Here is a 55,587-nt window from a genome sequence, read left to right on the forward strand (position 1 = left end):
AAGGGCTGAGCGAGGGACAGTTCGGCGTGGTGGTTGATCCATGCCGTCCCGCACTCCAGCCGGTCGGCCACCGCCTCCGCCCGGTCGAGATCCGTCCCCCATACCGAGCCGCCCAGCCCGAAGCCGGTGTCGTTGGCAGCCTCGACGGCCTCGTCGAGGCTCCCGTACGGCAGCACGGGCAGGACCGGACCGAACTGCTCCTCCGTCACCACCGGGCTGTCGGGCGGGACATCGGCCAGGATCGTCGGGGCGTAGAAGTAGCCCGGTCGGTCCAGCCGGTGGCCACCGGCCACGGCTCGGGCACCGTCTGCCAGGGCCTGGGCCGTATAGCGCTCGACCCTGGTCAGTTGGGGGACGTTGTTGACCGGGCCCAACTGCGTGCCCGGGTCGAGGCCGGCTCCGACGACGACGGCCCTCGCGCGCTGTGCGAGGGCCTCGACGACGTCGGAGTAGAGCCGAGCCGGGGCATAGACGCGCTTGACCGCCATGCAGACCTGCCCGCAGTTGCGGAACGCCGCCCAGAACAGCCGGTCCGCGATCCGCTCCACATCCACGTCCTCCAGCAGGATGGCGGCGTCATTGCCACCCAGCTCCAGGGTGACGCGGCCGAGCGACGCCGCCGCGCCCTGCGCGACGGCCCGTCCGGTGGGGATCGAACCGGTGAAAGTCACGTGCCGGATCCCCGGATGGGAGGCCAGGCGGGCGCCGAGCGGTTCGTGACCGGTGACGATCGTCAGTACGTCCTCGGGGAGGGCGGCGGAGATGACGGATCCCAGCAGCTGTGTGGCGAGGGGCGTGAAAGGAGAGGGCTTGAGCACCATCGTGTTGCCTGCGGCGAGCGCGGGCGCGAACTTCGCCGACGCGAGCTGGAGGGGAAAGTTCCACGGGACGATCGCGGCGACGGGCCCGAGCGGTCGCCAGCGGATCTCGCTGCGTACCGGCCGACCGTCCGTAATGGGCTGGGGCCCGGGGGCAAGCTCGGCGAAGTAGCGCAGACGGGCCGCCGTGCGGGCGATCTCCGCGTACGACTCGGCCAGGGGTTTGCCCTGTTCGCGGGTGAGCAGCGGAGCGATGTCCGCCCCGGCCGCCGCCACGGCGTCGGCTGCCGCCAGCAACGCGGTGGCGCGGGCGACTCGGTCGTCCCGCCAGCTGCGCCATGCCTCATGGGCCCGGCCCACGACGGCGTCCAACTCGTCCGGCTGCTGGTCGTGGGCCTCCTCGAAGGCCTCGCCCGTTGCCGGATCGAGGACGGCGAAGCGCTCGCCGAGGGTTCCGGGTGCGTGACGGTGCTGATGTGTCACCATGCCCGCGGTCAGCTCGCGGCGGTGACGGCAGCCGCGTGTTCCCGTGCATGCCGGTCCATCTCCGCCCTGAAGGCGGCCACCAACTGCGGCTGGATCCTTCCGGTGGTACGGTCGCCCCCCTCGCAGACCGCCCCGCGCACCCCCACGATGTCCGTGCCGATACGGGTCAGCGCGCCGAGGTCTCCCACCTTCACGCTGCCCGCGAGGGCGGCGAGCAGATCGGCCTCGTGGGCCCGCCGGACGAACTCCGCGCAGACCTCGGGCGGAACGTGGTCGAACAGCCGTGTTCCGTCCTTGACCGCGGTGTCGAGCATGGCCGCGTCGGAGCCGGAGCGCAGGGCGATGTCGGGCAGTGCGAGCGGGTTGACGCAGCCGATCCGGTGGGCGTCGGCGTAGCCCGAGGCGACGACGAACGCGTCCGGCCGATAGTCCTTCACCGCCCGGACGACGCCGCGCATGACATCGATGGCCTGTTCGGGCGTCGTACATCCGTAGAGGCCGACCTTGATGTACGTGGCTCCTGAGACAACCGCACCGAGCGCCGCCTGGGCCACCGTGCCGGGCTTGTACGGCACGTCTCCCACGGTGGCGGACACCGGTTTGTCCGCCGGGATCGCGTCGCGGATCTCCCTGATGACCCACGGGAAGTTCGCGCCGAGCGAGCCCTCATCGGGCTTCTTGACATCGACGATGTCAAGATGCTCCGCCGCCTTCGCGCAGTCGAGGGCCTCCTCGACACTGTCCGGGGAGATGAGAAGCAACAACGTGGACTCCTTCCACCGCATGTCCTGGGCCAAGTGGCAGGTGTGCGAAGTCGCCTGGATGCCTTGCGGTTTGCTCATCATTACTGCGGCCCGAAGTCACCGGTAGGGCGCGCGGAGTCCGAACGGGTATGGAACGGCGTGGCCAACGCGCCGTGCACGCCGGTTCGAACCAGCGCCCGCCCGACCACAGGTTCCGAAGAACCAACCATCATCAGCAACCGGTACGACCTCGTCGCGACGGGTTGGCCCATGGCACCGGGCACACGGCACCACCGGATCCAGTGGGCAAGTAGGGGCTGCGGCCCCCTTCCCCGGAATGGCCGTGGAATGCCCGGTTACGGTCCGGAGCAGCGCCCTTGATCTGCGATGGCCCGGCACATGCACGAACGGTCCCTGGAACGCTGAACAGAGAGCCGCCGCCCGTGAGGGCACTCGCGAGGATGCGGCACGTCAGTCCTCTTCCGAACTGGACAGAGCTTCGGCGATCATGCGGGTGGCGAAGTCCGAGTCGTCGGTGATGCGGTTGATGTGCTCCGCGAGCAGGAAGGCGGTGACTTCCAGGGGAGTCATCTCCTCGTCAGTCCAGTCTCCGTACTGTTTGCGCCACAGGTTGGGGCTCAGGCCGGTGCCCGCGGCGATGACCAGGCCGGCCATGGTGGGGACGGCCTCGGGGCGAACGCTCCTGGGCATCATGCGCATCGTGGCCACAAGGGTGGGCACCACGTACTCGATGACGTCCTTGTCGTGGTCCTCGTGGGCTTTCCGCAGCCACGTCATGAACATGAAAATGAGCGTGCACGCCCCGTCCAGCAGGTCATTGGCTCCCTCGGGGCCCAGTGTCGCGGTGAACTGGTCGATCAGCGCCTGTTGTTCGGCGTCGGTCTCGGTGTTGCCGTCATGGATGCTTTTGAGCCGAGAGTCGATCACCATGAGCGCTGCGCCCACATCGCCGGCGGGAGCGTGCTGGGGGTCGCAGGGCGATGACACAGGATTCCTCCTCAGATGGCTGCGCTGGGCAGCGCGGCGTATCCGTACAGTAAACGGCCGACGACACACGGCTCGGTGGGTTATCAGCAATACCGGAGACGGTGACTGCGCGTTTCTGATCTCGCGTGCTGGGTCTGCTCGCGTAGTACGAAGGCCAATGCGGGGCCGGGCAGGCCACCGCAGTGACCTGCCCGCCACGGGCGACCTGCCGGCCCAGCTCAGTCGCGCGCGAAGAGTACGTGCGGCAAACCCCCAGGGGGTGATCACTGAATCGGGTGTCAGATGCGTGATTCGACGTGCCCTCAGGAGGCCCGGCCCCACGCTGAGGAAGTCACGAGAGCAAGATCGCCGAAAGGGTTCGCCCCCCATGACCACGACGACGCAGGATGTCATCACCACCGCCTACGAGCGTGAACTCGACACCATGGACGCCAACCACGACGGCTGTCCGACCTGAACGGACTACCAGAAGCTCGCCGACCACTACGTCGAGGCTTGCCGGCTCGACAAGGACGACCTCCGGGCCAGGGCACTCCGCACCTTCTACCAGATCTACTGGCTGGAGCTGCTGCGTCACGCGGGCGTAGAGGGGGATCGGCTCACGAAGGACCAGTTCGTCACCGCCGACCGCCTCGCCGCCATCGACACCAGTCGGCTCAACGTGACCGAGGGCGGCGGCCATGCGATCTTCGATGTCAACGGCGACAACGAGATCGCCGAGGACGAGTTCACCCGCTTCGCCCGCTTCCTGATGGACGTGGGGATGAGCGATGCGCCCGACGCGATGGACACGTTCACCATGCTGGACACCGATCGGGACGGCCCGATCTCACGCCAGGAGTTCATCCTCGCGGTGCTCAGAGAGGCCTTCGTGGCGTGCCCGGGGCCGTAATGCCCGGCCTGGGTGCGCGTACAGGGGTGGGGCGGCTCAGAGCTCTTCACGGAGCCGGCCGACGGGGTGTGGGCGGCTTGTGCCGATACCGCTCGCAGCGGCTCGCCGAGCGCAGTGCCCGGCGAGCTCGCCGGTCTTCGGGCCCGGCGCCGTACAACGGCCGGGTCTCAGCGCGTACAGGCCGCCGCGAATGTGGCCTATCCGACCACCCCCGTGAACAGTTGGGGTCGACTGCGCTGGCGACGAGACAGGCCGGGGTCAGAACAGGGACCCACGAGGACAGCTCGGGTGTGCCTGCGGTTGGTCCCGTCACTCCCCTGCACGACGGCTCGTTTCCTGACGCGCCCGACGGGCAGCCCGACGACCGTACCCGGGGAGGATGAATGTCCGCGCGGAGAGCGTCCGGCTCGCCCTGGACAGACCGCGAACTCGCGACACGTACATACGCGAAACCACCCGAACCGAGGCCGAAGTTCGCATGATTCCTCGGGGTGCGAGCGCGGCCCGTGTGCCGTGTCCTGGAGCAGAAGTGGCCACTGGACCCGTCGTGAACACGACGCGAGGCACCCAGCGGAGATTCGGAACACCGTTCGTGGTGGCGGCCTTTGGCCCGCAGGCACCGTCGCCGCAGTGGGCAATGCTCAGGCTGACGACTGTCACACGAGCATGACCTGCGGCTACAAAGGCACAGCCGAACCGGTTCCGTCTGCCGGTAAGTCGGAGCCTGTGTCTGGAGCGGCACCCCGCCCTGACCACTGTCCTGGGTCCGTCCGCACAGAGCCGACGGCACAACTGCCCTGGACCTGACCGATCTCCGGGGAGTCCATCCGGGCGCCGAATGCCCTTTGTCCGACGTACGTGACAATCGGCCGTCGCGAACTGGGGGTGCCACAGCTGTAGCGCGCCGTCACCGGCACCTTTCACCGGACCGCGAGGCCGTCATGCAACGATACGATCAGGCCAACTGGCTTACAAATTCAGTGTGTATGGAGACAATTATGAGCAGCAACGATGCTGACTTCCGTAGGCGGATCCGATCGGACGTGCCGCACTCCGCACGGGTGTGGAACGCGTGGCTGGGTGGGAAGGACAACTACCCGGTTGACCGGGATCTGGCCGATGCGGTCAGCGCGGCCTACCCGCAGATGGTCGATATCGCCCGCGCATCGCGTGCGTTCCAGATTCGCGCGGTCCGGTACCTCGCCGGGCTGGGCGTGCGTCAGTTCCTCGATGTGGGAACCGGCCTGCCGGTGGAGAACAGTACTCACGAGGTGGCGCAGAGCATCGTGCCCCAGGCCCGGATCGTCTACGTGGACAACGACCCGATCGTCCTGGTCCACGCCGCAGCACTGCTGACCAGCGCTCCGGACGGCCGGACGGAGTATGTGGAGGCGGACCTGTCCGAGACGGATCAGGTCGTGGACGCGGCCGCCAGGACGCTGGACCTGTCGGAGCCGGTCGCTGTGCTGCTGCTGTCGACTCTGGGACACCTGTCCCCGGCCGACGGTATCGACGTGGTCCAGCGGTACATGTCCCGCATGCCGTCGGGGAGCTACCTTGTGCTGTGCGACACGGTGAAGACGCCCGCCACGCTGGCCGCTGAAGAGGCGTACGGGTCGGGCGACAACCCGCCCTACCTGGTGAGGGAGCCCGAGGAGATCACCGGATGCGCCGAAGGTCTGGAACTGGTTGAGCCGGGCTTCGTATCGATCGCGCAGTGGCGGCCGACAGACGAGCAGCCGGTTCTCGTCGACCAGTGGGGACTCGTCGCCCGCAAGCCGTAGACCTCCTGCGCATCGACATCTACGACCGGGTTGAAGCGCCTCCGACGGCGCGGTCGATCCGGGCTGTTGGCAGAGGAGTATCGACGTTGCCACCCCACCGGCAGCGCATGTCGACATCTTCGTCAGCAACCCCTAGTTGAAGCAGGGTCGGCTCACCCAGGAACAGTTCGAGGACCTCACGAAGCTTGAGGTGGAGTGGGCGCGACAACCGCCGTCGCCCGGGGCGCCGTCGCCCGGGGCGTCATCGCCCGGGGCGTCATCGCCCGGGGCGTCATCGCCCGGGGCGTCATCGCCCGGGGCGTCATCGCCCGGGGCGTCATCGCCCGGGAACTCGAGCTGACGGGCCCGGCCGGTCAGGACGCCGACCCTGCTGCAACACGACTGTGCAACGCTCCGCCCCCTCCTCAGCATGTTGCTGGCGGTATGGGGGGAGAGATGCCGCAGGTGAGCGCGGACGTGGCGGAGCCACTTGGCCGGAGGTGAAGCCCGGCATGGCCTGCATCATCGCGAGCGTGACCAGCTCGGCATCAGTCAGTTGCGCGGCGATCCCGACCGCCGGACGCCGGGGCGCCAGGTGCGGTGAGTCCTTCAGCAGGTCGTCGGTCTTCCCATGGAGTGCGGTGGCGAGGGAGTCCAACTCTGTCCTCACACACTGACGTTGGACTCCCTCCTTCCAACCCTGCGGGCTATTCTCCGGAACGGATCAGCATGTGAAGATCGATGGCTCCTGCGGACTCAGGCGCCCACGGTCCCGTCGACACCTTCACGCAGAAGGTCCGCGTGCCCGTTGTGGCGGCCGTACTCAAGAAGCACGTGCACCATCACCATCCGCAGCGACACCTCCTCGCCCCATCGTGGCTGATACCCGGCCTGGTCCAGTGACTCAGCCTCCCGCTCGATACGGCGCGAGTTCTCCACCTCGGCATCCCAGGCCACGAACGCCTCGTCCCTGGTCGACGCACTCGCGTCGTACGCCGCCTGAAAGTCGATCTCGTCGGACCAGACCATGGGCGCGTCGTTGTCCTCGAACACTCGACGGAACCAAGCACGCTCCACCTCCGCCATGTGCCGCACCAGACCGAGCAGCGAAAGCGTGGACGGTGGCATCGACTGCTGCCGCAGCTCCTCGTCGGCAAGCCCTTCGCACTTCATGGCGAGCGTTGCGCGGTGGTAGTCGAGGAAAGCCCGCAGCATGTCGCGTTCGCTGCCAAAACTGGGCGGTCCTATGCGATTGTCGCTGGTCATTGATCGTGCTCCTCATCCGTTCCTGCGTTGAGGGCCAGTATCTGATCCCGTCGACTGTCCCCGTACGAGGGCCGTCAACCGGACCTGATTGTTCCCACAGAGGCCGCCGAACACAGCAATGGGAAAGGCTCATTGGACCCCGCAGCCGCAACTACCCCTTGGAATCGTCCATCTAGGCGGACCTGGCCCAGTTCCTCGATGCCGGCGAACGTCTCCTTGTCAGGAGTACGGAACCGGGACTACGGAGACCGGTCGAAGTCTGCACGATCCTGGGCCACTTGCTCTGAACCAACGCCAAGCGGGGGGACCTTCCGAGTGACGGAAGCAGCGCATGCCTCAGGCCCGGCGATCGGGTCCTCGCGCGCACTGGGCAACCGCCCGGACGTGCCGCACGTCGGCGCGGAGGGCAGGTTGGGCCCCGCGTAACCAACGGCGGCTCAAATGCGGAAGCCACGCACCCGGGCTCAGCTGGCTACCGTCACAGCAACCGCTCCCGGCGGGATCCCCGAAGGCCAAAGGCCCTTCGGGAGACGTCAAGACCTGTGGATGGGTTGATCCCAGTTTCGTTCGGGGCCGGGCAGGACCGCCTCGTGCGCGGCGTGCGCTCGAAAGCCCCGTCCTGCTGAACATCGCTTCATGGGAGCACTAGACACCCTTGCGGCTCAACGTCGAACTGCACTGCCGCCTCGACGGAGTCGGCCCCTCCCGCCGGCATCCGGATCTCGCCCAGGTCCTCCTGTCGGTGCCGCCGCCCGAGGAATATGGGCACGTCGCCGAGCCGTGGAAGCGGATCACGTTGCCGAACGGATCTGGTGAGCGGTGCGATGCGGCGGCGGGCCCTGTCCCCGACGTCCGTGGGTCAGCTCTTCCCGGAATGCTCACCGAGGTGCAGGTCACCCGGCGGATGCGGCAGTTTGCGGGTTCCGGTGGCGCGGAGCCCGTCCAGGGTCAGTTCGAGGTAGCGGCGCCATGCCTGCGGCTGTGTGGCCAGCAGGGGCGCTGCCGCCTGATGGATGCCTGAGAGCAGCAGCACGATGTCCGTGCCCGAGACGTCGCCGCGGACGGTTCCCTGTTCCTGCGCCCGGCCAGTGAGCGCCTCGGCGGCACCGCAGAGGCGGCCGATCGCGTCCCGGACACCAGCATGGTCCAGTGACGGGCGCCCGATCACTTCACAGAACGCACGGTCGGCGGCCAGGGCCTCGATGCCGTCGGCCATGAACTCCACCAGCGCCGCATCCGCGTCGTCGGCCTCGACAAGGCGTTCCGCCGTGCTGATCAGCCGGTCGACAAGCTGGAGCATGATCGCCGCAAGCAGGTCTTCCTTCGATGCGAAGTGCCGGAACACCGTGCCTTTGGCCAGGCCGGCGCGTTGAGCGATCTCGCCCATCGACACGTCCGTCCCCAGCTCCGCGAACGCCTCCGTCGCGGCCTGGAGCAGAAGGCGCCGATTACGCACCATGTCCGCCCGCCGACCCGCAGTGGTCATCTCGCTCACACGTATCCCCTATCCGGCGAATACGAGCCTACCAGCAACATGACCAGACGGTCATGTTTGGTGTTACGCTCAAAATGACCCAGCGGTCATTTTCTACTGGATCAACCGCCGACTGTCGCCAAGACACCTGGCGGTGCTACCGCCTCTCAGCATTCGCCCATCGGAGGAAGACATGAGCAACACCCTTGACGGAAAGGTCGTCCTGGTCACCGGCGCCTCCTCGGGCATCGGACAGGCCACCGCGCTTGCCCTTTCCAAAGCCGGTGCCCGGGTGGCGGTCGGGGCCCGCCGGGCCGATCGACTGAAGTCGCTCGCACAGGATGCCCCCGGCGAGATCCTGGTCCTGGAGCTCGATGTCACCGACCGCGAGTCCGTGCAGGACGCGGTAACGGCGGCCGTCGAGCACTTCGGCGCCCTCGACGCCCTCGTGAACAACGCCGGTGTCATGCTCAGCGGACCGATCCTCAACGCGGACACCGCCGAGTGGACGCGCATGATCGACACCAACCTCCTCGGATCGATGTACACGGCCCATGCCGCCCTGCCCCACCTGCTGGAGAGCAGGGGCGCCGTGGTGCAGATTTCCTCGACAGCAGGGCGCACCGCACCTGCCGGCGGCGGTGTCTACGCCGCAACCAAGTTCGGCATCACCGCCTTCTCGGAAGCCTTGCGGCAAAAAGTCACCGCGCAGGGCGTACGCGTCATCGTCATCGAACCCGGAATGGTCGCGACCGAGCTGGCCACCCATATCACCGACCCCGCCATGCAGGCCCTCGCCAAGAGCTACGCCGACTCCATGCGGACCCTTCAGTCCCCGGACATCGCCGACGCCGTCCTGTACGCGCTCACCCAGCCCGAGCACGTCGCCGTCAACGAGATCCTGATCCGACCGACCGACCAGACCCGCTGAAACGGTGTGCGGACCTACCGTCGGGCCGACACACCATCGGCCGGACTCGATGACATAGAGGATGTGGAGCGGGAAGCCCCGGCAAGGCCGCCGAGTATCAGCACCTCGCGGAGGCGCTGGTGCCGTGGCTCGTCGCCTTACGGAGCCGGAGCAAATTGTCAATATCTGCGGGCCGCCGGCGAAGGCCGTGACTGCCTTCGCGGCATGCTCACGGTTCTCGGCGTTGTAGATATCCTGGATGGCCTTCTTCGCCGTCGGCGCCCGAACGATCTCGTCGATCGGAGGCCCGTCTCGCGTCAAGCCGTCCTCGACAACTGCGGTAGGCATGGGCGTACCTTCCCAGCCGACGGGCCAACGTCGGCCTACTCGATGACCATCAATCGATCACCCGGCAAGGTGCGCCCTCCGCGTCCAACTTGGGTCCGACCCAAAAGCCTTGCGCGTTGCTCCCTCCCTGATCCCAGCGCCCGGTCCCGGCCGCGTGCCCCCGGCGCTGAATGGCATCCCGACGATCGGGGAAGAGCCCCGTTCCCGGCCGCATCGCGCAACGGCCGGGCACGGTTCGACGGGGCGACAGCCGTACAGCCCGCCGCCTCATCTGCTCTTGGTGCACCCCGTTCCGGTGATACCGCACACTCGGCTGGGGCCCTCCGCCATGACCTTGAGCTGGTCACACGCTCATGCGTGGAGTCCGTCAACGCCGAAATAGGTCACGCTGCGGGGCCCTTCGTAGACAGGCCCGCCGAAACACGTCAACGCCAAGACGCTGCCGTCCTCGGGCCTCACGTCTGGCGGCCATACCGGTCAGGGCAGCCGCGCTCGCGGGCAGGTGAAGGCGGCCTCTCGTACCGGGCGGGCCAGCGATGGCCCACGGCGCTTTCCACTCCCCGTCGGTGGCCTTCGCCGTCCGCCCGGAGGACCGTATGAACTGGCGGCCTCTAGTCGAGACCCTCCGCCTTCAGGTCGTAGACCAGCAGGAGCGTTCGATAGGACTCGTCGGGTACGTCCTGGCATGCCGTCGGCCGGTTGCTGAGCGTCGACTGGTTGTCCAGCGCCCGCTCGCACGTGGCCCGCACCTCCGCTTCGGACTGTGTGCAGGCGGTAAGGGGCGCGACCAGGAGTGTCGCTGCGAGTGCGGCGGTGGCAGTGGCGGTCGTGCGGGTTCGCATGGTCTCCCTTGATGCGGTACGTAGCAAGGGAGACATCGTCGGACAACAAGGGGGATCGGGTACGGCAGTTGGCGCCACATCCACTCGGACGGGCCACCCCCTGGAAAGGCGGGCTGACGGTTATGCAGTCGGTTCGATGTTCTGGTTGGCGTGGAACGCGCAGCCGGAGTCGTACGCCCTCCTGACGGCGGTGGGCCACCGGGGCACAAGGCGGCGGGGGCTGCCGGCCCTCAACCAGTCGGGCTGAAGGGCGGGGCGGCGAAAGCGACGGCGTGCGCGCGGCAGAACTCGTCCGCCCTCAAGGAAGGAACGGTGTGCCAGACCTCATCAAGGACAGAGTCGCTGCAACCACGGGCGGTGGCCTTCACCCGGACCAAACCTCGACGTTCGGGAGCCGCTACGGCTGAGAATGATCACGATTCAGTCAGCCTGGAGATGTTCTGCGACTGTAGCCGGAGTGAAGGGACCCCGATCCGGATGGAGTCACCTGGTCAGCCTCCCCATGTCGGCTGGGTTTGATCGTCACTACTCTGGTTCACTCTGGTTCACGCCGGTCTGCCCGGTGGTCGCCGGTCACCGCCCGGCTGATCTCTGGTTGACCTCAATCCTGGTAGAGGCTGTGCACTGGCATCAGCCCAAGGAAGGAAGATCTTGCCCACCAAGACGCTGCAGATCCCGACCAAGGACGGACAGGCCGACGCTTTCGCCGCTTTCCCCGCCGGTGGCGAGCGACACCCAGGGGTGCTGCTGTACATGGACGCCATCGGCGTGCGGCCCGTACTGAGGGAGATGGCCGGCGAACTTGCCGAGCGCGGGTACTACGTGCTCGTCCCCAACCTCTTCTACCGGCACGGCCCGGCACCGGTGATCGAGCTTCCCGAGCACATCGGAGAAGAGAGCCGGCCCGCGGTGTTCGCTCAGCTGATGCCCTTGATCGAGGCGCACACCACCGAACGTGCCCAGCGTGACGCCGACGCCTACCTCAGGTTCCTCAGCGCCCAGCCTGAGGTCAGCTCCGGGCCGGTCGCCGTGATCGGCTACTGCATGGGCGCCGTCCTGGCGATGCGCGCCGCTGCGGCTCATCCCGACCAGGTGGCCGCCGTCGCTGGATTCCACCCCGGCCGCTTGGTCACCGACGCGCCCGACAGCCCGCACCGCCTCGTCTCCAAGCTCACCGCCCGAGTCCACCTCGGCCTCGCCGAAAACGACATGTCGTCCGAGGCCATCAGCGAGCTCAACCAGGCCCTGGATGCCGCAGGCGTCAGCTACACCTCTGAGATCTATCCCGGCACCGTCCACGGCTTCACCATGTCCGACACCGACGCCTTCGACCCCGCCGCACTGCAGCGCCACTGGGACCGACTGCTCCCTCTCCTCGACCTCACCCTGGCCGACAGGTGAAGCTCCCGGCTCCGGTGCGCTGTTGACTGGTGTCCAACGCCTGTCACGCCCTGCGGCTAGGGTCCCCGCTCATGGATGATGATCAGATAGGGTCCCAACTCGCCCTCGCTGCCTGGGCGCGCATCGAGACACCAGAACTTTCGTTTGACTCACTGAGCGAAGGCGGGCGGCCTGCCGCCCCGGCTGCCGCGACACAGCCGGTGGCCTCCTGATCCGCCGGTACGGGAATGACCGTGCCGATGCCGCACCTGCGCAGGTGGTCGCGGACAGCGCGTGAGGAGTACGCCGTGTCGGCCAGGACCATGTCCGGCCTGGTGCGGGGCCGTCCACGGCGCCGGGGAACGCGCAGGCGGGACATGACCTCGGCAAGGACAGGCATATCACCGGCCTGCCCGGCGGTGAGCACCATTACCAATGGTCGCAACGGCCGTCGGCGGCGAGGTGGATCTTCGTGGTCAGCCCGCCGCGGGACCGGCCGATGGCGTGGCCCGGTTCGCCGGCCGGAGCCCTTTTGCGGGCCCCGGTCGCATGCTGGTGAGCGCGCACGGTGGTGGAATCCACCGGGACCGGCCAGTTGAGATCTTCATCGGCGCTGGCCTGAGCCACTGGCGCGTTGAAGACCCGTTCCCATGCGCCGTCGGCGACGGGCCGCTTCCGCAACCGGTAACAGACGCCCCGCCAGTCGCCGTACCTCTCTGGCAGATGAACCCACTGCGTTCCGGTCTGGAACCTGACCCTGGTCCGCATTCCCCTCCATGTGCCGACCGGTCCCGACCGGCAAGACCGTCAGGTGTGCGGCCGACTGGAAACAGCCGGACACCGCCGGTCATCCCGGCTTGAGCACACCCCGCGCGACAACCGCCTCATGCAGACGCGCGGCCATCGAGGCCGCCTGCTCCGGCGACAGTTTCAGGACCCCGTTCTCCGTCATCACGGCGTGGAACTGCTGCTCACGATAGGGAACGCCGGGCGGCAGGGCGGCGATGTGCCAGTGCAGATGCGCATTGCCGTGCTGGCTGCCGAGCGAGTACAGGTACGTGCGCTCCGGCCCGCAGACCGCCTCGACGGCGAGGGCGATCTCCCGGACGAACAGCATGAGCCGGCTGTAGTCCGCCTCAACCAGATCGCGCACGACGTGCTCGACGTGCGCCCGTGGCGCGACCAGGACCTTGCCCGGCACCGTGGGCCACCTGTCCAGGAACGCCACATGATCGGCATCCTCAAAGACCGTCGCATGCGGGTAGTCCGGGTTCCCGGCCAGGAACGCGCAGACGAAGCAGGGGCCGCTTCGGGTCCGCTCCACGTACTTCTCAAGATCCATCGGCTGTCGATCCGTTGGCACCTGCGCACCTCTCCGTAGGGGGGAGCACCAGACTGCCTCAGACCTACTACCCGCACCGGCGCAGGAGAGAGCCATCGGCTCAAGATCGGGATCTGCAACTGGAGCATTACCCTTCGGCGACTACCTACGGTTTCCTGCTGACGTTTCCAGCCGGGGACGGTGGGCGTCCTCTGCTGGCGGGTCCACCGTTTCTTCTGTCGTGACGCCTCGTACGGACGGCGGGCGTTCGTCGAGCAGATGCCGGGGCCGGCCCAGCGGCACAGCGGGTGGACCGACCGACAGCGTTCGGTGCTTGCCGTAGCCGGTCTCCCCCGGCCGACCGGGCCGGTACCCGAATGGCACGGTTTTTTCGGGTACCCGCCAGCCGCGGCGCGATCCTGCCCCTGCTCAGCACGTCCCCCGAGCCTGAGACCCCGCCCCTCCCCGCAGGTGGCCGGTGTCGATGAATACGCGACGCGCGAGCGGTTCCTGAGTCAGTGCTGCCGGTTCTGGGCGCGGGCTTCGGCGGCGGACTTCAGGTCGAGCAGCCATGATTCGAGGCCCTCGCTGAGGATCTTGGTCGCGGTGGGAACGTCCGCCTCGACCTGGGCGCCGGTGTGCGTCTCCTCGGTGCTCACGCGGAAGCCTCCCTTGACCTTGGTGAAGTTCCACACGTGGACGCCGTCGATATGCAGCCCTTCACCGATCGCCGGGCCGGTCCAACGGATACACGAGTTGGGCTTGATCTGCTGAACGGTCGAGGTGATCTCAAGGCTGGTGGCGGGAGTCGAGGGGTTGGGGGGTATCGGAGTCGTCCACCGGAATGCCGAACCCTTGCGGAAGGGGCCCTGGTCGAGGCGTTCCACGGTCTCGACGGGGGTCTGCCAGGACGTCCAGCGCTCCACGTCGGTCTGCAGATTCCAAATGGTGCGCAGCGGGGCGTCGATCACGATCTCGGTCCGATGGCGTACGAGAGCATCCGGGTCGACGCCCTTCCCGCGGCAGGTGAGGGACTTGCCGGGGTGAGAGGTGTGGGAGTCGACGGCCCCGGCGGATGCGGCAGTGGCCCCGAGAAGGCCGAGGAGGAGCGGGACGGTGAGCAGGGCGGCGCGAATGCCGGTGCCGCGGATGCCGGGCATGGAGTTCTCCTCTGTCGATGGGGCGTGAGCGCTGTCTTGTCGGGCGGGGCGCGCGGTCGTGCCGCACATCCAAATCGAGATAGACACTCTCGTGTTCGTTAATGGTTATAACGCTTTACGGAGCGGCGGGTCAATGGGTTGCGTGATAGCTTCTAACCAACCCTTGAGGTTGTAGCCATATGGATGGGAACGGTGGCAGGCCATGGCGACGACGGGCGCGAGCACCCCGCGGGAGCGCTACCGGACCCAGGTGCGGGCGGAGATCACAGAACGCGCCTGGGAGCAGATCGCCACGGCGGGGGCGTCCGCGCTCTCCCTGAACGCGATCGCCAAGCAGATGGGCATGAGCGGACCGGCGCTCTACCGCTACTTCGCCAGCCGTGACGATCTGATCACCGAACTCGTCCGGGAGGCGTACCGAAGTCTCGCCGAGACCCTCCGCACCGCCTTTGCCGACGGCGTCGACCTGGCCGGGCTGGCACACGCCCTGCGCGGCTGGGCCCTGGCGGACCCTCAGCGGTACTTCCTCATCTACGGCACCCCCATCCCCGGCTACCGAGCGCCCGCGGACACCACCGCCATCTCCTCCGAGATCATGACGACCCTCCTCGACGCGTGCACGGCGCTCGCCCCGGTCAGCGCCTCGACACCCTTCGGCACCTACCTGGAGGGCCACCGGGACTGGGCCGCCGGCCACTCCGCCCCACCCGAGGCACTTCACCGGTTCCTGACCTTCTGGACCCGCCTGCACGGCGTCCTGTCGTTGGAACTCGCCGGCCACTTCGCCGGCATGAACCTCGACCCCGCCCTGCTCTTCGCAGCCGAGCTGGACGACCTGCTGGCGCCCCGATCCTGACGTCGCACGCGGCGCAACGCCCTCGATCCGGCCCGGAGCCCGACGGGCGAGAGAAGACGCGCCGAGTCAGCAGGCGGAATGAGGAGTCGCGGTGTGGCCATACGTACAGACCTTCGATCGCAGGATCACCGCCGCGCTTGCGGATCAGGCACCAGTACGTGTCGTAGCCGTACGCGCGGTCGGCGAACACGCACTTCGGCCGTATACGGGGTCGGGGGCGGATGGTGCACCAGCAGTGCGGCGCTCACCGAGCCGGTGAACTCGACGATCACTACGGGGAATTCCTGGACGAGGAGGGATGGTCCGGGGGCCGGAGGGCGAGGGAGGGAGGCGAAGCTCGCCGCACGGACGAGGGCGGCGGTCGTGTCGAGCGGGCCCTCGAATAATCCTGTGCCGTGCAAGTCGGTGGAGGTGCAGAATCGTTCCATGGCGGAGATGCGGGCGTTCCGGGACGCGGTCAGTGGCTGGGCGGCCGGCGGGCCCGGCGGGCCGGCGCATGAGCTGGCCGTGGGACTGGGGGTGCGGACAGCGGTACTGGTGGAAGGGCTGAGTGACCTCGCGGCCGTTGAGGCGCTGGCCGCACGACGTGACCGGGATCTGGCCGCCGAGGGGGTGTGCGTCGTGCCGATGGGCGGGGCGATGAGCGTCGGCCGCCATGCCGGCCTCCTCGGGCCGCCCGGCCTCGGCCTGCGCCTGGTAGGGCTGTGCGACGAGGGCGAGCAGCGCTTCTTCGACCGCGGCATGCAACGGGCACGGGCGCCGCACCGGGACATCTTCGTGTGTGCGGCGGATCTGGAGGACGAACTCATCCGCGCGTTGGGCACGGCAAGGGTCGCAGAGGTCATCCGGGCCGAGGGCGACTTCCGCGCCTGGCAGACCTTCCAGCACCAGCCCGCACAACAGGGGCGCACCCGACAGCAGCAGTTGCGGCGCTTCCTCGGCACGAAGAAAGGCCGCAAGATCCGCTACGGCCGCCTCCTCGTCGAGGCCCTCGACCCCCAACAAGTACCGTCGGCCCTCGACAATCTCCTCATGAGCCTGTGAATGGTGGACGAGGAGGGCTGTTGTGACGACGGTGACGGAGCGCGGGTCGTTAATGAGTTGACCGGGTGACGCCGTCTGGGCAAGCTCCAGCACGACCTGGATGAAAGCCCTCTTGCTGATGGACTCCCCTACTCGATCGGAGGGTGGGGCGACCGGTCAGTAGATCGGAGATACCGAACGATGACTTCTCACCTCCACGCGCTCTGCTTCGACGCGAACGACCCGCTCCGTCTCTCGCGCTTCTGGGCCGGTGTCCTGGGCTGGGAGATGGCCGACGACCCCTACGACGGCATCGCCCTCCTGCCGAGCGATGACACCGGGTTCCGGATCCGGTTCCTCCCGACCCGGGAGCAGAAGGCCGGCCAGAACCTGATGCACTTCGATCTGACGAGCACGTCCTTCGAGGACCAGCAGGAGACGGTGGCGAGGTCACTCGGGCTCGGCGCCCGGCACATCGACATCGGTCAACGTCCGGAGGAGGGTCATGTGGTGCTCGCCGATCCCGAAGGCAATGAGTTCTGCGTCATCGAGCCGGGCAACAGCTTCCTTGCCGACTGCGGCTTCATCGGGGCGCTCGCGTGCGACGGTTCGCAGGACGTCGGATACTTCTGGAGCCGTGCGCTGGGCTGGCCGTTGGTCTGGGACCAGGACCAGGAGACCGCGATCCGCTCGCCGCACGGCGGTCCGAAGTTCACCTGGGGCGGTCCGCCACTGATGCCGAAGGCAGGGAGGAGCCGGCTGCATTTCGACCTCGCTCCATCTGTCCACGGTGATCAGCAAGCGGAGGTCGACCGTCTCGTCTCCCTCGGGGCGGCTCGAATCGACATCGGCCGGGGCGAGATCGGCCGGGTGGCGATGGCCGATCCCGACGGCCAGGAGTTCTGTGTGCTGACCGCCCCGTAACGCGATCGATCCAGACACGGCGACCCTCCTGACGGCGGGGCGGTCCGTGGTGGTTCGACACTGACGTGGACGATCACCGCATTGCAGCGGTTCAGGGGCGCGGAACAAGCTCAGAATGCGCCCGCCGAGCCGTTGGTGGACCGCCGCCTGCTCGCATTACCCCCGGGGTAATCGACGCCTCAGCAGTGCCCTGCCAGGCTTACCACCATGACGCACACCACCACCGCAGACGCCACCCGCGCCACCGTTCAGACGTTCCTCTCCCTCCGCCTCGCCGGGGACACCGAGGGGCTCGCCGCACTCTTCGCCGACGACGTCGACTGGCTGCTCGCCGAGAACCCCGCCGTCCCGTGGATCCGACCGCGCTCCACGGCCGCCGAATGCGCCGCTCAGTTGCCGGAGTTGGCCGAACACACTGTGGCCGAGGACGCCCGTGCGTCCGTCAGTACTTTCCTTGTCGACGGCACCGAGGCCGTCCTGATGGGTCACCTCTCGGGGACCGTCCGCGCGACGGGCAAGTCCTTCGCGGGCCCCTTCGCGCTGCGCCTCACCGTCGAGGGCGGTCGGATCACCCGGCACCACCTGTACGAGAACAGCCTGTCGATCGCGGAGGCGTGCGCTCCCTGACGGCATGACCCAAACCCTCATGCGCGGGGCTGCGTACATCGTTCCTGACGAGGCAGCACGCCCGAGGCATACATGCATCCGGCGAAGAGGACGCCGATTCGGGCTGCCCTGGTGGTCCACGTCAGTCGTTGAGCAACCGTCGTGCGGTGGGGGCGAGCCCGGTCCTCATCAGCCCGGTGGACTGGGTGAGTTCGATGCCCGGCGTCGCCCGATGCCCGCACGTACGTCTGCCGGGGGACGAGCCGGGTCGATGGTGGTGGCCAAGAAGACGCCCACGGCTGCCCCCTTCACCGGGTCGGCCGGGCAGAGCAGTCCGCCGATCCGGTCGAGCAGGAGCGGCGACGGCGCGGACGGGCAGGTCGGCGGCGGACTCCAGGAGCCTCGGTGCCCGTGCTCCGGCCGCCTCGTCCGTGTCGGCGCTGATCACGAGAGGGCGGTTGAGCTCCTTGGGCCGTCTGCGACGGAGAGGAGCCTGACTGCGACGACATTGGTGACGACATTGGTTAGTGGCGTGGGCCGGTGGCGTGGGGTGGCGGTGTGGAGCCGGTCGAGCAGGCAGCAGGCAGCAGGCAGCAGGCAGCAGGCAGCAGGCAGCAGGCAAGGTTCTCATCACAGGAACGCCGCCATGGTCGCCACGAACTGGTCCGTGTCGTCGAGCCAGGGGGTAGTGACCCACCCCTGGCTCCACCACGAGCGTGGCATCGGGGAACAGTGCCGCGAACTCGGCCACCGTCCGAGGGGGGCTGTTCAAGTCGAACTCTCCGCCGAGCAACAGGACGGGAGCCTAACAGGCGGCGAGCATCGCACGAGTGGTCTCCGGGCTGAAGGCGCCTTCGGCCGCGAAAACAGCGACGGCTTCCTTGTTGCTCGGCCGGCTGGCCGCATTGTGCTTCTGCGCCGCGGCATCCCACCGACCGCAGAAGAAGGGAGCAGTGGCCTCCCAGTTGCTGCCGGTACCTTGGGTGATCGCTTCCAACGCGGCGAACGCGTCCGGGAACCACGGCTCGTTCTTCCGCCGCACCGCGAGCTCACGGCGTGTCTCCTCGGTGATCGCTACACCGACAGCTCGGGTTCCAGGGCCGATCAGGGCGAGCTAGCTGACGTTCTTCGGGTACCGGGCCACGAACTGCGTCGCGATGTTGGCACCGGCGGAGTGGCCGAGCAGATCCATCCTGGAGAGACCGAGGTGTTCGCGCAGCGCCTGGACGTCGTCCACAAGGCGTTTCACGCCCCCAGAACGTCGACGAACTGCGCCGCCTCGTCGAAGAGGACCTGATGCTGCACCGGGCAGAAATGTCCGGCAGCTACCGGAAGGCGTACGACGAGATCAGCCCGGCCTCGACATCCCCGCGAAGGTCACCGCCACCGCGTCAGCCTCTGTGCGTCGCGCCCTCGCTTGCCGGACCCAGCGCGAACAGCTCAGGAACGACCCCTGAGTCCCTGCGATCGCACGAGCGAGCAACATCAAGACTCACCACCTCGGTGCGCTGGGGCCGTGACACACGCCCAGCAGCCCGCAGCCCGCCCTCACCCCAGCGGGGAAGGGTGCGGCGAAACGGGTCAGGTGTACGGTTGGCGCCCTTCTCGGCGGGGAGCTGGAGCGAGTCCCCTTGAAAGGGTGGTCAGTTGATCTGCGACCGGTCAAAGAGAAAGGCTCTACGTCCGGCGTCATCTCGGCGGGCCGACCCGAACCACCCGCGTGGGACAGTTGAGTTGTGAACTTCCCCCGTCAGGGCCAAGGAGACGTGCGACAGATGACCGAATCCGGTACCGAGCCCGGCGGCTCGCCGACCTCCGAATTCGCGGGTGGAATCGTCGATTTCGCATGCACGCACCGCAGCCGCGAGTACTCGGACGGCGTGTACGTCGGGCTCCTGGGCTTCCCCGATTTCCTGCCGTACGCCCGGATCGTGATCGAGAGCGGTCCGGTGCCGCCCGGCCTGGGCATCGACGAGGCCAGAGTCACCGATGTACTCGCGTCGAACATCGCCGCGGCCGGCACCGGCGACCCGCTGTACGCGAATGCCCCGGACATGGCCACGCCGCGCGGCTGGACCTGGCACCACGATCCGTTGGAGCGCCGGTTCCTGCTGCTTCCGGTCGACGTCAAGAACAACATGGCCCACCACGGCGGCGTAGCCACCATGCGGGCGAACCGCGCCAAGACGGGACTGTGGAGCCCGGTGGCGCAGCCACGCGTTCCGGCCGCGATGCGCACCGGGAGCGGCTTGAGCGACGGCGACCTGAGCCACTTGGAGGGCAAATACCTGGAGTACCGGCTCCCGGAGAGCTACCGCACCTTCATGATAGAGAACGGCGGCGGTCCACCGGAGCACGCGATCGTGCATCCTGATCGCGGGTTCGTCCTCGACCAGCAGTTCTTCAACCTCTACGGCGATCCGGACCCCTACGACCTGCTCGACAACACGGCGGTGATGGCCGACCGTCTGACGGCCGAGTACCTCCCCATCGCGTGGGTCCAGGGCGGTGCGCTGGTGCTGAAGGTCCAGGGCACCGAACCCGGTTCGATCCTGTACTGGGACAACGACGACCGCAGGACCCGGCAGGGCGACACCCCGGAGATCGGCGTGTCGCGGCTGGAGTACCTGGCCGATGACATCTTCACGCTGCTGGAGGACGAGCTGATCGAGGTTCCCGCGGAGCTGGAGAAGATCTCCCGATCGGCGGTCTCCGGTGACTTCTTCCACCCGGTCACCCTCGACAACGCCGGCGCCGGACTGCCGGCCGACCTGCGCGCGTAGTGCCACCCCACGAAGGGAGCGGACGTACCCCCATGTTCGACAATCGCATGCCGCCCGGTGTCGGCGCGACTCTGCGACGCGCGGGCGCCGCGACCATGACGGTGGTGAGCGCGCACACCACGACGGTGAATGTGCACCCCTCCGTCTCGGCCCTGCTCGACCGCACCGGGCCCTCTATGCGCTCGGTGTTCCACGGGCGTTGCCCCGAGGCGCTGTTGCTGTCACGGGTGGCCGTGGAGGCGGAGGCATCGCTCGCCGCCGAGGGCACGTACGAGAGCGACGAGAACGCGGTACTCGACCGCATGCGGCAGCTACTGCGCGGCGCGGTCGTCACGGCGATGCTGCTGCCCGAGCCGAACGACCCCGTACATGAACGGCCGATCCCGCCGTGCACGTCCTGCGCGCCCGCGCTGGCCGCCCTTGAGGTCAGGATCCTGGGGGTGCCCGCGTCATGAGCAGCCGCTTCCCCAAGGGCGTCATCGAGGCTCTCACTGCGACCGGTTGGCACGACGGCATCCGCATCTGCGGGGACGAACTCCTGCGCTGGTACCGGGCATTGGGCACATCCGGAATCGACCTCCCGCCGAGCGCGATGACGGCGCTGCGGGAGTTCGGCGGCATGACGGTGCACCAGTACGGTCCCGGCACCGACATGTCGCGGATGCCGTTCCGGATCGACCCGCTGGTCGGTCTGCAAGCGGGCGACACGCTCGCGGCCTATGGCGCGGCACTCGGTCGGCCGCTCGCCCCGATCGGCGAATTCGACCTGGGCCGGGGCCGGCTGGCGATGGACCCGCTCGGCGCGGTCTACCTGTGGTGGGGCGACCTGTGGAAGGTGGCGGACACTTTCGACGGAGCGCTGATCGCGCTGATCGAGGGCCGCCGGCCGGTCCGGCTGGACCTGACACCGTCTCGGGCCCCCTTGCCGGCGCGGCCGATCGACGAGGCCGAGGCCCGCGACAAGGCCCGTCGGCACGTGGTCGGCGGCGGCCCGAACGCGCCGGTCGACTTCGCGATGACCGCGTTCGAATTCGGCTGGCTGGTCCAGGCCGTCCATGCGGACCCCGGCTCCTTCGCGGATCCCGACCCCTTCGCGAGCCTCGGCTCCGGCCAGTGGATCGTGGACCGCCGCGACGGCCGCGTCACGACGTGGCCGAGCCTGCCCGAGGCCATCGTCCTGAAGATGTTCCGCGAGCGCTTCGTGGACATGTAGGTTCACCTCGACCGTACGACGTGTTCGACATCTTCTGATGATTTCCGGAACATGTCCGAACGGTTTCGGAGAACGTCGAAATACGTCCGTACGTGGTCACAAGGCCCGAATGGCCATCTGGGAGTCCTGATGTTCATCGAACCAACTCCTCGGGGTTCCCTCTCCGAGGAAGCTCTGTGCGAGCTCGAATCGCAGCTCCGAGTCCCGTTCCCGGCGGAGTACCGAGCGTGGCTGGGCCGCACCAACGGCGCCGAGTTCCCACTCGATGCCATCCTGTCGGAGTCGAATACCACATAGAGGACGACCTCTACGGCTACCGGACCGGCGGCAACGTACATACGGAGCTTCTCTACGCGCACCCGTTCGGCCGGGGCGACCTGTCGTGGGACTATCTGCCGATCACGCGGCTGTTCACCGGCACGATCCTGATCAAGGTGACCGAGCCGAGGCTTGGGTCGATCTGGCATCGGGGCGAATCCGACTTCACCGAGGACGGCGTCTACCTTCCGCCTGGACGAGGAATCTCCGGACTCCGTCCCGCTCCCGGCGCCCTGACGTACGACGGGCCCGAACGCCGATGTGCCCGGAACCGCGCGGGTCTCGGGCGCATCGGCGTTCGGGGCGGCCGACGGCCACCGCATACGGGCGCGGCCCGCGCAATGGCGAGCATCAGGTCTGCTGGGACTGCCGCACACGGCTCATGACGGCTTCGCGCTGCCGCGCCCGTATCGTGCCAGGGCAGGCGTGCCCACCCCAGGCGCTTCCGCCCATGGCATGGGTGCCCAAGCCCCGCCCCATCGGGGAGTCCGTCACCTCAAGAGGCCAGCCGTGCTCACGGGCGCCCCAGGCGTAGACGCGCGCGACAGCGTCCACCTGCGCCGTGGTGAGCGGTTTGCCGACAAAGCCCGAGGTCTCTATCGACACCCATTCGACATTGCCCGCGCGCTGGGTCCAGGCGCGATCGTGGACCGACACGTACTGCTCGATCTCGCCCGCTTGCGACACCCAGAAATGGGCTGAACTCTTCGTCGCGCGGTCGGAGAACCGCTCGAACAGCGAACCCTCGCCCTCCTGCACGTGCAGTATCAGACCCCGTTGCCCCTGCCGCCCGCCCCGGCTGACGTTCGCGCCGATGGGCCTCCGGGCGATGCCGGGCATCCATCCGGGCGGCGGGGAAGCGGAGGGCGCCGCCGCGCCACGGGGCTGTTGAACGGCGCGCATCTCCGGAGCCTCCGGGGCCTGCCGCGCGGGCTGTCCCTCCCAGCGGAGGACGATCGCCGACACCGGAGCGAGGAGAACCCCTCCCCCGAGGATGAACACGCCGCGCCGCGTGGGTCGTCGATGCCTTCGCGTCACCGGCACCTCCGCATCGGCGCGCCGGGCACAGTTCGGCTGGTGCATGGGGTGGGCATGCCGTCCAACATGACCCGTGAATGCGATCATCACTCCATGGCGATGTGATGAAACGGCAACAGCGCGGCCGAACTGGGTGATTGATGAGGTTTACGCGGTCCTGCGCGACCCAAGCCGGCAGCCCACCGACCACGGGTTGTCCGTCCGAGAACTCATCGCGCCCACCAAGGATCACGGGACAGCCCTGAGGCGCTCGGCCAGGAAAGCGATGATCTCGTTCCGGGCTTGCACGGTGGGGTGGCCGTCCTGGTCGACGAGGTGTGCCGTGACGACACTGTGGGCGCAGCCGACGACGTCACGGAAGAAGGGCGGAGGGTTCGTGTTCGCCGCCTCGGCCTTGAGTACGCGGCCGTCGAACGCGTCCCCGAGCAGCGCCCGGTAAGCAGCGAACCGCCGGCCGGTGCACCACCTGTCGTTGTCGAAACGGTAGGCGAGAACCTTCAATCCGTCCCGCTCTACGCGTTCCGCCACGGCAACGGCGTCTTCGTCGCTGATCTCCAGACCGCCGGCGTCGTCGAGCGGAAGCGACGGATGGTTGACCACTGGGGCGATGACAACGGGTTCGAGCGCCATGGTCAAGGCGAAGTTACCGGTGAAGCACAGGCCGACGGCACCGACGCCAGGCCCGCCGCGCTCGGCGTGTGCCAGGCGGGCGAGGCCGCGCAGCCAGGTGACGACGGGGCTGGTGCCTCCCCCCGCAAACGCTCGGAACTCGGCGCTGACGCACGCGCGTCGGACGACGGTCTCGTGTGCCTCGGCCAGCGGATAGGCACCGTCGACGCCGAAAAGAGAGGGCAGGTACACGGAGAAACCTGCATCGCGCACCCACCGGGCGAACCGCGCGACGTCGGGGCTGATACCCGGCATCTCGGGCAGGAGGATGACTGCCGGTCCTGATCCGGCAACGTACACGGTCTTGTCGATGTCATCGACGCTGACGGCTCTCCTCGAGAAGTCGTCCAGGGGGTCGTTCTGTCCTCGCATGATGGTCATGACCGAGATGATGATGAAGGGCAGCCCGTCTTGAGAAGCGGCGGCATCGCCATGTATCCCGGTAATATCGCCATCCGTGCAATGAGGCCGGAGGGGTCGTATGAGTCCGTTGCGAGTCGGTGTGCTGGCCTATCCCGGCTGCTTCGCGTCGGAGGTATTCGGAGTCCCCGACCTCCTGGCGATGGCCACGCACGTCGCCGCGGCACAAGGGTCGGTTGAGCCGGGCTACGAGGTCTCGGTCATTTCGCCCCGGCGGCGAGTGGTCGCGTCCGGCGGCTCACTCATCGATGTCTCGGCGGCTCGCCCGGTGGACGTCCTGATCGTGCCGGGCTTCGAGCTTTCGCCCACGCTCGATCTTGACGCGACACTCGCGGACCTGGGACCGGAAGTGTCATCGATTCGATCGCAGGCGGCCTCGGGAACCGCTGTCGTGTCACTCTGTGTGGGTGCCTTCCTGGTCGCTGAAGCCGGGCTGCTCGGCGGGCGCGAAGCGACCACGTCCTGGTTGTTCGCGGATCGGTTCGCCCGCCGGTACGCCGACGTACGCCTCCGCCCGGAGAGCTTGGTCGTGACCGACCGAGGGGTGACGACCACAGCGGCCTTCAGCGCCATGTACGACTTCGCGCTGCGGTTCATCCGTGAGCACGACGGCCCCCGCGTCGCCCGCAGCACCGCGCGCATCGCGCTCGTCGACGATGCGCGTTCCACGCAGGCTCCCTATGTCGACGCGGGGCTCATACCCACTGTGGGAAGGGAGTTCTCGCTCAGCGTCAAACGGTGGCTCGACCAGAACCTGAGTGCTCGCTATGACCTGCCCGCCCTCGCCCAGGAATTCCACGTGAGTACGAGAACCATGCTCCGTCGCTTCGGCGACGAGGCGGGCGAGACGCCGCTCACGTACCTGCAGACGGCCCGGGTGCGTCGAGCCGGACACTGGCTGGAGACGACCGACAGGACCGTCGCGAGCATCGCCGCCGGCGTCGGGTACCGCGACCCTGGCGCATTCAGCGACATCTTCGCCAGACACACGGGCCAGCGGCCGAGGGAGTACCGCGCGATGTTCCGTCGTCGCCGCGAGCCCCACGGGGCAAATCACCACACGGAGAGGTGAGAGCCGCCCGCGACGGCAGCAGGCCCCCTCCCCCGTCAGGCCGGACCAAGCGCTTGCCTCCCGCAGGCCACACAACCCCTGTGCATGACTCGCCAGTTACGTCTGAAACACGAGCACCCCGGTCGGCCGACTTCGACGGTGCGAACCCCGCGAGAGTCATATGTCCGGTCGCCGTGCGGCTGCCGTCCCGACGCCGCCCTCTCTCCGCCTCGATATCCGCTCGGCTGCGCACAGCGGTGCAAGGCAGAGTGACCTCATGAGCGAACGAGGGTTGGACCGCGACGGAACGATCGCACGCGAAGGCACACTGGGCCGAGTCCCGGCAGCATTCGTCCCTGCCGTCGAGGCCGCCCGCATTCATATCGCCGAGACGTTCGACAACGCGCGCCTGCACAGTGCGTGCATCTACGGCAGCATCCCGCGTGGCACCGCCACTCCCGGAGTCTCCGACCTCGACCTCCAGCTCGCCCTCCACCACGAGCCCAGCGACGCCGACCGAGCTGACGCCACAGCGATCGAGGCCGCACTCGACCGCGTACTCCCCCAGATCGACGGCGTCGGCATCCTGCTCACGAGCACGCGCGTTCTGCTGAGCGACCTCGAACGCCACGATGCCGGTTTCTTCATCGCCTGCCTGTGCACCCCGCTGCTCGGTGACGACCTCGCTGAGCGACTGCCCCGCTACCGCCCCACAACGCTGCTCGCCCGCGAAACGAACGGCGACCTCGCGCTCGCGCTGCAACGCTGGCGCACCCGAGCCGCCGAAGCCGCCACGGACTCCGACCGCCGGATTCTCTGCCGCCTCGTCGCCCGCCGCATCGTGCGCACCGGCTTCACTCTGATCATGCCCCGATGGGGCGGGTGGACCAGCGACCTCAACGAGTCCGCCGAACTCTTCGGCCGTTACTACCCCGGGCGCATCGACCAGATGCGCATCGCCGCGGCCACCGGCCGCACCCCCTCGGCCGACCCTGACGTACTCGGCATGCTCATCAACGACCTGGGCCCCTGGCTCGCCGCCGAATACACAGTCGTGCACGGCGAGAAAGCGCCGCGCCCCTGAAACCGGTCCGGCGTGTGTTGGCGTGACCTGATTGAAGGCTGTGGGGTGCCGGACGCCGTTGTGCCTCGCGCACACCCCTTCCCTCGTCGGGCTGAACTCCTTGTCAGTGGCCGTGCGCACAATGGGTGGAGCTGGATTGCCGGGCGGCCGCGACGGGGGGCTCGTCAGCGTGGTTCGGGCAGGTTCATCGCCATCAGGGGGCATATTGCTGCCCGGCGTAACAGTCGCCGTCGCGGAGGTCGCCCAGGATGGTGGGCGGGGCAACGAGACCTTGACGGCAAGGGCAAGAGGGTGGTTGACGACAAGGATCTCGGCCTCGGCGGTGCCGAAGAGCTCGGCGAACAGCGCGGGGGTGAGAAATCCGGTGTCGACAAGAGCCTGATAGGTGTGCTCGTCATGGCACATGAAGTCGAACGTGAGGGTGAAGGGTCCGGCGTTCTTGGAGCGGACGAGTGAGCAGTAGTCGAGCAGGGTGGCCATCGTCAGACCTCTTCGGTGGTGGTGCGGAACAGTTCGGTGGGGGTGATGCCGGTGGCGACGTGGTTGAGGGTGAAGCGGCAGAGGGGGCCTCGGTCCATCTCGAGCGGTGAGTAGGGGTAGGCGAGGGTGGAGACCAGGCCGTCGTACTCCGGGATGGGCAGATGGCTGCTGGCATGGGCTACGAAGGTCGCTATGGCGTGCGCGGTGGCCTGGGTGGGTGCGGTGATGGTGATCAGGACGCCGAGTTCCTGCGGGTTCAGGGGGTGGGTTCGGTGCCGGCCAGAACGGCTCCGGCCCCGTAGAGGCGATAACTGATGTCGATGGTGGCGGGATCGACCTGACCTTCGAAGACGTCGAGGATCTTTGCCTCGAAGTACTCCTCGGCGAAGGGCAGCAGTTCGGGCAGGCGCTGGATCACGACCTTGTCGCGGACGCCTGCGACGATGACGGTCTGGGTCGCCGACGAGTTCGGCGCCTTCGAGCTTGTTGGTGTACCTGTCGGCGGGCAAGTAGCGGGTGCCGGCCACACGGACGGTCCGCTTCTGAGTGGCCCAGCTCCACATCTGCGTCCTCGGGCTCGGGCTCGGGCTCGTCGCAGCGTGAAGGCGGCACGTGACGTGCTACCCACCGGGCGGGGCGGCCGGAGCGCCGGGAGCAAAACCCGGCACCTTGACGAAACAGCCCCGCACAAGTCGACGGTTGCTTGACGGCCAAGCGCCCGGGCGAACAAGGCCAGTGGCCAGCGCCTCCGTCAGCTACCACCCGACGCTGCAAACGAAACGAAGGCAGCCGCCCGAGGGCACAGCGCGTCCCGTATCAGGAAGCCGTTCACGGCCGGCGAGGCCACTCGGGTCGACAGCCCGTCCACGGCTCGCTCACCCGGATCCCTCCTCGCTGAAAAAGGATCCTGGGGCCAGGCTCGCAGTACCCGGCCGTCCTCACGCTGCGCGAACGCTTCGCATCCCTGGCGCCTCGGGACAGTGCTTCGGCAATGGTTCAGGAAGCATCTGGTCCGGTCAAAGCATGCTGACCCGTGTCACGATCTCCCGCGGCTCACGGTCCTCCGCCACACACCCCGTACGAGTGCCTCTTCGAGCTCCGCATCCGGTTCCGGCAGCGCCGTACAGGCAAAAACGCACGACGACGCGGTTCCCACAGGGACCGGCTCGAAATCCAACTCCGCCCTGCCGTACGTTGGCGCGCAACTACCAAGCGACTGCCGGGAATACACCTTCACTCCCCGCACAGGGCGAGCAAGTCCACCAGCCCTCGGCTCGGCAACCACAGGCAACGGCCCAGCCTCGATACCTTCCATCCCGCCATCCAACCTCAGACGTCCCCAGGCCAGAAACGAACCAGAGTCTGGACCCCGGCCGGCCAAAAGCGATGAAACACCTCCCCTGTATGGCCGTGCTCGCGCAGCATCTCCAATCCGGTCGCGATGATCGGGATCTTCCGATCGTACGAGTGACCGCCGCGCGATCAGGACGGCTCCCCCTGCCTTCCCTGCGCCCGGAACATTCGGAATGATCAACGCATGTGCATAGCGGACCACTTGGTGGAGGCAGCGGAAGGCGGCGATGTGTTCCTGGTGGCCCGGTTGCTGGCGGAGGGTGCCGCGGTGGACGCGCGGAACAGCATGGGGCGTACGGCATTGGACCTGGCGTCATTTCGGGGACACCCCGAGGTGGTCCGTCTGCTCATCACGGCGGGTGCCGATCCGGAACAACCGGCGGGTGAGCACCGCGAGTCGACGCCGCTGTGCCTGGCGGCGGCGCACGGGCGCACGGCGGTCGTCGAGGCCCTGATCGATGCCGGTGTCCACCTCCGGGCCCAGGGCAGGATGCGCTGGGTACCGCTCGTACTGGCAGCGACGAGCGGGGACGAGGGGCATCCGCGAACCGTGACGCTGCTCCTGGATCGTGGGGCGGACATCAACGCAGTGATGAAGGGCAGGACATCGCATGAGTGGGCGGCCCGGTTCGGACAGGTGCAGATGGTGCGCCGGCTTCTCGGACGTGGCGCCACCCCCACGGCGAAGGCACTCACCGCCGCACACGAGTACACCGAGCGGCATCCGGAGTCCCAGCGGAAGAACGCACTCATCATCGACGCCCTCCGAGTCGCGAGTGCCACGGCCGACTGAACCATCAGCCGTCACACCTCAAAGGCCGAAGGAGTTGCCCTGGCACACTGAGCCGCTGAAAGGCAGACCGCCAGGGAGAGCACATGGAACTGACAGAGCGCGAGCTGACCAACCCGTGGGAAGGTGTTTTGATGGCTCCCGCCGCAAACGCCGGAATCGGCGTTCTGGTCCTGGCGGGTTCCAGCGGGCGCATCGAACGCGCGAGAGCACGCATCCTCGCCGCGCAGGGCATTACGGCCTTGGCGATCCGCTGGTTCGGCGGGCCGGGACAGTCCCCGGGAATCTGCGAGATCCCCTTGGAAACCTTCGTCCGGGCCGTCGACCTTCTCCGCTCGAACGGGGCACGGCGCATCGGGATCCTGGGCACCTCCAAGGGTGCTGAAGCAGCGCTGCTCACCGCGGTGCACGACCCGCGCGTGGACGTGGTCATTGCGCTGTCGCCGACCTCGCGGGTCTGGTGCAACGTCGGACCAGGCCACGACGGCGAGCAGCATCCGTATCGATCGTCCTGGACATGGCGGGGGCAGCCGCTGCCCTTCGTACCGCTGGACGATTCCTGGACAGCCACGCAACCGTCGGGCGGTCCCGTCGCGATCCGTAAATGGTACGAACTCAGCGAGAGGACGTTCACCCATCTGGTTCCCCCGGCGGAGATACCTGTGGAGAAGGCTCGGGCTGATCTGCTGCTTGTCGCGGGTGGCGACGACGCGATGTGGCCGTCGCTGCGCTTCGCCGAACAACTGGCCCACCGCAGGCGGTCAGCCGGGGCCCCGGTCCGACTGATTGCCCGCCACAGTGCCGGCCACCGACCACGTCTTCCGGGTGAGAGCCCGGCATTGGCTTCCCCGCACTTCCAGTACGGAGGCACGCCCGAGGCTGACGCACTCCTGGGCGCGGCTGCGTGGCCGCACATCCTCGACGCGCTCGGCAGCAGGGGCTGACGACTGCGGGTTCTTTTGCCGATTCCGGCACCGGCCCGTCCGTTCTCGACGGCCCGCCGCCCGTGAATACGTGCTTCTGTACCCGTATCCCTTTCGGACTCCGGCTGACAAGATCGTTCCATGAGTCAGGGCTCGGTGACTTTGGACAAGATCGCGTTGGGTGACTGGTCGGCCATTCACTCATGGGCCTGCCTCGCCGAGGCTTGTCGTTTTCAGCGTTGGGGACCGAACACTGAGGACCAGACGCGCGATTTCGTGAGAACCGCAGTCGCGGCCTGGTCGAGCGCACCCCAGCAGAGGTTCGCCCATGTAGCGCGCTTCGGGGACGCCGTCGTCGGTGTGGGCGAGCTGCACGTTCGCAGTCACACGCAGCGCCAGGGTGAGATCTCCTACATCGTGCATCCACACCTGTGGGGAAAAGGCATTGGCACAGAAATCGGGCGCCAGCTACTCTCACGCGGCTTCGACCATCTGGGGCTTCACCGGATCTATGCCACCTGCGACCCTCGGAATCTCGGCTCATCCACCGTACTGACCAAGCTCGGCATGACGTACGAGGGGCATCATCGACACACGGCATGGATCCGGGACGGCTGGCGGGACTCCCTGATGTTCAGCGTCCTCGAAGACGAATGGCGTGCTGAACGCGGAACGGCGCAGACGTAGCCGAGCCGCAACCCGACAGATGAGACGGGCGGTTGACGCGGTATGCGGTCCGGGCGCCGGGCGGCAGATCACGGGCAGGCCGAACATGTTGGCCACGAGGTGCCTCCTACGGCCGTTGGTCCTCTTGCCGGTGTCGAAGCAGATCCAGATCTTCCCGTCAGTAGTCGGCACGCTCGATCAGCCTGGCTCTCTCTTGACCTGTCCTTTGCACCTGGCCCGAGCTGCATGTTGAGGAAAGCCCGGCGACACCCGCGGCCCGGTCGTGTACGAGGTCACCGACGAAGTGCTTCAGCGCGGGCAGATCAGTGTTCCGGACCTGCTCGATGTGGTGGGACTCGGCGGTCTTGTCGTACCGGGTGGCGATGCCGCGCCGTCGCCGCCAGGTGCGCATGGCTCTGGGCTGTAGCACCTGTCGCCCAGGACATGGCCGGGACGCACACGGGGCCGTCCGGGGCCGATGCGGGGCACCCGTATCGCTTGCATCACGGCCGCGGACCGGGTGCAGTCGTTGGTGTTGCCGCCCGTGACGGCGAAGGCGAGCGGGCGGACGGGGTAGGTAAGAAGCCCGGCCGGCCATCGACGTGGGCTCGGCGACAGCTGATCGACGGCATACGGTTCCGGGTCCGCACGGGTGTCCCGTGGCGGGACGTGCCCGAGGAACACGGTCCGTGGGGCCGGGTGTACGACCCGTTTCGCCGCCGGCAGCGCAATGGCACCTGGCAGCGCATGTTCACCCAGATCCAGGCCCGGGCCGACGCGCAGAACCTGATCGCCGGGAACCTCAACGTCGATGCCACCGTCTGCCGAGCCCACCAGCACGCTGCCGGAGCGAGGAGAAGGGGGACTTGCAGAAGGAACCGCCCGGCGGCGTCGCCACCGAGCCCGGTGTCCACGGCCTCGGGCGCTCGCGCGGCGGCCTGACCACCAAGCTGCACCTGGCCGTCGAGCAGGGGCAGACGCCTATGTCTGTCGTGATCGCTGCCGGGCAGCGCGGGGACTCCCCTCAGTTCGAGGCCGTCCTGAGCCGCGTCAGGGTAGCCCGACTGGGGATGGGCAGACCGCGAACCCGGCCGCGGCGGATGCGCGCCGATAAGGCGTACGCCTCCCGCAAGAACCGTGCCTACCTGCGCAGAAGTAGCATCCGATGCACCACTCCGGACAAGACGGACCAGGCCAGTCACCGCAAAAAAGCGCGGCTCCCGTGGTGGCCGTCCTCCGAAGTTCGACCCGCATGACTACAAGGCCCGGCACGCGGTCGAGTGCGGCATCAACCGCCTCAAAAGGCACCGGGCCGTGGCCACAAGGTACGACAAGCTCGCGGTCCGCTGCTAGGCGACCGTTCTCGTCGCGGCCGTCAACGAGTGGCTGTGACCAAGCGGCTCAGGGCGGGGAGCACGCCTCGGAGGTCGCCGCCGTCCACCGTGACGGTCGCCGCCGCCCGTGCCCCTGCCGAGGCATTGAACGCCACACTCAGTGCGACGGAAGCGAACAAGGGCAGGTCGGAGCGGCTGTCTCCGATGGCCCCGCACGAGCGGGGAGCCAACCCGAGCCCTCGGGCCTGTGCGAGGGCGAAATCTCGTTTGTCGTACTCGTCGAAGTGGCGGGCGACGCGGCCGGTGAACCGGTTGCCGGTGGTCTCCAGCCGCGGTCCGCTGAACGCGTGGAAGCCGAAGCGGTCGGTCAGGTAACAGCCGACCGGCGACCAGGCCAGAGTGGCCAGCACGGGCACCAACCCGTTCCGCCGGCACCAGCCCACGGTCTCCGTGATGCCCGAGACCAAGGGAAGCCCATCGAGCCAGCCAGAGACTTGTTCTTCGGACACACCTGCCCAGCCCTTGGCATCCAGCTCCGAGACTTGTCGATTGTCCAGGTCACCGGAGGCGTAGGCATCCTCGGCCTTGGCCAACTCGTCCCGATGGCCAAGGAAGCCAGCCAGAAAAACCGACGAACTCGTGCCTGGGACGAGGGTGCCATCGACATCGAAGAACACGGCGCCCGCATGATCGGATGAGAACACCGGCCAAGGATGCCACCGCCACGCGAGACGCCAGATCCGGGGGTACCCCACGCACTTCCGATACACGGCCTATCCATGCGCCTGAGCCGTGTGCGCGAAGGCTGAGCGCAACTCGGTGGCGTCTGGAGTGGAAGTAAGGAAGGCTCGCGCGCATGGTTTCGGTTTTGCAGAACGTGGCGATTGACTGTGCGGATGCCTACGAGCTGGCCCTGTTCTGGAGCAGAGTGACTGGCCGTCCACTGCATCCGGAGGACGAACCGGGCGACCGGGAGACTCAGGTGCTGCTGGCGGAGGGCCCAGTGCTGTACTTCAATCAGGTGCCCGAGTCCAAGAAGATCAAGAATCGGATCCATCTGTGTTTGCGCCCTGAGACATCGCGTGAGCAGGAGGTGGAACGACTGCTCGGCCTTGGTGCCACCTTGGTTACCGATCACCGGAATCCCGATGGCTCTGGCTGGACAGTCCTTGCTGACCCCAACACTCCTGACTACCAGTTCTGAGCATACCCGCACGTCAGCACCAACGACAGAGCCCCGCACGGCGCTTGGCCGAACGGGGCATTTTGCTGTCTGCGCGGGGCTACATGCCTGGCTCAAGCTCTCCGGGGATGGGGTGGGGTCCAGGGCCACGGCGTGTGCGGGGCAGGCGTAGAGGGTGGTTCCGGGGCCGCTGGTGCTCTGTATGTAGCGGATCGGGATCGGGGCATAGGTGACGGTCTTGCAGCGGACGCACAGCGCCATCGTTATGACCGGGTCAGCGGTCAGCCAGTCGCGCGTCATGCGGACACCCCCGCGGCTTGGAAGGCGGAAGCGGGGAACGGGGCGCCGGGGTAGCTGTACGGGTAGTCCACGCCGAGCGTTGCGAGGGCTGCTGCGCGGCGACGTTCCCGGATCACACCGAGTTGCATGGTCATTTCGGCTTGCTTCCGGAAGAGCGCTTGGGCTTCTTCCTTGGTGGGGCTAGACCAGGGGCGGGACCAGGGCGACACGGGAGCGGGCGAGGGGGCGGGGTCTGCTGCGTGGCGCCCCCGGCCCGGAAGTACGAATGTCAGGATGTACGCCAGGATGCGGGCGATAGCATCACGCATGTCGTTTCAGCTCCTCGAAAGCTGTTGCGGCGGAGCCCCGGCGGACCGGTACCAGCGGTCTTCCGGGGCGTTTCAGTTCTGACGGTAACGAACTCCTCTATACTCGTCTACCTACGTATAGAAACGCCCCTCGCTGTGTCCGGTTGTCTACGCTCCCTCTTACTGAGATTGAACTCGTGAAGTCATAGGGGCTGACGAGGGGTGTCTGCCTGCGGTATCACGAGAGGATGAGGTATCCACAGGGTGGCGGGTTGACCGCTGAACGGCAGGGCAAGCGCGAGGAGTTACGGCTCCAGGCAGCTGAGCGGTTCGCTCGGGGCGAGGGCAGTACGGCGATCGCCAGGGATCTGCGGGTCAGTGTCCGATCGGTGCGGCGGTGGCGTCACACGTGGGCCGAGGGCGGCCCGCGATCCTTGAGGTCGCAGGGGCCCGCGTCGCTGCCGCTACTGAGTGAGAAGCAGTTCGCGCAGCTGGAGTCCGAGCTGGCCAAAGGGCCGGCCGCGCACGGCTGGGAGGACCAACGCTGGACTCTGAACCGTGTGAAGACGGTGATCGGACGGCGCTTCCACCTCACGTACACGATTCAGGGTGTCCGCAAGCTGTTGGTGCGCAACGGCTGGTCCTGCCAGGTCCCGGCCCGTCGTGCCATGGAACGGGACGACGACGCGGTGGCCGGGTGGGTCAAGGAGGTGTGGCCCCGCGCGGAAGGCCAGCGGCGGCCCGTGGGGCCTGGCTGGTCTTCGAGGACGAAGCCGGCTTCTCCATGACGTCGTCGCAAGCCAGGACCTGGTCCCAGCGCGGGCGGACCCCGGTGGTGCGGGTCCGCAGCCGCTCGCGCAGACGGATATCGATCGCCGCGCTGACTTGCTACAAACCCGGCCGCCGATCCCGGCTGATCTACCGGCCGCGACGGGACGACGGCAACCGTGACGGGCGCAAGAGCTTCTCCTGGCGCGACTACCGGGACCTGCTGACCGCAGCCCACCAGCAGCTCGGCGGCCCGATCGTCCTCATCCGGGACAACCTCAACGTCCACAAAGCCGCAGGTCTACGGGAGTTCGCCGACTCCCGTGACTGGCTGACCATCCTCTACCTGCCGCCCTACGCACCCGACCTCAACCCCGTCGAAGGCATCTGGTCCCTGCTACGTCGCGGCTGGCTCTCCAACGTCGCCTTCTCCACGCCAGACCATCTCATCCGCACGGTCCGGAGCGGTCTACGGCACATCCAGTACCGCAGCAACCTAATCGACGGCTGCCTAGCCGAGACCGGCCTGACCATCAGATCTACGTAACGACACCACGAGTTAAACCTCAGTAGTAGGGACCAGCGGTTTCCCGTCATACCGGACTAACGTCAAGTCGGACTAATTGACTGGCGAATGTGATGCAGGCAACATTTCAACGCGGATGATTCGGCCTGCTGTACGCCCCTCGGCGGACAGCGCTGGTGCTGAGATGACGAGATGACCCCCGATCTCCTTTCTCTCTAGGTTTTCTCTAGCTACCCCAAACACTGTCGAAACTCGACACCTCGACACCTTTTCGCCTCTCGCTGTACGGCGACCCCGCCCGCGGGTGAGCCGGCGAGGGCCCCTCACGCCCGTGTGCGGGCAGCAGAGCGCCCCGGCGGTCGCGAGGGACTACCGGGGCTAGCGCGGGGCGGTAGTGGCCTTACGCGGCTACCAGGGAGCGGGTGGGCTCGACCGGACGCACGCTCGCACCCGGGGTCGGTTCGTCTCCGCGCTTCCGACTCAAGGGCCGCCACGACGTCCGCGAGGGCTTCCACTGCGGGGTCCAGTTCACCGCGCATGGTGAAGTCCACGCGCCGTACGTCGAGCCTCCGCCACCCTCCACGGACACCGCGCCGCACGTCGAGCCGAACACCCGCTTCAACGAGCATCGCGCGCCGCCCCGCCGTGTCCTTCTCCGCCCACTCGTCCGCGAACGTCCGGCCCGTGTTCGTGATGATGCGCTGCGGCTCGACCTTTTCGGCTGCCTCCAGCGTGGCTATGCGGTTGTCGAGCGCGTCCGCCCGTCGCTGCCACTCGGCCGCAGCGTGCTTGGATTTCTGGCGTCCCTCTTGCTCCTGGTGCTCCGCGAACTCCGCAATCGTGGCCAGTAGTTCGGGTTCGGGGTCGTACCCGGGAATCTCGACTACGTGTGTCGTCTGGACCGGACCGACCACCCGCAGGAACTCGGCTTCAACGTACTCGTCCACCCACGATGCACGGATGTTCGCGGGCAGCGCGCACAGGTCGCCCCGGGCGTGGCTGTTGCACTTGTAGAACGGGTTCACGCTCGCGCCGTTCTTGGTGGGCTTGGACAGGTACATGCGGCCCTCGCAAGAGTCGCAGTGGATCACGCGCAACAGCAGCGCGTCCGTGTCCTTGCGCTCTCCGTTGTCGATGCTGCGGGAGTCGAGCAACGCGCCGATACGGTCGAATTCCTCGCGGGTCATGACCGGGGTTTCCGTTGCCATGATCGGGTTGCCCTCGGAGTCGCGCACGGGGCGGCCCTTGTGCATCTTCCATCCGAGCATGGTCGGGTTGCGGAGCATCCGGCCAATGACAGCGGGGGTCCACTTGAACACATCGCGGACTACGTGCGACCCCTTGGCCCCGCCGGTCTTCCCGCCCTTGTCGCGCTCCATCTTCACGGCCCAGTGATCACGCGGGCTCGCCTTACCGTCCACGTTGAGACCAGCAGCCACCGCCGATACGGTCGCCCCCTTCAACAGCTCACGGACGATCCGTTCAATGATGGCAACGGCGTCCGGGTCGGGGACGAGCGTCCACCCCACCCCGCCGTGTTCCTTGGGCATGGGGGCAGGCATGTAGCCGTAAGGCGGACGACCACCGCCGCGCCACCGAAGCGGCATTTTCCGGATGGCAGCCATAGCGCCGGTAACGCGATCCTTGATGCTCTGCGACTCCACCTGTGCCGCAAAGGCGAGCATCATCATTTGGAATTCCGCCATGGGTTCCATGGGGTTCCGGAAGTCAAAGACGAGCTTGCCCCCGCCGATGCCCTCGGCAAAGACCAACATCTTTCGGTGCTGCTTCGCCCACTTCGCAAGGTCGTGCATGTCGCTCATGGACCGGATGGCCCTATCGAACCTCCACCAAACAAGGACGTCGTAGTCGTCCGGACGGGCAAGCCACTGACCGAGGGCGGGACGGTCGAACGGAGCAATCTTGGACGCGCTCACGTCCAGGTCTACGGCCTCGCGTACCGCGTCACCGGACCCAAAGTCGATGTTGAGTTCTGCCGCAACCTTGTCGTCGGCCTCGCGCTGCCGCTCGGGGCTGGTGGTTTCGTCGGTCAGGACGGACAGGCGCACGCACCGCACACCCCGGAGGGTTCGCGTTTCGAACGCCGTGCCCGCGAGGGGGTTCCTACGTGTGGTCTCTTGCATGGACCCCGTAGGGACCATGGAATTCGTGCTACCCGACTTGACCAGGGCCGATGCCACCATGCCGACACTCCAGAACGTCTAGTTCTGAGTGTTGGGAGACCCCGAAGGCAACGAATTCTGCGTTCTTCGCAGCGAGTCCGACCGAGCTGCGGTGGGTTCCTGACGCCACGCGACATCCTGTCCGGTTTGGTATGACCAGCTGGTCACAGCCACTCGTTGATAACCGCCACGAGGACGGTCGTCGCCACGGAACATTCGTCCGGACCCGGAACGTATGCCGTCGATCAACTGCCGCCGAGGCCAGACGGGCGGCCGCCCCCGCCCTCATGCCCCTTCGGCAACAACGGCTCCAGCGCCGCCCACTGCTCGTCCGTGAGATCTCCCCGACCCATGAACCGTGGTCATTCACAGCTCAAGATCCACTTTCGATACACGGCCTACTGTAAGGGCTGTCTGGAGTTGTGATCAGTGCGGGAAAAAGAGTTGGAGGGATGATGACCGGGCCTGTTGGCTTGCAGTTGACCGTGACACCGCCCGGGGAGGTGAGACCCATGAACGCTGTATCGATGTGGGTGCTCCCCCTTCTCGTCACGACCGGCGATTGACGTAGGCGTCGCCGGGAGCGCCTCGACAACAAGGCATTCCCGAAAGGCAACACCTATACCCTTTCTGCAGTTGACCGCCGAGTCGTCGTCGAACGGCATGGTCGAGCGCGACTTCACCGTGGGCGAGGTCCCCGGCGTTCTCTGGTCGCCGGCCTCCGGTGCCGCTCGCGCGCCCCTGGTCCTGATGGGCCACGGCGGCGGCACCCACGGGGAGCATCGAGCTATGGCGGGCCACGCCCACCCTCTCGTGACCGGCTGCGGCTTCCATGTCGCCGTCATCGACGCGCCCGGTCACGGCGACCGGCCGCGCACCGCACACGACGAGCGGGAGATCGCCGAGCTGCGCAAGGCTCAGGCGGCGGGCGCACCGGAAGGCCCGGTCGTCGTCCGTTACAACGCCGGTCTGGCGGAGCTCGCCGTGCCCGAGTGGCGGTCGACGCTGGACGCCCTGCGGGAACTTCCGGAGATCGGCGCCGATGGGCCGGTGGGCTATGTCGGCATCGGCCTGGGCACCGCGATCGGGATGCCGCTGGTGGCAGTCGAGCCCAGGATCACGGCCGCGGTCTTCGGCATGATGTGGCCCGATGCCCTGATCGAGAAGGCGAAGCGGATCACCATCCCGATCGAGTTCGCCGTGCAGTGGGACAACGAGCGCGTCCCGCGTGAGGCCAGCCTCTCGCTGTTCGACGCCTTCGCCTCGAAGGAGAAGACGTTGCACGCCAACGTGGGCAAGCACTTTGAACTGGCCAGGTTCGAGGCCGACAGCGCGGTCCGGTTCCTCGCCCGGCATCTTGGCCGGGCGGTCACCTCACCGGCCTGAAGGTGAGCGGTGGCGGCGTCCGATCTGCCCATCGGGCGCCGCTACCGCGGCCCGGGTTGAGACTGCGTATCCAGATGATGCATCCGCGTAGCTGGAGCCCCGCCGTGTAGCTCACGGGCGTCTTGTCGTAGCGGGTAGCCAGGCCCCGCCACTCTCGGATCTTCTTCGCCATCGGCTGCCCGTACGGAACCACCAGATGACGCCCTCGAACTGTTCGCGGAGGCGCTGCAAGAAAGTGCCGTACCGTCCGATCGGCAGGAACGGCTCTATCGGTTCCCACTCACCATCGCTCAGTTCACGTCACGTAGCGGCAGCGTTCTACCAGCTCGGCGTGCCCCTCAGGTCCGAAACAGACCGCACTGATCACGATTCCAGACAGGCTTGGGTACTGGTACTGGTACTGGTACTCCAGCTGTGGCTGCCGGTCACAGCCCAGTGCCTGCCAGCTGGCAGACGATGTCCGAGGGCTTGACGAGGCGGGTCGCGGGCCGCTTCGCGCCTATCGAAACCCCTCTTCGGGCGCGGCAGTTGGGGCTCAGGTTGCTGGCGGATGCGCCACGCGCGAATTGCACCGCGCCGCCGGATAGGCAGGCTCAGGCAGGCTGATCGCGGAACAGTGCGTCGAACTGCGTCCTGCCTTCGTTGCGCAGCCAGGTATCGAAGTCCATCAGAGCCGGGTGCAGACTTCGCAGCGTGGAAATGTCAGCCTGCCAGCCGCCCCTGTGATTGGCGAAGTCGTAGCCTGCCTGGGCGTCCGGATCCAGCCCTGCGAGAGCCTCTCGCGGGATCGCCCGGTAGGTGATGGCGACTCCGGTAGTGCGACTGATCGCATCGACGATCCGCGGGAGCGTCAGTTCATCACCAGCGATCTCAAGTGCCTGGCCGATGTACTGGCCAGGGTTGGTGAATGCCAGGGCCGCGAAAGCACCGATATCGGTGCCGGCTATGAGTTGGACGGGCACCTCCGGCTTGACCACATCGGTCAGTACGCCATTGCGCACCCCCATGGTCGGGTCGGAGTGGTTCTCCATGAACCGGACGGGGCGCAGGATGGTGGCGGGCAGGCCCAGGGCGCCGATGCGCCCCTCGATCTGCCATTTGCTTTCCCAGCGGCGGATGCCGGGTGAGCGCTCGGCACCGGCGACCGAGGCATAGACGAGGTGCCGGACATCGGCGTCGTTTGCTGCTTCGATCACATTCGTGCCCAACCGGATCTCATCTTCGACAGCGAAGCCGGGCGGCGTTCCGGGATAGCCGACGGTGGGTTGAACACTGAAGACCCCGTGCACGCCCCGCATCGCCGCGTCGAGGGAAGTACGGACGCCCATGTCGCCCGAAACGACCTCGGCTCCGGCCCGTACCAGCGCTTGGGCCCGGGGGCCGACCAGGTCGCGGACGAGGGCTCGCACCTGCCACCCGGCCGCCAGCAGCTGCCGCGCGGTGGCGCCGCCTTGCAGACCGGTGGCCCCGGTCACCAGCACGGTGGGATTCGTTGTCATTTCTACCTCCGGAACGAGCACCGGACGCTACCGGGCTCGGGAGCGGGAGCTGCATCAACCGGGGAGTTTCCCCAGTTATGGCTTGGTAATATATGGGGAGACTCCCCAGTTCTCGATAGAGGGCGCCATGACTACACCTCCACCCCAGCCCGCGCTCCGAGCCGACGCACGGCGCAACTACGAGCGACTGGTCAGCGCCGCTCGCGAAGTCTTCGCCGAGCGGGGAGTCGACGTTCCGATGGACGACATCGCCCGCCACGCCGGCGTCGGGAACGCGACTCTCTACCGCCGCTTCCCGACCCGGGAGGCGTTGCTGCAGGCCGTCCACCACGACCAGATCGAGGCCCTGTACTCACGGTCGCAAGAACTGCTTGCCGCACGCTCCCCGGACGAGGGGCTGGCGACCTGGCTGCGGGAACTCACCATGCAGGGGAGCACCTCACGCAGCCTGGCGACGGCAGTGACGATTGCCCTGCGGGATGAGGGCTCCAACGTGTCCTGGTGCCGGGAGACTATGTACGCCGCTGCGGCGGCCCTGCTCGACCGGGCCCAGCAGGCCGGTACGGTCCGCACCGACGTCACAGCGGGCCAGGTGCTCAAACTCGTCAATGCCATCGCCTTCGTCACCGAATGCGAACCCGACGGCGAAGAGCAGGCCGATCAGCTTCTGGCCGTGGTGATGGATGGCCTGCGGCCCCGGCATCGCCTAGAACGCAGATCATGATTTCGCTGTTGGGGGCTGGTCGGGGAAGGGGGGCTACCGGTGATCATCGGTCTGTGAAGACAGAAGATCAGGCGGTGGCCGCAAGCCACAGACATAGATCCTGCCCGCAGGCAGGACATGTCCGAGGCTCTGCCGGGCCTGCTGCCGGACGCATCGCCCGAGTGGAACCGCGACGCCGGTGCCGGGGCACACGACGCCGTCAACTGGTGCGCGGGGCTGTGACTGATCCCCCACGGTGCTTGTCAACCGGCGGGCCCTATGGTTCCGCGCATGAGATCTTTGATCGCTGCCGTCCGCGAGCAGGGTGAGGCAGCCCGTTTCCTCGCTTGGCCGGGCGATTTCGACCTGGACCGAGGTGACCATGTCGAGGATGTCCATCTCGCCTCGGGCGCCGCGCTGGAGGGTTTCGCGGGCGACGGCGCCGGGGGCACCTTCTTCTTCTGCGGTGAAGGCGGCGAGGAACGTCCCGTTCTGTACGCGGACTCCGAAGGTGGTGCGGCGCTGGTCGCGATGGGCCTGCCTGAACTCCTACGGCTCCTGCTGATCGCCCCGTGGTGGCGCGACTGCCAAACGTTCACAGCGGAGGAAAGTCGTAGGCTCGCGGCCGAGTATCTGGAGGACGTACCGGACCTCGTGGCCCGACGGGACCGTACCGCCGCAGCCCTTGGTCTTGCCCTTCCCTCTGAAGAGGATGTCTTGGCCCGATTGTGGGAGGTGGCCACCGGGATCGGGAAAGGCTTCGTCCTCATCTTCACGCCGGAGGGCGAACCCTACGATCCGTTGATCAGGGGCTGAGACGCGTCCTGACGGCAGGCGGCAGGCACCGTCGCACCCTGACAGGCGTCAGCCTCTATCGTTCACGAGTCCTCGTCGGTTCACTGACGGGGACTCTGTGTTTGTGCGGTGCGGCTTTTCTGGTGTGGGGCAGGCTGAGGGCCCGGTTGTTGGGACGGTTGAAGTGGCTGGTCAGCCGGGGTTTGGCAGGACCTGGAGCCGGTCAGCTGCCCGGGTGATGACGTCGGTCCAGGGCCATCGGGCGGTCATGCGCAGGTGGTGGCGGGGGCCGGTGGCGACAAGTTGGGCGGCGGCGGAGAACAGCCGCAGGCGGAGCTTTCTGGGTTCCCAGCAGCGAGTGTCGCCGGTCAGGGCGAGCATCGGCATCCAGGCCAGGAGGTCCAGCGCGAGGGAGACGATCTCCAGCAGATCTGGTTCTGGGCCGTGTCGTGCAGGGCGGGTTCCGCAGACCGGTGTCGCGGGCGTTTCGGATGCGGTCCTCGCAGCGGGCCCGCATTCGGTGCCGGCGGAGTCGTAGGCCGACGTCCACGCCCTCCTCGGGATCTTCAGCGCGGCCTGGCGAATGGCGTCGGCGATGGTCATTCCGACGGAATACGACAGCCGCCGGCCCCGTCTCGACAGCCAACCGAGGAAGGCGTGGGCGCCACCGGCGGACTCGGTACGGACCAGCGTCTGCCGTCCCCGCCGCAAGGGGTCCGGCAGTTGAGCCAGGGCGAGTTGGGTGGTGGTGATGTGGTCTGCGGCGGTGTTGGAGCCCGCGTTTCCGGGCCGCAGCCCGGCGGCCACCGGCCCCCTGGATCCGGCCCGGCCCGGATCCAGGGGGCCCCGCCATGGTCGACGAACACGACGAGCGGATGATGACCGAAGGTCTTCTTCCACGTCGCGGTGGCATCCTGCCCTCGGAGCGCGCGATCACCAGCACCCCGTCGATGTCCACGATCACCTGGCCGCCGGCGACCGGACTGCACGCACCCACCAACGTCCGGACCCGCTCACGCACTTGGGACCGTACCGAGCGGATCGTCACTAGGGCCTTCGGCCCGGCCGATGCGAGGGCGTCGACCAGGCGGAAGGTGGTGGGATCGGAGGCCACTGCCCCGAACAAGGCCGGCTCGGCCCGCGGCACGCCCACGTCTGCCAGGCAGTCACCTCCGAGCGCCACCGCCAGGGCCACATCCAGCAGGGGGCTTTCCCGAGTGGTGCACCGCCCCGTATCGTGCACCGCCCCGTGGCTTGCGCCACGGGGCCAGGGCCATCGATATCGTCTGATCCAGCCCGGTCTGGCGGACGGTCTCCACCAGCAAGGCGCCTCCTGCCTGCGAGACCACCGGCGGACCACCGCCCTCGACGCGGACCCGTGGGTACGAACCGATACGCTTCTTCACCTGGGGAGTACTTCTTCCCGCTCAACCGACGGGACTCTCAACAAGTCATATCGTTGCAGGGCAGGGGCGTTCCTCACGTTGGTGATCACGCCTCGGACCGCAACACGATGCCATCCGATCCCACTTCGCAGGATCTCCCGGCGCGGGCCGTGACCCTGCCCAACGTACGGTCGGACGAAGTCCGGCCCGCGGTCCTCGGAAAGCGAGCCATGAATGACTGAATGGCAGGAATTCCGCGGCGGCGTGAACATCGTGCGTCGCCACGGCGACATCGTCCTCCGGCCGGCGTCCCCAGCAGCGCCGACGATCCACCGGCTGCTGCGGCAGCTCCACGACCAGGGGTTCCACGGCGCACCGGACCCACGGGGCTTCGACGCCGACGGCAACGAGCTGCTCACCTTCCTCGACGGCGAGGTGTACGACGCGCTCACGCCGGACCTGCGTACGCCCGAACTCCTCACCTCCACGGCCACACTGCTGCGGGGCCTTCACGACGCGAGCGTTACGTTCCGGCGGCGTCCCGAGGACCGCTGGTTGTTCCCGGTCCGGCAGCCGGCCGAGGTCATGTGCCACGGCGATGCCGCCCAGTACAACTGCGTGGTGAAGGACGGCCTGGCGGCCGGTTTCATCGATTTCGACGCGGCGCACCCCGGGCCACGCGTCTGGGACGTCGCCTACACCGTGTACCGGTTCGCGCCCCTGCAGGGACCGGACAATCCGGAGAGCTTCGGAACACCGCAGGAGCAGGGGCGCCGGGTCGCGGCCTTCTGCCGGGCGTACGGGCCGGGCGTGGGCGCCGAGGTCCTCGACATCGTCCCTGACCGGCTGCAGGCCCTCATCGACTTCATGCGCGACCAGGCCGCGCAGGGCAACAAGGCGTTCCAGCAACACATCGCGGAAGGTCACACCGACCTGTACGAGACGGACATGCGCTATGTGCGCGCCCAACGCGACAGCCTGCGCGCCGCCTTCCAGGCGGGATAGCGGTGCCGCACGCACTGCTGGTCCCGTGGTTCGGGACCGGATTCCCGTGGACCGGTGCGAGGCCGACACCCCCTGCGAGGTCGCCCCGCACAGCCGAAGTCGTCCATCTCCAGGCCGGTACAGGCAATGAACTCCGCCCGCGGCAAAGGGCCCACACCGGGAATGTTGAGGATGACCTCGCATCGCGAAGCTCACGAACCGGGCCTCGCTCTGGGCGTTGGTTTCCGTGATCTCGTCATCCGGAGTCAGCCTGCGCCAGAACTCGAAGTCGCGGTACCGCGCTCTCAGTACCTGGACGATCAAACGCCTTCAGCCGTTCGCCTCCGATGCCCGGGGCGAGCACCTTGAAGCGATACGCGTCGAGGGTTCCGCCCCGGCGAGGTCAAAGCCACAACGGCTCCGCCGTCTGTCGATCAGCCGCGTTGGAAGCAGTGCGAGTAGCCGATGACGGAGAAGCCGCGGCGCTCGTACCAGTGGCGTGGCCAGTCCATCGCGTCTGCGGTCAGGAACCGGGTACCGCAGTCCTTGTCGGTGGCCAGGCCCAGGGCGGTGGTCAGGACGGCATCAGCGTATCCGCGTCTGAGGTGGGTCTCCGAGGTGATCAGATCCTCGATCTGGGCGGTGCCGGTTGACGGGTCCATATAGAGGTCGGCCCATGCGGCGACCTCTCCCTCCTCCGTGCGGGCACCGATGAAGTGAACGGCGTCGGCGCCGCGACGGCGAGCCTCTCGTCGGTCGACGAGGTGGCGCAGGACCTCGTCCTCGACGCCCGGAAGGAGGCTCCGCCATCGCCGGGTGAGTGGGATACGTATCGCGTCGAGGTCCGCCTCTTCCGCCGGCCCCTGCGGGCACCGGGCCGGTGTGCAGCATGACCAGATAGGTGGCGTGGGTGTATCCGGCCCGGATCAGCGGCTCCGCGCACGCCGTTCCGACTTCGTCGTCAAGGACGGAGATCAGGCGGTGCGGCAGATGCCCCAGAGCCTCGTCCGCGATGGCGGGCAGCGCCTCGGAGTCGACGGCCGACTCGATGACGATCTGATTGTTCGCGCGGGAATGCGCGAAGTCATCGTCATATACGGCGAACCCGCCGGGGAGCTCGACGGTGCGCGCGGCCTGGCGGCGGGCGAAGGACGACAGGAAGGAGTTGATCCGCTGAAGCTCTGGCTTTGGCATGCGGGGAGCTTAGGCGGCCGTGGACCATGGCCACCTACGAATTACTCCCAGCGGGGCGGTATGGCCGTACGAAGCGACATGCTCGCCATCGCCTACCAGGCCATGTTCGCCTCGACCGCCGCCAGACCGTCCGCGAACTCCAGTACGGCATCGTCATAGCGGCGCCCTTCGAGCGGCGCGGCGTCGAGGCGGCCGAAGGTGGCGTACTGCGAACCCGTGTGGACCGTGCCATCAAGGAGGAACAAACGGAATTCTGTTGTCACCACGTCGCTGATCCGTACGGCCAGATCCGGCTTCAACTCCGGCCGTGTTCCGCCACGATCCCCGACCGTGCCACAGGCGCTGCCGAGCAGTCCACCGCATTTGAGAGCACTGCCGCTGGGACGCTCAACCCACGCTGCCCGGCCGTGATCACGATCGCCCAGGACCCGCACTCCGGCGGGAGGCGCCGCATCTGCTCGCCGGTCGGGGACAACGGCTCGATCCACGCTCACTGGGCATCCGCCAGCAGCACAATTCGCACAACGATCGGACTATCTGTCATGACACGATCCAGCCACCGCCTCGGACATGTCACGAGGCGTGCGGCAGCGCGAGCCAGTCCTGCCAAGTAATGTCGCGGCCCGGATAACGAGGCCGTTGGAAGGGCCAGTCGGTGGCGATCCACTGCGGCACCAGCACGTCGAGTGCGCGCTCCGCCTCCCCGCCGACGAGGTCGTCCACCACCCACCAGGAGACCTCTCCGTCGGAGCAGGTGCGCTCGGGCGGATCGATGTAGACGCAGCCGAGGATCGCCGTCTCCTCCTCGTCCAGCAGCGCGTAGTTGAACGACTGGTGCGCCGCTATCTCCTTCGTGCCGCAGCAGGTCGATGCGGTCCTCTTCATAGGTCATCGTCTGCTTGGGCCAAGCCCAGGCCAGGCCGAAGATCTCCCACAAGCGCTCTTGGGAACCCATCACGGCGGGGTAGTCGAGCGCGGTGTCCACCTCCCATATCGGCCGCAGGTGAAGCGGGGTGTTGGGCACGGGCACGCAGACGGGGTGGACGAAGTCGTCGGGCAGCCAATTCATGAGGGCCGCGGGTACAACCGTTCGGCGCGGGATGAGCCGGGCGGCGCGCGGTCGACGACGGGGCGGGCCGGTCGCCCAGGTAGTGCCGCCATGATGCGGCGTGGATGCCGCGATTCCTCCAGGGCGTATCGCTGAAGTCCTGCTGTGATCACGTCTCCAGCCGGTCGTCGGGCTCGGACTGGTCGAGCAGCTGGGAGTGGATCGGGGCCACGTAGACCCGCTCGATAGTCAGCTTCCCCGCACTCAACTCGCGGCGCCATCCGACGGTCTGGATGGCTTGACGAGCGCCGGGGTTGCCGACCTGCCGGAACGCGGCGACCTTGAGACGGCGGACCTCGTCGCGGTGGGTTCACAGTGGCCGGCAGCTGGATCGTGGTCCGTGGTGGGCGTGCGGGAGCCGCGGACGGTCCTGCCATCGCCCCTGGGCTCCCGCAACGCGGGCTTGGTCGGCGGCTCGGACGCTTGCGGTGGTGGTGTTCCGGCTGACGTCGGATCTCCTGCCGGCCTCTCTAGTGGATCTCGTACGAGGCCAGGTCCGCCGGATCCTCCGTCGCGAGCGCTACATACCCGTCGGGCCGTACGAGAAAGAGTCCCCGGTCCCCGTACGCCTTGTGGGCGTGCCCGCTCACGTCGATGACGTCGGCCTGCTCGCCGGGCCGGCCGACCCGCACCAGCTTGTAGCGCTCGGAGGCCGGGGCGTCGGTCCCGCCGAAGGCGAGCAGTGTGGCGTGCGGGCCGCGGAAGAGGTCGAAGAGCCGGATGGGTCCGCAGGGGGCGTCGGGGGCGCGGTCTCCGGCGCGCAGTGCGTCGTCGGCCAGGCCCTCGCGGCACTCGCGGGTCAGCGGGCTCTCGCGGTAGCCGAGGCCCAGTTGGAAGGTCTCGCCGCCGCGTTGGGAGAAGCCGCGGTCCTTGTCCACGCGGTCCTGCTCGAAGACCTGGGTGGTGAGGGCGAGCACATGTTGCGCGACCGGCCGCCGCTCGTCCTCGTAGGTGTCGACGAGCGCGTCGGACGCGCCGCGCAGTGCTGCGCCGAGCTTCCAGCCGAGGTTGTACGCGTCCTGGATGCTGGTGTTGAGGCCCTGGCCTCCCGTAGGGGAGTGAATGTGCGCGGCGTCGCCCGCGAGCAGGACACGGCCGATGCGGAGGCGGTCGGCGACCCCGGCCTTGATACGCAGCACCGAGGACCACCGCACCTCATGCACCCGCACGTCCATGTGGCCGGTGCGCTCCACGAGCAGCTGCTGGACCGCCTCCGGCGTGGCGTCGGGCGTGAAGTCCGGTCCCGCGCCCTCGAAGTGGGCGAGCATTTGGAAGAAGTCCGACCCTTCGAGTGGCCGGATCGCGACGCGCCCGCCCGGCGCCGTGGGCCATACGTGCCAGTGCCCGCGGTCGAGTCCGTCCATGAGGATGTCCGCGATCAGCGTCGGATCGGTGACGAGTTCGGTGACGGGGAAGCCCACCCCGAGGGCCTTGCGGATCGTGCTGCGTCCACCGTCGGCCGCGACCAGATAGCCGGCCCGTACGGCCGACTCGGTGCCGTCCGGCCCACGCAGCCGCGCCGTCACCCCGTCCGCGTCCTGCTCGAAGCCGGTCAGCTCGCAGTCGAACTCGACGCTTCCGCCCAGCTCTTCGAGGCGCGCCTGAAGGATCTCGACGGTGCGCCACTGCGGGAGCATCCAGATCTCGCCGTACGGCACGTGGGGCGAGGGCTCGGAGCGCTCGACCGCGTCCCACTCGGCGATACGTGTGGTGCCGTCCCAGCTCTGCAGGGGCTGGATGGGGCCGCCTGCCGCCCGTACCGCGTCGATGACGCCCAGGTCGTCGAAGACCTCCAGGGTGCGCGGCTGGAGGCCGGAGCCGCGTGAGCCGGGAAAGCCGCGGTTCTCCCTCTCCACGACGTGGCAGGCGATCCCGCGGCGGGCCAGGTCGCAGGCGAGCACGAGGCCGGTGGGCCCTGCTCCGGCGATCAGGACTTCGGTGGTGGTGATTGTGGGCAGGCTCATCACAGGCTCCTCAACATCGTTGAGTCGCCCCTCTGCGTAGGAAGGGCGACCCGCCGCACAGCAGGACATGACGGTACGTCATGCGCGAGGCGTACGAACCGGGCCGGTCCCGAATACGCACATGCCCCCCAGTCGCAGTCGGCCGACGAAAGCAACCACGAAGCCATGCCGGCGGAGCTCGGCGCAGTGCATTCGTTGCGGATCGACGTCCCCGAGGAGGGCTGCTTCCTCTTCGTCGGCTTCACGGCCTTCGTCGGCGCCTACGGGAAGCGTGGCTACGGCACCGCCGATCAGTTCCTGCCCTGGACCATTTCGTGCGGATCAACCGCGGCCGCACGGGTACGTTCCCGGGCGAGGTCGGCAGACGGATGAGGCGCGCACCGAGCTGTCTGGAGCCCTGACGTGGACGGATGGCGGGAGGAGATGGCGGGAGGAGTCAAAAACACACTGTGGGCGACCGGAGTGGAGCAGAAGATCACGGGACGTCACAAGAGCAGACTCGGGCGCCGTCAGGAGGAACGCGATCAGTGGCCGTCGGCGTCCCGTCCGCGCCCGGACCTGCCGCCCCTCACCTACGTCCGCCTCGGTGAGCGTCCGCTGAGACGCTTTCCCCAACTGCTCGTCGGTCTCGCCCTGTACGGGTTCAGCCTGTCGGCCATGGTCCGCACCTCTCTGGGCGTCAATCCCTGGAGCGTCCTGTGCGAGGGGGTTGAGCACCACAACCCCCCCTGAGCTTCGGCATGACCAGTGCCCTCCTCGGCGTTCTCGTACTCCTGCTGTGGATCCCCCTCAAGCAGAAACCGACGTTGGGCACCTCCGCCAACATCATCGTCGTGGGGGCATCGTCCGACCTGGGCCTCCTGCTCATCCCCCAGAACCTCGGGCTCACGGCCCGGGTCGGCCTGCTCATCGGGTGTGTCGTACACCCTGATCGAGCTCACCGTTCTCGGCGTGGGCCGGCTCCTCGGCGGGAGTGCGGGCGTCGGCACAGTTCTGTACGCCCTGATGATCGGCCCGGTCACCCAGTTCTTCCTGCCCCGGTTCGCCTACCGGCGGACCGCCGAGCACGCCGTGGACGCGGCGGGCCCGCCCTGAAGGCGTATCCGGCAGCACCCCGTGGCGAGTCGGTCAGCCCGTGCTTCGGAGGAGGCTACGGGCCCCGTACCCTCCGGGCGCCGCCGGGTCAGAGGCGGGTGGCGAAGGCCGGTGGACGCAGATAGTCAGCGCCCGTCTCGTCCAGCACTACCTCCGCGGCGGTGCTTCATGGGCTGTCGGGTGACCGCAGTGGAACAGCGGGGCACGGGTGTCGAAGGGGATGTCCTCCCGGGCAGCCTCGACGGCGGCCATGGAGGAGGGAAGGTCGAAGGGAAGGGTTCCGGATAGCGGCGCCCGGCCGAGGGCCGCGTCGAGTACGAGGTCGTCGTCGGCGCCGAACTCGCCGATGAGGAAGGCGGCGTGCCCGGTCAGTGGTGTGAGGACCGCAGGGCGGTCGAGATGGACGGCGAGGCAGGTGGGAACAGCGGAGGCGACGGAGCACAGACGTTCCGTCTCCACGGCCGGGAACTCCAGTGAGCCGCTGTGGAAGAACTGCTCCAGGAAGCCCTCGCGCTTCTCGTACGGTGCGGTGATCCGGAGAATGGCGGCGTCGGCGTCCTCGGGCCGGTCCACGACGGTGCCGTAGCGGGCGGCGACGGCCGGATCGATTCCCTCGACATACAGTCGCTGCCCGGCGACCGGATACCCCGAGAGGTGAACCAGTGAGCGTCGCTGGACACGACGGCCGTGCTCGCGGCCGGTCGCATCGCCGACCAGTTCGGCCGCGGCGTCCGGGGCGACGTAGGGGTCCTCGAACAGACCGAGACGGAACTTGTCGCGCAGGATGCGGCGGGCGGATTCGTCGATCCTCGCCTCGCTGACCGCGCCGGAGCGGACGGCACTCAGAATCAGTTCCGGGTCCGTCTCACCACCGAGCTGGTCGGTTCCGGCGTCCAGGACCAGCGCGACCTGCTCGGCCACCGACAGTTCCTCGACGCCCCAGTGACGTGGCGGGAAGGTGGTGATGCCGGGGACCTCGATGCCCGTGATGGCGTTGAAGTCGGTACAGACCACGCCGTCGAAGCCGTAACGGCCACGCAGCAGGCCGGTGATGACGTCCCGATTGAAGTTGGCGCCGACCTCGGACAGACCCGACCCCGAAGGGATCGCGTACGCGGGCATGATCTGCGCGGTGCCGGCCTCGAAGGCGGCCTCGAAGGGAAGCAGGTGGTGCTCGAACGCGCCGCCCGGGTAGACCAGTCGGCGGCCTGCGGCGAAGTGCGAGTCCTCGCCGTGCGCTTGGGGGCCGCCGCCGGGAAAGTGCTTGGTCATGCAGGCGACGCTGTCCGGGCCGAGCCGCTCACCCTGGAGACCTCGAATGTAGGCGGTGATCATCCGGCACGCGCGGTCGGCGTCCTCGCCGAAGGTGCCGCTGATCCGGGCCCACCGCGGTTCGGTGGCGAGGTCGGCCATCGGGTGGAGCGCGAGGCGGATGCCGACGGCCCGCAGTTCGCGGCCGATCAGGGCGGCGTACTGCTCCACCAGGGCCGGATCGTCGGTGGCTGCGAGGCCGATCGGCTCGGGACCGGCGCTGAAGCCGCCGCCGGTGTGCGCGGTGGCGGGATTGGCGGTGAAGCCGTGCCGGGGGTCGGAGGCGAGGGTGACCGGGATGCCGAGGCGTTGGGCGGCGGCGAGCTCCTGGACGTGGTTGTTCCACTCGGCCATCGTGCGGGCGTCGGGGACGGCCATCATGGCGAAGGCGGTCAGACCGCGTCCGGTGATCAGCTCTGCACCGGTGGGGATGCCATTCCCGGGCAGGGCCGGGCGAGCCTCCCCGGCGTGCCTGGCGTCCCCTGCCACCCTCGTCTCCCCGGCCACCCCCGTGTCTCCCGTCTCTCCCACCAGCATCCGGCCGTGGCACATCAGCGCGGCCTTTTCCTCCAGGGTCATCCGGTTCAGCAGGTCACCGACGCGTTCTTCGACCGGCAGCCGGGGGTCCTCGTAGGGCTCCATGGTGCCGTTGTGGTTGAGGTCGCGAAACGGCGTTCCGTCGTGGTGGCGCAACAGGGTCAGCATGCTGCGGCCTCTGCGGAGGTCTTGGCGCGGAAGGCGTCCAGGGTGGTGGTGGAGGTTCCGCAGGCGACCAGGAAGGCCGCTGCCCCGTGTCGGGCGCGGACGAGGTCGAGGAAGGCGGTCATCGCCTCGGCGGGGGCCTCCAGCAGCGGGGCGGGAACCGAGCCGCGGGCGTTGAGGGCGGCGGGGTGGGTGGGGTGGCGTTCGGCGAGGTGGGCGAAGATCTGCGGCAGCGCCTCGGAAGTGCGGGCGTAGTCGGCGACGATCGCCTCGGCGGGGACGCCGAGCAGTTCGAGCAGCAGCGCGGTGATCAGACCGGTGCGGTCCTTGCCGGCGGCACAGTGCAGCAGGACACCGCCGGGGCGGGCGGCGGCCTCGGCCGCGGCGGTGACGGAGTCGGGGGCCTGCTCGGCCATCAGAAGGTAGAAGGCACCGAGATCCGCGGCGGTGGTCATGGTCCGCATGGCAGCCACGACGGCGTCGGTGGTGGGATCCATCCGGGCGGCTATGACGTTGATCCCCGCGGCCTCGGCGGCGGCCCAGTCGCCGGGATCGGACTCGGCGGCGCCCCGCAGGTCCACGACGGTGCGGATGCCGTGGTCGCGCAGCTGGGCGACCGTGGCGTGGTCGGCGCGGGGGAAGGGCTGGGCCGAGCGGTAGAGCACGCCCGGACGGATCCGCGAGCCCTGAGGATCGGTGCCGAGTGCGGGGTCGCGGAAATTGACCAAGGACATAGGTGAGCCTTTCGGAGCAATTATCCCGTACGGGAGAAAGAGGTAGCGGGAGAGGAGGCCGATACGTGGGTGGGCGCGGGAGCGAAGGTCATACGTGAGTGGGCGGGGGAGAGCCGGCCGGACAGGTCAGTGGCCGGGGCGCAGGACTTCCCGGTACGCCTCGGCCCATTCGGCCAGCAAGCCGGTCTCCGAGTCGACCATGATGTGGCGCTGGATCATGCCGCTGAGCATCGCGCCGAGCGCCCACGGGCGCAGATCGGTGTGCGGGTCGGCGCCGAGCCGCTCGGCGGCGATGACGGAGGCCCGTCGGCCGAACGTGTCGACCAGGATGAGGGCGTGGTCGCGCACCGAGCGCACCTCCAGGAGGCCGCGGCGCAGCCGACGGCGGCGGGCGGTGTGCTCGGCAGGCTCCTCAAGGCGGCCGTCGGAGACGGTCAGGGCGTGACCGAGCGCCTCCCAGAGGCCGAGGTCCGCCGGCGCTTCGGCGAAGGCGTCGAGGACGACCTGGCCGAAGGCCCCGCCGAAGAGCAGCGCTTCCTTGGTCGCGTAGTAGCGGAAGAAGGTGCGGTGGGCGACGTCGGCCCGTCGGCAGATCTGGTCGACCGTGGTGCGTTCGAAGCCCTGCTCCTCGAAGAGGTCGAGCGCCGCCGTGCGGATGGCCTCGCGGGTGCGCGCCTTCTTACGGTCGCGTATTCCCAGTTCCGTCACGGGGCCCGTCTCCTGCATCGGTCTGCCGCTCCTTGTTGTGTGCCCGTCGCCGGGTCCCGGTCGTGACGGTGCGTCGTATGCCGCCACGACCAGTACCGAACCATGTCCGGCCAGGCCCGCTCAAGGCACGTGTCAACTCTTCGGCAGCTGGTCACGGGGTGTTTGCACAACTGCCTTTTGGCAGTACTGCCAGTTCCGAAATGGTGTGGGTGGCGGCAGCCCCGCGCTGCTGTTCCCACTCCGTGCTCCGAGAAAACCCGAGGAAACATGAAGCGGCACACGCACCTGCTCGCGGCCACGGCCTGCGCGCTCACCGTCGCCCTGACCGCCGGCGCCTGCACGGCGTCCGACAACGCGGTGTCCGGTGGCGGCTCCGCCGAGGCCGCCCGCACCGACGGGCCCGCGATCGACGGCGGCACCCTCAAGGTCGGCCTGGACCGCCCCTTCACCAAGCTCGACCCGGCCGACGGCACGCTGGCCTCGATGCCGATGATGATCCTGGCCAACGCGCTGTACGACCCGTTGATGGTCAACGGCGACAACGGCGTCGTACAGCCCTATCTGGCCAAGGCGTTCACCTCCGACGCGGACGCCATCGGCTGGACCCTGAAGTTGCGCGAGGGAGTGAAGTTCAGCGATGGCAAGCCGCTGGACGCCCAGGCCGTCGTCGACCATGTGAAGCGGCTCGCCAAGCCGGAGAGCACCTGCACCTGCGCCGCCGACGCCGCCACCATCGGCAGCCTCGAAGCGAACGGCCCCACCACCGTCGACTTCACCCTCAAGGCCCCCAACGCAGCCTTCCCCAGCCTCTTCACCCGCTCGCTCGGTTATGTCTCCCAGGCCCCCACCGGCGCGGCACCGGCGGTCGGATCCGGTCCGTACACGGTGGAGAGCGTCCAGCCCGGCGTCTCGGTCACCGTGGCACGCAACCCCGCCTACTGGGGTGCCAAGGGCCACGCCGACAAGATCGTCTACAAGGTGCTGCCGGACTCCGACAGCCGCTACCAGTCGCTGCGCTCCGGCGACGCGGACCTGATCTGGACCGAGACCCCGGCCCAGCTCAAGCAGGCCGGCGGCGCCGGTCTGCGCGCTGCCACCGGGCCCGGCTCCACCTCCACCGTCCTGCTCAACACCAAGGCCGCGCCCTTCGACGACCCGCGCGTGCGCCGGGCGCTCCAATACGCCATCGACCGGGAAGCCGTCGCGAAGGTCGTCTACCTCGGCCAGGGTCAGGTCTCGAACGGCCCGATCGGCTCCGCCTCCCCCTACCGGTCGGCCGGCGCGAGCGACTATCCGGCCCATGATCCCGCGAAGGCCCGTGCCCTGCTCGCGGACGCCGGGCAACCGGACCTCTCCTTCGAATACCTGGTCGACAACCGCCCCGAGAGCCAGCAGCGCGCCACCATGCTGCAGCAGATGTTCGCCGAGGCCGGGGTGAAGATGACCATCAAGCCGATGGACACCGCGAGCCTGAACACCGCGATGTTCCAGCGGAAGTTCCAGGTGCTGGACTTCGTCACCAGCATGTTCGGTGACACGGACACCGCGCTGAACAGCCTTTACACCGCCAACTCGCCCTACAACTTCACGGGTTACGGCAACGCGGAGGCGAACAAGGCGATCGGAGCCGGGCGGGCCGAGCCGGACGCCGCCAAGCGCGGCACCTCTTACGGCAAGGCCGCCGAGGCGGTCGTCCGGGATGCCCCGATGCTCTTCCTCACCGAGAACCCGGCCGGCTTCCTCGCCACGGCCGAGGTCGGCGGCCTGCCCGACCTGTCCCGGCGAACCGTCATCAGCGTGTCCCCGGCTGCCCTGTGGGTGAAGAAGTGACGTCCCGGATCCTCGGCGCCACGGCGCCGCTGGGCCGGGCCGCCGCCGTACTGCTGCTGGTCACACTCGCCGCGCTCACCCTGCCGCACCTGATGCCCGGATCCCCGGCACTCGCCGCGCTCGGGCCCACCGCCACACCTGAACAGGTCACCGCGTACGAGGCGCAGCTGGGGCTGGACGAGAACGTGTTGTCGGCGACCTGGCGCTGGCTCGGCGACGCCCTGCACGGCGACCTCGGGCTATCGCTGAGCACCGGCACCCCCGTCACCACCGAGCTCGCCGACCGGATCCCGGTCACACTCGAACTCTTCGTCGCCGCCCAATTGGTGGCGCTCTGCCTCGCCGTGCCGGTGGCCCTGCTCTCGGCCTGGCGGCCGGGCGGCCCGGTGGACCGGATCGCCACCGCCGGTGCCTTCGTCTGGCTCGCCGTACCCGGCTTCGTGCTCGGCCTCCTGCTGATCTGGATCGCCGCCGTCCAGCTGCGGATCCTGCCCGCCACCGGCTGGACACCGTTCGCCGAGGACCCGGCCGGGAATCTGCGGCACCTGGTGCTGCCCGCGCTCACCCTCGGCCTCACCGAGGCCGCCGTCTTCACCCGCACGTTGCGCGGACAACTGCTCGACACCCTCGACCAGACGTACGTCTCCGCCGCCCGCAGCCGCGGCATGGGCACAGCACGGCTGATGCTGAGACGCGCGCTGCGGCCGTCCTCGCTGCCGCTGGTCACCCTGATCGGCATCGGCGTCGGAACCTCGCTCGGCGGATCCGTGCTGGTCGAGACGTTGTTCGGGGTGCCGGGCGTCGGCAGCCTCGCCGCCGGTTCCATCAACGCCCGCGACTTCCCCGTCATCCAGGCCGTCACCGTGGTCAGCGCCGCCGCCGTCGTCGCCGCCACGCTCGCGGTGGACCTGCTGTACCGCAAGCTCGACCCGAGGATCGCCCATGGCCACCGCTGACATCGCCCCGGCGAAGCCCGCCCCCACCCCTACCGTCCGTCGGG

General features: G+C 68.1%; 54 protein-coding genes and 9 pseudogenes (2 of these 63 cut by a window edge). 33 read left to right on the forward strand and 30 right to left on the reverse strand.

The window, feature by feature from the left end; genetic code table 11:
- The 3 genes from OG413_RS28950 to OG413_RS28960 all read right to left on the reverse strand — a co-directional run.
- Positions 1 to 1,304, reverse strand: the 5' portion of a protein-coding gene (locus OG413_RS28950; protein ID WP_266810807.1) for an aldehyde dehydrogenase family protein. It extends 100 nt beyond the left edge of the window; 1,304 of the gene's 1,404 nt are visible here — the first part of the coding sequence; the start codon lies at positions 1,302 to 1,304; its stop codon lies off the left edge, out of view.
- An 8-nt stretch (positions 1,305 to 1,312) separates the two neighbouring features.
- Entirely contained in the window at positions 1,313 to 2,089 is a 777-nt protein-coding gene (locus OG413_RS28955) for a (5-formylfuran-3-yl)methyl phosphate synthase (RefSeq protein ID WP_266813139.1), read from the reverse strand.
- A 429-nt stretch (positions 2,090 to 2,518) separates the two neighbouring features.
- Entirely contained in the window at positions 2,519 to 3,055 is a 537-nt protein-coding gene (locus OG413_RS28960) for a hypothetical protein (RefSeq protein ID WP_266810808.1), read from the reverse strand.
- 661 nt (positions 3,056 to 3,716) lie between these two features.
- Between OG413_RS28960 and OG413_RS28965 the strand changes: the two genes are divergently transcribed.
- Entirely contained in the window at positions 3,717 to 3,947 is a 231-nt protein-coding gene (locus OG413_RS28965; protein WP_266810810.1) for an EF-hand domain-containing protein, read from the forward strand.
- Between the two features lie 998 nt (positions 3,948 to 4,945).
- On the forward strand, positions 4,946 to 5,731 hold the full coding sequence (locus tag OG413_RS28970; RefSeq protein ID WP_266810811.1) for an SAM-dependent methyltransferase: 786 nt from the start codon (positions 4,946 to 4,948) through the stop codon (positions 5,729 to 5,731).
- A gap of 423 nt (positions 5,732 to 6,154) precedes the next feature.
- Here OG413_RS28970 and OG413_RS28975 read toward each other — a convergent pair.
- From OG413_RS28975 to OG413_RS28985, 3 genes and pseudogenes are all read right to left on the reverse strand, one after another.
- Positions 6,155 to 6,380 (reverse strand): annotated as a pseudogene (locus OG413_RS28975) (IS982 family transposase); the annotation flags it as partial.
- An 86-nt stretch (positions 6,381 to 6,466) separates the two neighbouring features.
- On the reverse strand, positions 6,467 to 6,976 hold the full coding sequence (locus tag OG413_RS28980) for a DinB family protein (RefSeq protein WP_266810813.1): 510 nt from the start codon (positions 6,974 to 6,976) through the stop codon (positions 6,467 to 6,469).
- 859 nt (positions 6,977 to 7,835) lie between these two features.
- A complete protein-coding gene (locus OG413_RS28985; protein ID WP_323137977.1) occupies positions 7,836 to 8,462 on the reverse strand; it encodes a helix-turn-helix domain-containing protein in 627 nt (208 codons plus the stop codon).
- Positions 8,463 to 8,643: 181 nt separating this feature from the next.
- Between OG413_RS28985 and OG413_RS28990 the strand changes: the two genes are divergently transcribed.
- Positions 8,644 to 9,381 (forward strand): SDR family NAD(P)-dependent oxidoreductase, encoded by a 738-nt coding sequence (locus OG413_RS28990; protein ID WP_266810815.1) that lies wholly within the window; start codon positions 8,644 to 8,646, stop codon positions 9,379 to 9,381.
- A gap of 938 nt (positions 9,382 to 10,319) precedes the next feature.
- Here the strand turns inward: OG413_RS28990 and OG413_RS28995 are convergent.
- Complete coding sequence (locus OG413_RS28995) at positions 10,320 to 10,550, reverse strand: hypothetical protein (protein ID WP_266810817.1); 231 nt, start codon at positions 10,548 to 10,550, stop codon at positions 10,320 to 10,322.
- A 651-nt stretch (positions 10,551 to 11,201) separates the two neighbouring features.
- On the opposite strand from OG413_RS28995, the gene OG413_RS29000 reads away from it, so the two are divergent.
- Complete coding sequence (locus OG413_RS29000) at positions 11,202 to 11,951, forward strand: dienelactone hydrolase family protein (RefSeq protein ID WP_266810818.1); 750 nt, start codon at positions 11,202 to 11,204, stop codon at positions 11,949 to 11,951.
- 82 nt (positions 11,952 to 12,033) lie between these two features.
- On the opposite strand, the gene OG413_RS47155 is transcribed toward OG413_RS29000, so the two are convergent.
- The 4 genes and pseudogenes from OG413_RS47155 to OG413_RS29015 form a co-directional block, all read right to left on the reverse strand.
- Positions 12,034 to 12,360, reverse strand: coding sequence for a hypothetical protein (locus OG413_RS47155; protein WP_353962293.1), 327 nt, complete (start codon positions 12,358 to 12,360; stop codon positions 12,034 to 12,036).
- Between the two features lie 14 nt (positions 12,361 to 12,374).
- Positions 12,375 to 12,512: pseudogene (locus OG413_RS29005) on the reverse strand (IS5/IS1182 family transposase); the annotation flags it as partial.
- 265 nt (positions 12,513 to 12,777) lie between these two features.
- Entirely contained in the window at positions 12,778 to 13,272 is a 495-nt protein-coding gene (locus tag OG413_RS29010) for an HIT family protein (protein WP_266810819.1), read from the reverse strand.
- 494 nt (positions 13,273 to 13,766) lie between these two features.
- Positions 13,767 to 14,411, reverse strand: coding sequence for an SRPBCC family protein (locus OG413_RS29015; protein ID WP_266810821.1), 645 nt, complete (start codon positions 14,409 to 14,411; stop codon positions 13,767 to 13,769).
- A 202-nt stretch (positions 14,412 to 14,613) separates the two neighbouring features.
- Between OG413_RS29015 and OG413_RS29020 the strand changes: the two genes are divergently transcribed.
- The 4 genes from OG413_RS29020 to OG413_RS29035 all read left to right on the forward strand — a co-directional run bounded on the left by OG413_RS29020 (position 14,614) and on the right by OG413_RS29035 (position 17,841).
- Positions 14,614 to 15,267, forward strand: coding sequence for a TetR/AcrR family transcriptional regulator (locus OG413_RS29020; protein WP_266810822.1), 654 nt, complete (start codon positions 14,614 to 14,616; stop codon positions 15,265 to 15,267).
- A gap of 426 nt (positions 15,268 to 15,693) precedes the next feature.
- Positions 15,694 to 16,311 carry a TOPRIM nucleotidyl transferase/hydrolase domain-containing protein gene (locus OG413_RS29025; RefSeq protein WP_266810823.1) on the forward strand — a complete coding sequence of 206 codons (618 nt, stop codon included), beginning with the start codon at positions 15,694 to 15,696 and terminating at the stop codon, positions 16,309 to 16,311.
- A 180-nt stretch (positions 16,312 to 16,491) separates the two neighbouring features.
- Positions 16,492 to 17,214 (forward strand): VOC family protein, encoded by a 723-nt coding sequence (locus tag OG413_RS29030; protein ID WP_266810824.1) that lies wholly within the window; start codon positions 16,492 to 16,494, stop codon positions 17,212 to 17,214.
- Positions 17,215 to 17,421: 207 nt separating this feature from the next.
- Complete coding sequence (locus tag OG413_RS29035; protein WP_266810826.1) at positions 17,422 to 17,841, forward strand: nuclear transport factor 2 family protein; 420 nt, start codon at positions 17,422 to 17,424, stop codon at positions 17,839 to 17,841.
- A gap of 784 nt (positions 17,842 to 18,625) precedes the next feature.
- Here OG413_RS29035 and OG413_RS29040 read toward each other — a convergent pair.
- Positions 18,626 to 18,862 (reverse strand): hypothetical protein, encoded by a 237-nt coding sequence (locus OG413_RS29040; RefSeq protein ID WP_266810828.1) that lies wholly within the window; start codon positions 18,860 to 18,862, stop codon positions 18,626 to 18,628.
- Between the two features lie 72 nt (positions 18,863 to 18,934).
- Positions 18,935 to 19,069: an alpha/beta fold hydrolase gene (locus OG413_RS29045; protein WP_266810830.1), complete on the reverse strand. Its 135-nt coding sequence runs from the start codon at positions 19,067 to 19,069 to the stop codon at positions 18,935 to 18,937.
- 526 nt (positions 19,070 to 19,595) lie between these two features.
- On the opposite strand from OG413_RS29045, the gene OG413_RS29050 reads away from it, so the two are divergent.
- The 4 genes from OG413_RS29050 (at position 19,596) to OG413_RS47160 (ending at position 22,113) form a co-directional block, all read left to right on the forward strand.
- Positions 19,596 to 20,603 carry an SMI1/KNR4 family protein gene (locus tag OG413_RS29050; RefSeq protein WP_266810832.1) on the forward strand — a complete coding sequence of 336 codons (1,008 nt, stop codon included), beginning with the start codon at positions 19,596 to 19,598 and terminating at the stop codon, positions 20,601 to 20,603.
- Positions 20,604 to 20,635: 32 nt separating this feature from the next.
- Positions 20,636 to 21,058, forward strand: a complete 423-nt coding sequence (locus tag OG413_RS29055) for a YwqJ-related putative deaminase (RefSeq protein ID WP_266810834.1) — start codon at positions 20,636 to 20,638, stop codon at positions 21,056 to 21,058.
- Complete coding sequence (locus tag OG413_RS29060; protein WP_266810835.1) at positions 21,055 to 21,816, forward strand: SUKH-3 domain-containing protein; 762 nt, start codon at positions 21,055 to 21,057, stop codon at positions 21,814 to 21,816. Before OG413_RS29055 ends, OG413_RS29060 begins: the two co-directional genes overlap by 4 nt.
- Positions 21,817 to 21,945: 129 nt before the next feature.
- Complete coding sequence (locus OG413_RS47160) at positions 21,946 to 22,113, forward strand: SMI1/KNR4 family protein (protein ID WP_353962294.1); 168 nt, start codon at positions 21,946 to 21,948, stop codon at positions 22,111 to 22,113.
- 372 nt (positions 22,114 to 22,485) lie between these two features.
- Here OG413_RS47160 and OG413_RS29065 read toward each other — a convergent pair whose 3' ends face one another.
- On the reverse strand, positions 22,486 to 23,100 hold the full coding sequence (locus tag OG413_RS29065; RefSeq protein WP_266810836.1) for an N-acetylmuramoyl-L-alanine amidase: 615 nt from the start codon (positions 23,098 to 23,100) through the stop codon (positions 22,486 to 22,488).
- Between the two features lie 300 nt (positions 23,101 to 23,400).
- Entirely contained in the window at positions 23,401 to 24,222 is an 822-nt protein-coding gene (locus OG413_RS29070; protein WP_266810838.1) for a dienelactone hydrolase family protein, read from the reverse strand.
- 100 nt (positions 24,223 to 24,322) lie between these two features.
- Between OG413_RS29070 and OG413_RS29075 the strand changes: the two genes are divergently transcribed.
- Entirely contained in the window at positions 24,323 to 25,333 is a 1,011-nt protein-coding gene (locus tag OG413_RS29075; RefSeq protein WP_266810840.1) for a GlxA family transcriptional regulator, read from the forward strand.
- Positions 25,334 to 25,589: 256 nt separating this feature from the next.
- Positions 25,590 to 26,396: a nucleotidyltransferase gene (locus tag OG413_RS29080; protein WP_266810841.1), complete on the forward strand. Its 807-nt coding sequence runs from the start codon at positions 25,590 to 25,592 to the stop codon at positions 26,394 to 26,396.
- A 306-nt stretch (positions 26,397 to 26,702) separates the two neighbouring features.
- Here OG413_RS29080 and OG413_RS29085 read toward each other — a convergent pair.
- Positions 26,703 to 26,876 (reverse strand): annotated as a pseudogene (locus tag OG413_RS29085) (DUF4387 family protein); the annotation flags it as partial.
- A gap of 256 nt (positions 26,877 to 27,132) precedes the next feature.
- Entirely contained in the window at positions 27,133 to 27,294 is a 162-nt protein-coding gene (locus OG413_RS29090) for a hypothetical protein (RefSeq protein WP_266810842.1), read from the reverse strand.
- 1,119 nt (positions 27,295 to 28,413) lie between these two features.
- Between OG413_RS29090 and OG413_RS29095 the strand changes: the two genes are divergently transcribed.
- The 3 genes from OG413_RS29095 to OG413_RS29105 all read left to right on the forward strand — a co-directional run bounded on the left by OG413_RS29095 (position 28,414) and on the right by OG413_RS29105 (position 30,629).
- Positions 28,414 to 29,022, forward strand: a complete 609-nt coding sequence (locus OG413_RS29095) for an ankyrin repeat domain-containing protein (protein ID WP_266810844.1) — start codon at positions 28,414 to 28,416, stop codon at positions 29,020 to 29,022.
- 83 nt (positions 29,023 to 29,105) lie between these two features.
- Positions 29,106 to 29,963 carry an acyl-CoA thioester hydrolase/BAAT C-terminal domain-containing protein gene (locus tag OG413_RS29100; protein ID WP_266810846.1) on the forward strand — a complete coding sequence of 286 codons (858 nt, stop codon included), beginning with the start codon at positions 29,106 to 29,108 and terminating at the stop codon, positions 29,961 to 29,963.
- A 120-nt stretch (positions 29,964 to 30,083) separates the two neighbouring features.
- Positions 30,084 to 30,629: a GNAT family N-acetyltransferase gene (locus tag OG413_RS29105; RefSeq protein WP_266810848.1), complete on the forward strand. Its 546-nt coding sequence runs from the start codon at positions 30,084 to 30,086 to the stop codon at positions 30,627 to 30,629.
- Positions 30,630 to 30,990: 361 nt separating this feature from the next.
- Here OG413_RS29105 and OG413_RS29110 read toward each other — a convergent pair.
- Positions 30,991 to 31,115, reverse strand: a pseudogene (locus OG413_RS29110) (IS5/IS1182 family transposase); the annotation flags it as partial.
- On the opposite strand from OG413_RS29110, the gene OG413_RS29115 reads away from it, so the two are divergent.
- Positions 31,107 to 31,550, forward strand: coding sequence for a transposase (locus tag OG413_RS29115; RefSeq protein ID WP_266810850.1), 444 nt, complete (start codon positions 31,107 to 31,109; stop codon positions 31,548 to 31,550). The pseudogene OG413_RS29110 and the gene OG413_RS29115 overlap by 9 nt on opposite strands.
- A complete protein-coding gene (locus OG413_RS29120; protein WP_266810851.1) occupies positions 31,475 to 31,864 on the forward strand; it encodes a transposase in 390 nt (129 codons plus the stop codon). The genes OG413_RS29115 and OG413_RS29120 overlap by 76 nt, the downstream gene beginning before the upstream one ends.
- 119 nt (positions 31,865 to 31,983) lie before the next feature.
- Here the strand turns inward: OG413_RS29120 and OG413_RS29125 are convergent, their stop codons facing one another.
- Positions 31,984 to 32,646, reverse strand: a complete 663-nt coding sequence (locus tag OG413_RS29125; protein WP_266810853.1) for an HAD family phosphatase — start codon at positions 32,644 to 32,646, stop codon at positions 31,984 to 31,986.
- A 152-nt stretch (positions 32,647 to 32,798) separates the two neighbouring features.
- Here OG413_RS29125 and OG413_RS29130 point away from each other — a divergent pair, with 152 nt between their 5' ends.
- The gene (locus tag OG413_RS29130; RefSeq protein WP_266810855.1) at positions 32,799 to 33,146 is read left to right on the forward strand and encodes a VOC family protein; all 348 of its coding nucleotides are present in this window, start codon (positions 32,799 to 32,801) and stop codon (positions 33,144 to 33,146) included.
- Positions 33,147 to 33,421: 275 nt separating this feature from the next.
- On the opposite strand, the gene OG413_RS29135 is transcribed toward OG413_RS29130, so the two are convergent.
- Positions 33,422 to 33,733: a hypothetical protein gene (locus OG413_RS29135; RefSeq protein WP_266810857.1), complete on the reverse strand. Its 312-nt coding sequence runs from the start codon at positions 33,731 to 33,733 to the stop codon at positions 33,422 to 33,424.
- Between the two features lie 227 nt (positions 33,734 to 33,960).
- Between OG413_RS29135 and OG413_RS29140 the strand changes: the two genes are divergently transcribed.
- Positions 33,961 to 34,500, forward strand: coding sequence for a winged helix-turn-helix domain-containing protein (locus tag OG413_RS29140; RefSeq protein ID WP_266810859.1), 540 nt, complete (start codon positions 33,961 to 33,963; stop codon positions 34,498 to 34,500).
- Positions 34,497 to 35,027 (forward strand): transposase, encoded by a 531-nt coding sequence (locus tag OG413_RS29145; protein WP_266810861.1) that lies wholly within the window; start codon positions 34,497 to 34,499, stop codon positions 35,025 to 35,027. The genes OG413_RS29140 and OG413_RS29145 overlap by 4 nt, the downstream gene beginning before the upstream one ends.
- 302 nt (positions 35,028 to 35,329) lie before the next feature.
- Here the strand turns inward: OG413_RS29145 and OG413_RS29150 are convergent, their stop codons facing one another.
- The gene (locus tag OG413_RS29150; RefSeq protein WP_266810862.1) at positions 35,330 to 37,075 is read right to left on the reverse strand and encodes a recombinase family protein; all 1,746 of its coding nucleotides are present in this window, start codon (positions 37,073 to 37,075) and stop codon (positions 35,330 to 35,332) included.
- Between the two features lie 157 nt (positions 37,076 to 37,232).
- On the opposite strand from OG413_RS29150, the pseudogene OG413_RS29155 reads away from it, so the two are divergent.
- Positions 37,233 to 37,313: pseudogene (locus OG413_RS29155) on the forward strand (VOC family protein); the annotation flags it as partial.
- A gap of 497 nt (positions 37,314 to 37,810) precedes the next feature.
- Entirely contained in the window at positions 37,811 to 38,575 is a 765-nt protein-coding gene (locus OG413_RS29160; RefSeq protein WP_266813142.1) for an alpha/beta hydrolase, read from the forward strand.
- Between the two features lie 593 nt (positions 38,576 to 39,168).
- On the opposite strand, the gene OG413_RS29165 is transcribed toward OG413_RS29160, so the two are convergent.
- Positions 39,169 to 40,056: an NmrA/HSCARG family protein gene (locus OG413_RS29165; protein ID WP_266810864.1), complete on the reverse strand. Its 888-nt coding sequence runs from the start codon at positions 40,054 to 40,056 to the stop codon at positions 39,169 to 39,171.
- Between the two features lie 145 nt (positions 40,057 to 40,201).
- Between OG413_RS29165 and OG413_RS29170 the strand changes: the two genes are divergently transcribed.
- Together OG413_RS29170 and OG413_RS29175 are read left to right on the forward strand one after the other, a co-directional pair.
- On the forward strand, positions 40,202 to 40,798 hold the full coding sequence (locus OG413_RS29170) for a TetR/AcrR family transcriptional regulator (protein WP_266810866.1): 597 nt from the start codon (positions 40,202 to 40,204) through the stop codon (positions 40,796 to 40,798).
- Between the two features lie 270 nt (positions 40,799 to 41,068).
- Entirely contained in the window at positions 41,069 to 41,593 is a 525-nt protein-coding gene (locus OG413_RS29175; RefSeq protein WP_266810868.1) for a hypothetical protein, read from the forward strand.
- A gap of 171 nt (positions 41,594 to 41,764) precedes the next feature.
- On the opposite strand, the pseudogene OG413_RS29180 reads toward OG413_RS29175, so the two are convergent.
- Positions 41,765 to 42,978 (reverse strand): annotated as a pseudogene (locus OG413_RS29180) (transposase).
- Between the two features lie 213 nt (positions 42,979 to 43,191).
- Between OG413_RS29180 and OG413_RS29185 the strand changes: the two are divergent.
- Positions 43,192 to 43,962 carry an aminoglycoside phosphotransferase family protein gene (locus OG413_RS29185; RefSeq protein ID WP_266810870.1) on the forward strand — a complete coding sequence of 257 codons (771 nt, stop codon included), beginning with the start codon at positions 43,192 to 43,194 and terminating at the stop codon, positions 43,960 to 43,962.
- A gap of 413 nt (positions 43,963 to 44,375) precedes the next feature.
- Here the strand turns inward: OG413_RS29185 and OG413_RS29190 are convergent.
- The 4 genes and pseudogenes from OG413_RS29190 to OG413_RS29205 form a co-directional block, all read right to left on the reverse strand.
- Positions 44,376 to 45,135: pseudogene (locus OG413_RS29190) on the reverse strand (GNAT family N-acetyltransferase).
- Positions 45,136 to 45,305: 170 nt separating this feature from the next.
- A pseudogene (locus OG413_RS29195) lies at positions 45,306 to 45,416 on the reverse strand (DUF4343 domain-containing protein); the annotation flags it as partial.
- 292 nt (positions 45,417 to 45,708) lie between these two features.
- A pseudogene (locus tag OG413_RS29200) lies at positions 45,709 to 46,204 on the reverse strand (N-acetyltransferase).
- Positions 46,205 to 46,713: 509 nt separating this feature from the next.
- On the reverse strand, positions 46,714 to 48,207 hold the full coding sequence (locus tag OG413_RS29205; RefSeq protein ID WP_266810872.1) for an FAD-dependent monooxygenase: 1,494 nt from the start codon (positions 48,205 to 48,207) through the stop codon (positions 46,714 to 46,716).
- 165 nt (positions 48,208 to 48,372) lie between these two features.
- On the opposite strand from OG413_RS29205, the gene OG413_RS29210 reads away from it, so the two are divergent.
- The 3 genes from OG413_RS29210 (at position 48,373) to OG413_RS29220 (ending at position 49,302) form a co-directional block, all read left to right on the forward strand.
- A complete protein-coding gene (locus OG413_RS29210) occupies positions 48,373 to 48,579 on the forward strand; it encodes a hypothetical protein (protein ID WP_266810874.1) in 207 nt (68 codons plus the stop codon).
- Between the two features lie 30 nt (positions 48,580 to 48,609).
- A complete protein-coding gene (locus OG413_RS29215) occupies positions 48,610 to 48,939 on the forward strand; it encodes a hypothetical protein (RefSeq protein WP_266810876.1) in 330 nt (109 codons plus the stop codon).
- A gap of 183 nt (positions 48,940 to 49,122) precedes the next feature.
- The gene (locus OG413_RS29220) at positions 49,123 to 49,302 is read left to right on the forward strand and encodes a hypothetical protein (protein ID WP_266810877.1); all 180 of its coding nucleotides are present in this window, start codon (positions 49,123 to 49,125) and stop codon (positions 49,300 to 49,302) included.
- Positions 49,303 to 49,449: 147 nt separating this feature from the next.
- On the opposite strand, the gene OG413_RS29225 is transcribed toward OG413_RS29220, so the two are convergent.
- From OG413_RS29225 to OG413_RS29235, 3 genes are all read right to left on the reverse strand, one after another.
- Positions 49,450 to 51,318: a glycoside hydrolase family 3 protein gene (locus OG413_RS29225; protein ID WP_266810879.1), complete on the reverse strand. Its 1,869-nt coding sequence runs from the start codon at positions 51,316 to 51,318 to the stop codon at positions 49,450 to 49,452.
- Entirely contained in the window at positions 51,312 to 52,049 is a 738-nt protein-coding gene (locus OG413_RS29230; RefSeq protein ID WP_266810881.1) for a tyrosine-protein phosphatase, read from the reverse strand. Before OG413_RS29230 ends, OG413_RS29225 begins: the two co-directional genes overlap by 7 nt.
- A gap of 126 nt (positions 52,050 to 52,175) precedes the next feature.
- Positions 52,176 to 52,757, reverse strand: a complete 582-nt coding sequence (locus OG413_RS29235) for a TetR family transcriptional regulator (RefSeq protein WP_266810883.1) — start codon at positions 52,755 to 52,757, stop codon at positions 52,176 to 52,178.
- Positions 52,758 to 53,024: 267 nt separating this feature from the next.
- On the opposite strand from OG413_RS29235, the gene OG413_RS29240 reads away from it, so the two are divergent.
- The 3 genes in view from OG413_RS29240 to OG413_RS29250 are tightly spaced (each overlapping or abutting the next) and all read left to right on the forward strand, a layout consistent with a single transcriptional unit that may run on beyond the window.
- Positions 53,025 to 54,587, forward strand: coding sequence for an ABC transporter substrate-binding protein (locus OG413_RS29240; protein ID WP_266810884.1), 1,563 nt, complete (start codon positions 53,025 to 53,027; stop codon positions 54,585 to 54,587).
- Positions 54,584 to 55,543 carry an ABC transporter permease gene (locus OG413_RS29245; RefSeq protein ID WP_266810886.1) on the forward strand — a complete coding sequence of 320 codons (960 nt, stop codon included), beginning with the start codon at positions 54,584 to 54,586 and terminating at the stop codon, positions 55,541 to 55,543. The genes OG413_RS29240 and OG413_RS29245 overlap by 4 nt, the downstream gene beginning before the upstream one ends.
- On the forward strand, positions 55,530 to 55,587 hold the start of the coding sequence (locus tag OG413_RS29250; protein WP_266810888.1) for an ABC transporter permease. It continues 815 nt past the right edge of the window; the window shows 58 of its 873 coding nt (coding positions 1–58); its start codon is at positions 55,530 to 55,532; its stop codon lies off the right edge, out of view. Before OG413_RS29245 ends, OG413_RS29250 begins: the two co-directional genes overlap by 14 nt.

It is taken from the genome of Streptomyces sp. NBC_01433 (assembly GCF_026340105.1).
GTDB lineage: Bacteria > Actinomycetota > Actinomycetes > Streptomycetales > Streptomycetaceae > Streptomyces.

What these genes read in the sequence shown, in the direction of transcription:
- OG413_RS28955 (WP_266813139.1), bottom strand. Translation starts at nt 2,089, where the DNA reads ATGCGGTGGAAGGAGTCCACGTTGTTGCTTCTCATCTCCCCGGACAGT.
- OG413_RS28970 (WP_266810811.1), top strand. Translation starts at nt 4,946, where the DNA reads ATGAGCAGCAACGATGCTGACTTCCGTAGGCGGATCCGATCGGACGTG.
- OG413_RS28980 (WP_266810813.1), bottom strand. Translation starts at nt 6,976, where the DNA reads ATGACCAGCGACAATCGCATAGGACCGCCCAGTTTTGGCAGCGAACGC.
- OG413_RS28985 (WP_323137977.1), bottom strand. Translation starts at nt 8,462, where the DNA reads ATGACCACTGCGGGTCGGCGGGCGGACATGGTGCGTAATCGGCGCCTT.
- OG413_RS28990 (WP_266810815.1), top strand. Translation starts at nt 8,644, where the DNA reads ATGAGCAACACCCTTGACGGAAAGGTCGTCCTGGTCACCGGCGCCTCC.
- OG413_RS28995 (WP_266810817.1), bottom strand. Translation starts at nt 10,550, where the DNA reads ATGCGAACCCGCACGACCGCCACTGCCACCGCCGCACTCGCAGCGACA.
- OG413_RS47155 (WP_353962293.1), bottom strand. Translation starts at nt 12,360, where the DNA reads ATGGTGCTCACCGCCGGGCAGGCCGGTGATATGCCTGTCCTTGCCGAG.
- OG413_RS29010 (WP_266810819.1), bottom strand. Translation starts at nt 13,272, where the DNA reads ATGGATCTTGAGAAGTACGTGGAGCGGACCCGAAGCGGCCCCTGCTTC.
- OG413_RS29015 (WP_266810821.1), bottom strand. Translation starts at nt 14,411, where the DNA reads ATGCCCGGCATCCGCGGCACCGGCATTCGCGCCGCCCTGCTCACCGTC.
- OG413_RS29020 (WP_266810822.1), top strand. Translation starts at nt 14,614, where the DNA reads ATGGCGACGACGGGCGCGAGCACCCCGCGGGAGCGCTACCGGACCCAG.
- OG413_RS29025 (WP_266810823.1), top strand. Translation starts at nt 15,694, where the DNA reads ATGGCGGAGATGCGGGCGTTCCGGGACGCGGTCAGTGGCTGGGCGGCC.
- OG413_RS29030 (WP_266810824.1), top strand. Translation starts at nt 16,492, where the DNA reads ATGACTTCTCACCTCCACGCGCTCTGCTTCGACGCGAACGACCCGCTC.
- OG413_RS29035 (WP_266810826.1), top strand. Translation starts at nt 17,422, where the DNA reads ATGACGCACACCACCACCGCAGACGCCACCCGCGCCACCGTTCAGACG.
- OG413_RS29050 (WP_266810832.1), top strand. Translation starts at nt 19,596, where the DNA reads ATGACCGAATCCGGTACCGAGCCCGGCGGCTCGCCGACCTCCGAATTC.
- OG413_RS29055 (WP_266810834.1), top strand. Translation starts at nt 20,636, where the DNA reads ATGTTCGACAATCGCATGCCGCCCGGTGTCGGCGCGACTCTGCGACGC.
- OG413_RS29060 (WP_266810835.1), top strand. Translation starts at nt 21,055, where the DNA reads ATGAGCAGCCGCTTCCCCAAGGGCGTCATCGAGGCTCTCACTGCGACC.
- OG413_RS47160 (WP_353962294.1), top strand. Translation starts at nt 21,946, where the DNA reads ATGTTCATCGAACCAACTCCTCGGGGTTCCCTCTCCGAGGAAGCTCTG.
- OG413_RS29070 (WP_266810838.1), bottom strand. Translation starts at nt 24,222, where the DNA reads ATGACCATCATGCGAGGACAGAACGACCCCCTGGACGACTTCTCGAGG.
- OG413_RS29075 (WP_266810840.1), top strand. Translation starts at nt 24,323, where the DNA reads ATGAGTCCGTTGCGAGTCGGTGTGCTGGCCTATCCCGGCTGCTTCGCG.
- OG413_RS29080 (WP_266810841.1), top strand. Translation starts at nt 25,590, where the DNA reads ATGAGCGAACGAGGGTTGGACCGCGACGGAACGATCGCACGCGAAGGC.
- OG413_RS29095 (WP_266810844.1), top strand. Translation starts at nt 28,414, where the DNA reads ATGTGCATAGCGGACCACTTGGTGGAGGCAGCGGAAGGCGGCGATGTG.
- OG413_RS29100 (WP_266810846.1), top strand. Translation starts at nt 29,106, where the DNA reads ATGGAACTGACAGAGCGCGAGCTGACCAACCCGTGGGAAGGTGTTTTG.
- OG413_RS29105 (WP_266810848.1), top strand. Translation starts at nt 30,084, where the DNA reads ATGAGTCAGGGCTCGGTGACTTTGGACAAGATCGCGTTGGGTGACTGG.
- OG413_RS29130 (WP_266810855.1), top strand. Translation starts at nt 32,799, where the DNA reads ATGGTTTCGGTTTTGCAGAACGTGGCGATTGACTGTGCGGATGCCTAC.
- OG413_RS29135 (WP_266810857.1), bottom strand. Translation starts at nt 33,733, where the DNA reads ATGCGTGATGCTATCGCCCGCATCCTGGCGTACATCCTGACATTCGTA.
- OG413_RS29140 (WP_266810859.1), top strand. Translation starts at nt 33,961, where the DNA reads ATGAGGTATCCACAGGGTGGCGGGTTGACCGCTGAACGGCAGGGCAAG.
- OG413_RS29145 (WP_266810861.1), top strand. Translation starts at nt 34,497, where the DNA reads ATGACGTCGTCGCAAGCCAGGACCTGGTCCCAGCGCGGGCGGACCCCG.
- OG413_RS29170 (WP_266810866.1), top strand. Translation starts at nt 40,202, where the DNA reads ATGACTACACCTCCACCCCAGCCCGCGCTCCGAGCCGACGCACGGCGC.
- OG413_RS29175 (WP_266810868.1), top strand. Translation starts at nt 41,069, where the DNA reads ATGAGATCTTTGATCGCTGCCGTCCGCGAGCAGGGTGAGGCAGCCCGT.
- OG413_RS29185 (WP_266810870.1), top strand. Translation starts at nt 43,192, where the DNA reads ATGACTGAATGGCAGGAATTCCGCGGCGGCGTGAACATCGTGCGTCGC.
- OG413_RS29205 (WP_266810872.1), bottom strand. Translation starts at nt 48,207, where the DNA reads ATGAGCCTGCCCACAATCACCACCACCGAAGTCCTGATCGCCGGAGCA.
- OG413_RS29210 (WP_266810874.1), top strand. Translation starts at nt 48,373, where the DNA reads ATGCCGGCGGAGCTCGGCGCAGTGCATTCGTTGCGGATCGACGTCCCC.
- OG413_RS29225 (WP_266810879.1), bottom strand. Translation starts at nt 51,318, where the DNA reads ATGCTGACCCTGTTGCGCCACCACGACGGAACGCCGTTTCGCGACCTC.
- OG413_RS29230 (WP_266810881.1), bottom strand. Translation starts at nt 52,049, where the DNA reads ATGTCCTTGGTCAATTTCCGCGACCCCGCACTCGGCACCGATCCTCAG.
- OG413_RS29240 (WP_266810884.1), top strand. Translation starts at nt 53,025, where the DNA reads ATGAAGCGGCACACGCACCTGCTCGCGGCCACGGCCTGCGCGCTCACC.